Source organism: Micromonospora orduensis, from assembly GCF_006228125.1.
Taxonomy (GTDB): Bacteria; Actinomycetota; Actinomycetes; order Mycobacteriales; family Micromonosporaceae; genus Micromonospora; species Micromonospora orduensis.
Genome location: NZ_VDFY01000182.1, coordinates 1 through 44,851, shown reverse-complemented (window position 1 = coordinate 44,851; position 44,851 = coordinate 1). Strand labels below are relative to the sequence as shown.

Genomic DNA, 44,851 nt, shown 5'->3' with positions numbered 1-44,851 from the left:
GACGCTCCCCGACCCTCCGCCGCCGCCCGGCTGACGGCGCCGACCAGCGAACTCAATGCCGCGGACCAGGCACCCACCGCCACCTCTCCCCTCGCCGGGCTCGACTCGTCGCTCGCCGCCGACCTGTCGGACCGCCCGCTGGAGAGCACCACGGGCCGCACGGTTCAGCCGACCGAGGGCCTGTCGACGAGCGATGGAACGGCCGCCGGGCGGGCGGACACCGGCACGGACGCCGACGACCCGGCCACGACCGACCGGGGCACGACCAGCGCGACCCCGACGGGCGGCACGAGCAGCAACGGCGGCACGAGCGCGGCGGGCGGTGACGCCACCACGGCCCCGCCGGCACCGAAGCCGCGCCGGACCCGCAAGGCGAAGTCCACCCCCTCCGCCTCGGACCTGGACGCCGACGGCACTCCGTCGACCACCGGGGCCGCACCGACCGACCCGGCCGCCACGGCCCCCGCACCCACCGGAACCGGAGCGACCGCACCACCCGCCGCAACCGCCGCGACCACGTCGACCGCCGACGCCGCCGTCACGCCCGCCGGTGCCGCCGCCACGCCCGCCGACGCCGCCGCCACGCCCGCCGGTACCGGACGGTCCAGGAAGGCCGCCCGGTCCGGCAGCGCCACCGATGGTGGCCGTCCCGCCGGCCGCAGTGCCCGGACCGGCCCGGACGCTCCTACCGACCTGGACACCCCGGCCGCCACTCCGGAGAGCCCCGCCGCTTCCGAAACGCCGCGCGACGCGGCTGGTCAGGGAGCCACGACGGTGTCCGCGACCGCTCCGGCCGCGAACGCCACCGAGGCCACCGCCTCCGCGCCCGAACGGGAAACGGTCACCAGCCGCCGCACCGCCACCGATCGCACCGGCACGGAGGACGGCTTCGCCACGCCTCTCTTCGGCGCGGAGTCCGTCGGCGACGCGCAGCCGGACCGCTGGACGCCGACCCCGCCGGCCTGGCCGGTCACCTCGGGGCGTACGGCAGCCGCGCAGGCCGAGGACATCGCGTCGACGGTGCCGGACGCCGAGACCAGCTCGGACCCGGTCGAGTGGACGCCCCGCCCCCGCCACCGGGCATCCCTGCCGGACCTGAGCCGGTCCACCAACTGGGACGCCTTCAACACCACCCGGCGCGCTGGCCTGGCCGGCGCGCAGAACGGTCCGACGGACGCCTCCCGGAAGCCGTCGACCGACACGGCAGCGTCGACCGACACGCCGACGCCGACCGACACGGCGGAGACCGACCGGACGGCGGACGACCCGACGGCGGGTTCGACCGCGCCGGCTGAGCGCGGCGGCAGCCGCAGCGCGTTGGACCGGGCGGCTGGCCGCTGGCGCCGCGCGACCGGTACGTCGACACGCGCCAGCGGGCTGGCGACGTCCGAGCCGGCTGTGGCATCGGAGCCGATCCCGGCCTCCCCGGTGGTGCCGGGGCAGGCTGATTCCGCAGTCGACCGCCCGGCGAACGCCGACCCGGCGCCCGGGGACGAGTCGGAGCAGCCCGCTCGGCGTGGACGGCTCGGCGGACTGTTCCGCCGCAACCGGTCCCGGGCGGACGAGGAGGCCCGGCCCGTGTCGGACGCGGAGGAGCCGCTGCCGGCGCAGGACGAGGAGTTCGTCGACTGGGTCGCCGGCCTGGGCAAGCCGGTGGCCGACAACGAGCCGGATCAGGAGAACGGTCGCCGCTCGCTGCGTTCCACCGGGCGGCACCACCGCGACTGACCAGCCGTAGCAGGCCAGCACGGGTTACCCGACCAGTCGTCGAGCCGTTGCCGGCCCCGCCCGTAGGAAGGCGGGCCGGCAACGGACGGACGGACGGATCAGGCAAGCGGCAGGTACACCCGGCTCCCGCCGGACACGAACTCCTCCGACTTGTCCTTCATGCCGCGGGCCGCGTACTCCTTGAGCTCCTGGGTGATCTTCATGGAGCAGAACTTCGGGCCGCACATCGAGCAGAAGTGGGCCGTCTTCGCCGGCTCGGCGGGCAGCGTCGCGTCGTGGTACGAGCGTGCCGTCTCCGGGTCCAGTGAGAGGTTGAACTGGTCCTCCCAGCGGAACTCGAACCGCGCCTTCGACAGGGCGTCGTCCCACGCCTGCGCGCCGGGGTGACCCTTGGCCAGGTCCGCCGCGTGGGCAGCGATCTTGTACGCGATCACGCCCGCCTTCACGTCGTCGCGGTCGGGCAGGCCGAGGTGCTCCTTCGGCGTGACGTAGCAGAGCATGGCGGTGCCGAACATGCCGATCATCGCGGCGCCGATGGCCGAGGTGATGTGGTCGTACGCGGGCGCGATGTCGGTGGTCAGCGGACCGAGCGTGTAGAAGGGGGCCTCGTGGCACCACTCCTGCTGGAGGTCCACGTTCTCCTTGATCTTGTGCATGGGCACGTGGCCGGGGCCCTCGATCATCACCTGCACGTCGTGTTCCCAGGCGACAGTCGTGAGCTCACCGAGGGTACGCAGCTCGGCGAACTGCGCCTCGTCGTTGGCGTCGGCGATCGAGCCGGGCCGCAGCCCGTCGCCGAGCGAGAACGTGACGTCGTAGCGGGCGAGGATCGCGCACAGCTCCGCGAAGTTGGTGTAGAGGAAGTTCTCCTCGTGGTGCGCCAGGCACCACGCCGCCATGATCGAGCCGCCCCGGGAGACGATCCCGGTCACCCGGTCCACGGCCAGCGGCACGTACGGCAGCAGCACCCCGGCGTGCACCGTCATGTAGTCCACGCCCTGCTCGGCCTGCTCGATGACGGTCTCCCGGAACACCTCCCAGCTCAACTTCACCGGGTCGCCGCCGACCTTCTCCAGGGCCTGGTAGATCGGCACCGTCCCGATCGGCACCGGCGAGTTCCGCACGATCGCCTCCCGGGTCTCGTGGATCCGCTTGCCGGTGGACAGGTCCATCACCGTGTCCGCGCCCCAGCGGGTCGCCCAGGTCAGCTTCTCCACCTCCTCGGCGACCGACGAGGTGACCGCCGAGGTGCCGATGTTGGCGTTCACCTTGACCAGGAACGCCTTACCGATGATCGCCGGCTCGCACTCAGGGTGGTTGACGTTGAGCGGCAACACGGCCCGACCGGCGGCGATCTCCGTCCGGACCAGCTCCGGGTCGACGTTCTCCCGGATCGCCACGAACTCCATCTCCGGCGTCACCACACCGGCCCGCGCGTACGCGAGCTGCGTCGGACGACGGCCGTCCGCGCCGGCCAGCGGCGTACCCGCGCCGCGCACCGGGGCCACGTCATCCCGCTCGGCGATCCACGGACCACGCAACGCGGGCAACCCCACCGATGGGTCCGACCCGGGGCCGGACGTGTCGTAGAGCCGCACCGGCGGGTGGTCACCGGTCAACGCCACCTCCGCGAACGGCACCCGCACATCCGGCCGCGAACCCTCGACGTACACCTTGCCTCGTGCCTGCACGACAACCTCCCTGGTGATCAAGCGGACCAGCCGAAGTGGTCCAGCGGCCCACGTCCCGCGCCCAGCTCCCAGCTCCGCGCGCCGGTCAGCCCGCGAAGCACGTACTCCTTGGCGGCCCCCACGGCCGCCGGCACCGGATCGCCAAGCGCGAGCCGCACCGCGATCGCCGCCGAGAACGAACACCCGGTGCCGTGGGTGTGCCGGGTGTCCACCCGGGGGGCGCGCAGCAGGGTGGTGACACCACCGCCGCGCAGCACGTCGACCGCCTCGTCGCCGTCGACGTCACCGCCGGTGACCACGACGTACTCCGGGCCGCCGGCCGCGAGCGCCTCGGCGGCCACGACCATCGCGGCCACGTCGTCCACTTCGCGTCCGGTGAGGGCCGCGGCCTCCGCGCAGTTCGGCGTCGCCACCCTGGCGTACGGCAGCAGCCGCTCCACCGCCCCCACCACGCCGAGCCGGTGGCCGCTCGTGGCGACCAGCACCGGGTCGACGACGAGTTGCGGCAGCCGGCCGTCCCGTGCCGCCTCGGCCACCACGTCGGCGACGGCCGGCGTGCCGAGCATCCCCGTCTTGACCGCGCCGACCGTGAAGTCGCCGAGCACGCTGTCCAACTGCTCGGCGACCGTGCGCGGCGGCAACGGCAGCACGGCGTCGACACCCCTGGTGTTCTGCGCGGTGACCGCCGTGAGGACGCTCGTGCCGTACGCGCCCAACGCGGCGAAGACCTTGAGGTCGGCCTGGATGCCTGCGCCGCCGCCGGAGTCGGAACCGGCGATGGTCAGCAGTGTTCGCGGGGTCATTTTCTTTCCCTGGTTGCGGTTGGGGGCTGCGGCCGTCGTGGGGACCTGGCTGACCCCGCGCGGGCTTGGAGAAGCTCCGGGGTGACCGCCTCGGCATAGGCGCTGGTGAGGGTGGCGGCTGTCTCGGCGGGATCCGTGGCTCGCATGAGTGCGCCGAGCACGGCCACCCCTACGGCTCCCGCCTCGACGCAGGCGGTCACCTGCTCCGGTGTCTCCACTCCCCCGAGGGCCAGGACGGGCACCGGGCTGACCTCGATGAGCCGTCGCAGTCCGGCTGGGCCCAGGGGTGGGCCGTAGCCGGGTTTTGTCCTCGTTAGGTGGACGGGCGAGACGGTGGCGTAGTGCTCGGTGGTCAGTCGACGCAGCTCGGTGTGGTTGTGGCAGGAGCGGCCGACCAACCGGAGGGTCGGCGGCGGGTACGGGCCGGCGGCGGGCAGGTGGACGGCGTCGCCGCCGAGCGGGTCCGGGCCGGCCACGATGAGGGTTCCGCCGACGTCGGCGAGGATCGCGCGCAGGTCGGCGGCGAGGGCGGCACGCTCGGCGCGGGGCAGGTCCTTCTCCCGCAGCACCACCCAGCGCACTCCCCCGGCCACGGCTCCCGCCACCACCCACTCAAGCCCGCGCAGGGCGACCCGACGATCGGTCAGCACGACAACCCCCGCCGGCGGGCTCACAGGTCCGGTCTCCCCTCGTCGGGGGTGGATCCGAGGGCGTGGAAGCGGCGGGTGATCCGGCCGGCGCCGGCGGCCAGGCGGCCCGCCTCGACCGCGTACCGCATCGCGGTGGCCATCGCCACCGGGTCGGCGGCCCGGGTGACCGCGCTGGCCAGCAGCACCGCGTCGCAGCCCAGCTCCATGGCCAGGGCCGCGTCGGACGCGGTGCCGATGCCGGCGTCCAGGATCACCGGCACGTCCACGCTCTGCCGGATGAGCCGGATGTGGTGGGGGTTGCCGATACCGAGCCCCGAACCGATCGGGGAGCCGGCCGGCATCACGGCGGCGCAGCCCACATCGGCGAGCCGGCGGGCGAGCACCGGATCGTCACTTGTGTACGGCAGGACGGTGAACCCGTCGGCGACGAGCTCCTCGGCGGCACGCAGCAGTTCCACCCCGTCGGGCAGGAGCGTCCGCTCGTCGCCGATCACCTCCAGCTTGACCCAGTCGGTGTCGAACGCGTCCCGGGCCAGCCGGGCCACCTTCACCGCCTCGGTCGCGGTGTGGCAGCCGGCGGTGTTCGGCAGCAGCCGCACGCCGCAGCGGTCCAGCAGGTCCAGCAGCCCACCGCCGGTGCCGGGGGCGGTGTCCACCCGGCGCAGGGCCAGGGTGACCAGCTCGGTCCCGGAGGCGCGGATCGCCTGCTCCAGCACATGCAGGTTCGCGGCCCCGCCGGTGCCGAGGATCAGCCGCGAGCCGAACGTCTCCCCACCCAGCTCGAACGTCACGCCGCTCACCCGCCCTGCGCGGCGGTGAGCACCTCGACCCGGTCACCGTCGCGCAGCACCGTGACCGGCCAGCCGGCTCGGGGCACCACCTCGCCGTTGACCGCCACCGCCACTCCCCGGTGCTGCGGGGCGATGTCGCCGACGAGGTCGGCCACCGACGTACCACCGGCCACGCTGCGCCCGGTCCCGTTCACCGTCAACTCCATGGGTCCTCCTGGATGGTCCGTGCCGTACCGGGGAACCGGTCGGCCCGGAAGGGTGCGAGCAGCGGATCGGGTACGCCGGTGAGCACCAGGTCCGCGATCAGGTCGGCGGTGACCGGCGTGAGCACGATGCCGTGCCGGTGGTGCCCGGTCGCGGCGAGCACGTCCGGGCGGCCGGGCAGCGGTCCGAGGACTGGCGCGTTGTCCGGGGTGCCGGGGCGCAGCCCCGCGACGGCCTCGACGAGGTCGTACTCGGCCAGCTCGGGCAGCAGGTCGACGCCGGCGCGGAGCAGCCGCAGCACGGCGCCGGCGGTGACCGTGGTGTCGGTGCGTTCCTCGACTGTCGCGCCGAGCACCACCTCGCCGTCTGCGCGGGGCACCACGTACACCTGCTCGCCGTCGGCGTACCCCCGGACGACGTGCCGGAAGCACGGCGCGACGCCTCCGGGCGCGCGCAGCCGGAGGATCTGGCCCTTCACCGGCCGCACCGGCAGCCCGGTGAGCGCGGCGGCGCCGCAGCCGGCGGCGACCACGATGACCCGTGCGTCCAGGTCGGACAGTCGGCGGACCGGTCGCGGCACGAGCACCGCGCCGGCCCGCTGCGCGGCCGTGCGCAGCGCCGGCACCAGCAACCGGGGATCGACCTGGTGGTCGGTCGGCGCGAGCGCGCCGCCGCGCAGCCTCGGCGCCAGCGCCGGCTCGCGGTCGCGCAGACCGCTGGGCAGCAGCGGGGTCACCGGCAGACCCAGGCCCTGCTGGTACGCCCAGAGCCGCCGCGCCTCGGCCAGGTCGTCACCGGTCAGGCCGACCATCAGGGTGCCCTCGGTCCGGTACCCGAACTCGACGCCTGTCGCCTCGGTCAGCTCGGCGGCGAACGCCGGCCAGCGCGCGGCGGACGCCAGCAGCAGCCCGGTCAGCTGCCGCTCACCGAAGTACGCCTCGGCGACCGGGGAGAGCATGCCGGCGGCCACCGCCGAGGCCCCCGACCCGGGTGTCGGATCGTGCACCACCACCCGCAGCCCTCGGGCGGCCAACCGCCAGGCGATGGCCAGCCCGATCGGCCCGGCCCCCACCACCGCCACGTCGACGGCGGTGCCGTCGCCTGTCACGCCAGCGCCCGCAGCAGCTCGGCGGTGGCACGGGCCGGATCGGCGGCGGTGGAGATCGCACCGACCACCGCCACCCCGTACGCCCCGGCGGCGCGCAGTGCCGGCACCCGGGCGGCGGTCACCCCGCCGATGGCGATGACCGGGACGTCGACCGCGCCGGCGACCGCGCGTACCCCCTCGGGGCCGAAGGGGTCGGGCAGTCCCGGTTTGGTGCTTGTGGCGTGGCACGGCCCGACGCCCAGGTAGCTGGCCCCGCCGGTGACCGCCCCGGTCGCGGTCCCCGGTGCGCGGGCGGTGGCGCCGAGCACGGCGGTGGGGCCGAGCACCCGGCGGGCGGCGGTGACCGGCAGGTCGTCGGCGCCGACGTGCCCGCCGGCGGCACCGGCCGCGAGCGCCACGTGCAGGCGGTCGTTGACCAGGCAGGTCGCCCCGTACGGCGTGCAGAGCGCCAGCACCTCGCGGGTCAGCTCGTACGCCTCGCGGTCGGTGGCGGAGTCCTCGACGCGGACCTGCACCACCAGGTCGGCGCGGGCCGCCGTGAGGGCGGCGCGGACCATGGTGAGCGGGTCCCGACCGGGTCGGGTGTCGGTGATCAGATGCAGTCGTCCAAGGGACGGCACGGCAACGCTCCTCCCTGCGCCGGCATTACCCGGATCAGGTTCGACGGTCGGGGGCTGTCAGCCCCCCTCTCAGCCCGGTACACCGGGCTCCCGTGGGTTACTTGCGTGTCACCGTACGACAGATCCGCCGGCCTGCCAAGGGAGGGGTCGACGGGCCCGCGCGGCCAAATCGACGGGGTGCTTTCTCCCGGTCCTGTTCGGAATGTCGCCCCCCGTTGCAGAACCGTTACCCGCCGGCATCTTGCCCGACATTGAGCGAGCCGAATTAATTTGTTCAGCGATTCGACAAAATGCCGGCGTGGACGCCCTGGCACGGCATCCCCACCGGCTCCATCCGGGACGGTCTTCGGCGAGCCGGCCCCCGCGTATTCCTGTCCACTGCGACATTGGAGGCGGCGTGTCCCGTTCTCGTCGTGCCCGCGTACCCGTCACCGCGACCCTCATCTCCCTAGCCCTCGCGTCGACGACCCTGCTCGGGTCGCCGGCGCAGGCGGCTCCCGCCGCCGCCCAGATCCCCCCGCGCGACGCTCAGGCCGCGGCCCCGGTCTCCCAGGTGGTGCCGAAGGCGCCGAAGGCCGCCGCCGCCGACCCCTACTCCGTGCTGGTCTTCTCCAAGACCGCCGGCTTCCGGCACGACTCCATCCCGACCGGCATCGCCGCCATCCAACAGCTCGGCGCCGCCAACGGATTCACCGTGGACAACTCCGAGGACGGCGCGGTGTTCACCGACGCCAACCTGGCGAAGTACAAGGCGGTGATCTGGCTCTCCACCACCGGTGACGTGCTCAACGCCGACCAGCAGGCGGCGTTCGAGCGCTACGTGAAGGCCGGCGGCGGTTACGTCGGCATCCACGCCGCCTCGGACACCGAGTACAGCTGGGCCTGGTACGGCGACCTGGTCGGCGCGTACTTCGCCAACCACCCGCAGAACCAGCAGGCCACGGTCAAGGTGGAGGATCACGCCCACCCGTCCACCGCCGAGCTTCCGGACCGCTGGTCCCGCTTCGACGAGTGGTACAACTTCCAGACCAACCCCCGGCCGGACGTGCACGTGCTGGCCAGCCTGGACGAGAAGAGCTACACGCCGGGCGCGGGCGCGATGGGCGCCGACCACCCGACCGCCTGGTGTCAGGACTACGACGGTGGTCGTTCCTGGTACACCGGCGGTGGCCACACCCGGGAGTCGTACGCCGAGCCGGAGTTCCTCAAGCACCTGCTCGGTGGCATCCAGACCGCCGCCGGTGTGGTCGACGCCGACTGTGGCGCCTCGAAGACCTCCAACTTCGAGAAGATCTCCCTGGACAGCAACACCAGCAACCCGATGGAGCTGGACATCGCCCCCGACGGGCGGGTGTTCTATATCGAGCGCGACGGTCGGGTGCAGATCATCAAGCCGGACACCGGCAACACCGTCACCGCCGTCGACCTGGACGTCTTCACCGGCAACGAGGACGGGCTGATCGGCATCCGGCTCGACCCGGACTTCGCCACCAACAAGTGGGTGTACCTGTACTACGCCCCGAACGATGGCGTCACGCGCAACCTGCTGTCCCGGTTCACGGTGAACGGTGACACCATCGACCCGGCCAGCGAGAAGCAGGTGCTGCGGGTCGACACCCAGCGCAACACCTGCTGCCACGCCGGCGGCAGCATGACCTTCGACGGCGCCGGCAACCTCTACCTGGCCACCGGTGACAACACCAACCCGTTCGAGTCGAACTCGTACTCGCCGATCGACGAGCGGGCGGGCCGCCAGGACTACGACGCGCAGCGCACCTCCGCCAACACGAACGATCTGCGCGGCAAGGTGATCCGGATCCACCCGGAGGACGACGGGTCGTACACCGTTCCGGCCGGCAACCTCTTCGCGCCGGGCACCGAGAAGACCCGTCCCGAGATCTACGCGATGGGCTTCCGCAACCCGTTCCGGATCGGCACCGACCCGAAGACCAACACGCTGTACGTGGCGGACTACGGGCCGGACGCCAACGCGGACAACCCGACCCGGGGCCCCCGCGGTCTCGTCGAGTGGAACATCGTGACCCCCGGCAACTACGGCTGGCCGTACTGCACGGGCACGAACGAGGCGTACAACGACTACACGTTCCCGTCCGGCCCGAGCGGCGCGAAGTTCGACTGCGCGGCGCCGGTGAACAACTCGCCGAACAACACAGGTCTGACCAACCTCCCGCCGGTCGTCCCCGCGACCGTCGACTACGGGTACGCCGGTGACGCGCGGTACCCGGAGATCGGCGGCGGTGGCGCCCCGATGGGCGGCCCGGTCTACCGCTACGACGCCGACCTCAACTCCACCCGCAAGTGGCCGGCGTACTACGACGGCAAGGCGCTGCTCGGCGAGTGGAACCAGAACAAGATGTACACGATGCAGCTGACAGCCGACGGCAAGTCGTTGGTGGACATCAACCAGCTGCTCACCGGCATGACGATGGTCCGGCCGATGGACTTCGAGTTCGGCCCCGACGGCGCGCTGTACCTGATCGAGTGGGGCAGCGGCTTCGGCGGCAACAACGACAACTCGGGCGTCTACCGGATCGACTACACCGCCGGTGACCGCGCGCCGATCGCGGCGGCGTCCGCCACCCCGACCTCGGGTGCGGCGCCGTTGACGGTGACCTTCTCCAGCGCGGGCTCCCGGGACCCGGACGGTGGCACGCTCACCTACGCCTGGGCCTTCGGTGACGGGCAGACCTCCCTCGATGCGAACCCGACGCACACGTACGCCACGGCGGGCAACTACACCGCCCAGCTCACCGTCACCAACCCGAAGGGCCGTACGGCGGTGGCCAACGTGCCGATCACCGTGGGCAACACGTCCCCGACGGTGACAATCGAGTTCCCGCCGGACGGTGGGTTCTTCGACTGGGGTGACCAGGTCCGCTACTCGATCAAGGTGACCGACCCGGAGGACGGGGAGATCGACTGCGCCCGGGTGAACCTCCAGGTGCTGCTGGGTCACGACGAGCACGCCCACCCGCTGGAGCAGCACACCGGCTGCACCGGCACCGTCCAGACGTCGCTCGCCTCCGGGCACGGCGCCGAGGCGAACGTCTTCGCGGTCTTCGAGGCCACCTACACCGACGACGGCGGGGCCGGCGGGGCCAGCCCGCTCACCGGTCGGGTGATCGAGGTGCTGCAACCCAAGCGCAAGCAGGCCGAGTTCTTCACCGCCACCGGGCGGGCACCGGTCAGCACCGGCGGCGGAGACGCCGGCGTGCAGCGGGAGACCGGCGCCGACACCGCCGGCGGCGGTCAGAACATCGGGTTCATCGAGGACGGCGACTGGTGGTCGCTCGCCCCGGCGGACCTGACGAACATCAGCGAGATCCGATTCCGGGCCGCCTCGGCCGCCGCCGGCGGTCGCATCGAGGTCCGGGCGGGCGCGGTGGACGGACCGGTGGTCGCCACGGCCACGGTGCCGGCGACCGGCGCGTGGCAGACGTACACGGACGTGAGCGCACCGGTCACCGGCGCCGCGAGCGGCTCGCTGTACTTCGTGGCCCGCGACCCGAACGGCGGAGCGGGTTCACTGTTCAACGTCAACTGGATGGACTTCGTCGGTCGGGGCGTCACCGAGAACGCGCCGCCGGTGGTCACCGCCACCGCCACCCCGACCACCGGCACCGCGCCGGTCACCGTGGCGTTCGACGGCACGGCCACCGACGCCGAGGGCGACACCCCGCTGACGTACGCCTGGGACTTCGGTGACGGCGGGACGGCGTCCACCCTGGACGCCAGCCACACCTACACCAGCGCGGGCACCTTCACGGCCACCCTCACGGTGACCGACAGCAAGGGCGCCAGGTCGTACGCCACGGTGCCGGTGCGGGTGGACGCTCCGGACACGTCCTGCTTCGGGGCGCGTTCGGACGACTTCAACGGCACCAGCCTCGACAAGGCGCGGTGGACCACTGTGGTCCGGGAGAACCAGCTCTACTCGGTAGGTGGCGGAGCGCTGCGGCTGCCCACCGGCGTGGGTGACCTCTACGGCGCTCGCAACGACGCCACCAACCTGGTGCTCCAGCCGGCGCCGACCGGCGCGTGGCAGATGACCACCAAGGTCACCCTCCCCGTCACGGCCAACTACCAGCAGGCCGGCCTGCTGGTGTACGGCGACGACGACAACTACGCCAAGCTGGACCTGCTGTACAACGGCAGCCGGCGGGTGGAGTTCATCCGGGAGACGGCCGGCACGCCGCGCAACGAGGCTGCCGACAGTGTCGCCGCACCGGCGGGTGACACCGTGTACCTGCGGATCACCAGCGACGGGACGAACCTGACCGCGGCCGTCTCGGCCGACGGGCAGACCTTCACCCCGGCCGGCCGCTCGGCCGCGCTCGCCGGCATCACCAACCCGCGGATCGGGGTCTTCGCGCTCAACGGCGGCACCGAGGCACCGGTGGTCGACGCGGCGTTCGACTCGTTCCAGGTCACGCCGGACGCTCCGGCCGGCCCGGTCGACCCGTCGGACGAGTTCACCGGCGACACGCTGGACAAGTGCCGGTGGGACGCGATCCTGCGGGAGGACCCGACCGGTTACCGGGTCACCGGTGGCGCGTTGCGGATCGACGTGCCCAACGGTGACATCTACGGCACCGACAACACCGGGCCGAAGAACTTCATCCTCCAGACCGCGCCGTCGGGCGACTGGACCCTGGAGACGAAGGTCGACGGCAGTCTGCTGAACGAGCAGTACCAGCAGGCGGGTCTGCTCGTGCAGGCCGACGACGACAACTACCTGAAGTTCGACTTCATCGCGGACAACCAGGCCGGCCAGGCGGTGACGCGGCGGATCGAGTTCCGCAGCGAGATCGGCGGGGTGGTGCAGAACCCGCAGCCGGAGGCGACGAGCCTGACGAGTGCGGTGTGGCACCTGCGGCTGGCCCGCACCGGCGACACGTTCACCGCGTCGTACTCGGCCGACGGGACGACCTGGACGGCGTTGCAGGCGTTGACCAACAGTGCGGTGGGTGCCACCCCGAAGGTCGGGTTGTTCACCCTCGGCGCCAACCAGACCGCCTCGAAGACCGCCGCGTTCGACTACTTCCGGTTGAGCACGAAGGTCGCCGACGAGACCGCGCCGGTCACCACGGCGACGGTGTCCGGCACCCCGACCGAGGGGTGGTACACCGGGCCGGTGACGGTGACCCTCACCGCCGCCGACGAGGCCGGCGGCAGTGGGCTCGCCAGCACGGAGTACCAGCTGGACGGTGCCACCACCTGGACGGCGTACACCGCTCCGGTGGCGGTCAGCGGGGACGGCGAGCACGAACTGCGGTTCCGCTCGACCGACGAGGCGGGCAACGTGGAGTCGACGAAGACCGTCACGGTCAAGATCGACGCCACCGCGCCGGTCACCACGGCGACGTTCGCTCCGGCGAACGACGCCGGCTGGCACAACGGGACCATCCCGGTGGTGCTGGCCTCGACCGACGCCGGTTCCGGGGTCAAGTCGGTGGAGTGGTCGCTGGACGGTGGCGCGTGGACGCCGTACACGGCGCCTGTCGCGGTGACCGGTGACGGGCAGCACGAGCTGCTGTACCGGTCGACAGACAAGGCGGGCAACGTCGAGACGCTCAAGTCGGCGATCCTGAAGATCGACGGCACCAAGCCGACGCTGCTGGTGTCCGGGATCGCCGACGGCCAGCTCTACGGTGACAGCCAGGACGTCCGGGTGTCCTGGCAGGCCGTGGACCCGACCTCGGGCATCGCGTCAGTGGTCGGCCAGCTCGACGGCAAGGCGTACGCCAGCGGCACCCTGCAGGCCATGTACGAGCTGTCGCTCGGCCTGCACGAGCTGACCGTCACCGCGACCGACAAGGCCGGCAACACGACGACCTCGAACGTCCGGTTCTTCGTCACCACCTCGTTCCGGGACATGCAGTTCCTGCTGGACCGGTTCAAGGCGACGGGGCGGCTCTCGGCCAAGGCGCACAAGCAGTTGACGGCGAAGCTCGACGCGGCCCGCCAGGCCGAGGCCGCCGGCAACGACACCAAGGCGATCAAGCAGCTGACGCAGTTCCGGACGCTCGCCGCCGACGCCACCCTGGTGGCCGAGGCGGAGGTCCGGGACGTCCTGATCCGGGACGCCGACGCCATGATCGTCCGGCTGGGCGGTACGGCCAGTAAGGCCGGAGTCAAGGCGAACGACGGCGAACCGGTCAAGGGCGCCGGGCGGCTCGGTGGCGACGCCACCCGGTTGGCACCCGGTCGCCAGCTCTGATCCGACGAGGCCCCTCCCCGGCGCTGCGGCGGCGGGGAGGGGCCTCCCTCATCGGTAGTGGGGAGATGTCCGTGACGGGTATCCGCAAGTTGGTCGCCGCCGTGTTGGTGGGGCTGGCCCTGACCCTGTTCGCCGCGACCCCGGCGGCCGCTCGGGCCGACAAACTCAAACTGACAGTGGCCGGCGACGGGGCCGAGGGAGTCACCATCCAGGCCACCTACGCCGATGGCCGTCGACTCGACAGGCTGGTGCGGCTGGTCCTCACCGCCACCGGCCCGGACGGGCAGAAGGTCGGCCCGCTGCAACTGGAACCGCAGCCCGAGGGGCAGGGCTTCTACAGCAGCGGTCCGGTGCTGTCCGCCGGCGCCTGGAAGGTGACGGTGAAGGCTCCGGAGCCGTACCGGAACGAGGCCACGGCGACGGTGCGGGCCCGGGCCGCGCAGTCCCCGCCGGCGCCCGCCCCGGTCGCGGTGACCGCGCCCGCCGACGGGACGGCCGGACGCGGGGTCACTGCCGGTTGGTGGCCGTTCGCGGCGGCCGGCCTGGTGCTCGTCGCCGCGGCGATGGGGGTGGCCATGCTGTTCGGCCGCCGCCGCGGTACGTCGGACGACTGATCGACCGGTATCGGCGAGGCGGGCGAAACGCCGTACCCGATATGCCGGATGTTTTCTTCAGATCGACGGTCGGACGGGAGTGGGAGCGGCGGTGGGGGTGATGGTGGCCTTGGCGGCGTCGGAGCGCCGGTGACGCAACTCGGTCGGCAGCACCGCCAGCGCGACAAGCGCGCCGAGCAGGCCCGTCGCGGCGAAGCCCCAGGCCGGTGCGGAGGCATCGATCACCGCTCCGGCCAGGGGGGCGCCGAGCGCCACCCCACCGTCATCGCCGAGCCGTGCAGGCCCATCGCCTCGCCTCGTACGCTGGCCGGCACCAGGCGGCTCACCGCGTCGGCGGTGGCGGCTACGGTCGGCGCGGTGAGCGCCCCGGACGGCAGCAGCACCAGCGCCAGCAGCCACCACTCGCCGCTGCCCAGAGCGGCCGGAATGGTGACCAGGCCAAGCACCACAGCAAGGCCCACCGACGACACCGGGCGGGACAGCGCACCGTAGGTGAAGCCGCCGACCAACGAGTACGAGGCCCAGAGCGCCAGCACCACACCGCTCCAGTCGACCTGACGGGCGTCACGCAGCACGGCTACCACTGTCACATCGGTACCGGCGATCACCAGTGTGCCGGCCGCGCCACCGGCGAGCAGCCCGACCAGCCGTGGGGTCAGCCACCGCCGACGGGGCGGCGGCTGCTCCGTCGTCGTCTCCTCGTCCCGTGCCAGGGTCGGCGGGTTGAGCACCAGCAGAGTGAAGCCGGTCAGCACGATGCCGCCGCCGACCGCATACATGGCCAGGGTGGGCGAGACCGTGGTGGCCAGGGCCACCGCCGTCGCCGGCCCGATCATGAAGCTGAGTTCCACCGACATCGAGTCCAGCGCGTACGCCTGACGGCGTTGGGTCGGCGGGACCAGCGCGGCGATCGACTGCCGAACCACGGAGAAGACCGGGAGGGTGAGCAGCCCGCCAAACCGACCGTCAGCGCGGCCCCGACGAGCCCGGCGGCGAAGTAGCCAGGGCCAAGATCGAGTACGTGCAGCGTGATCGCCACGGCAGTGGCCGCCACCGGCACCCGGGCCAGGATCGCGACCAGCAGCAGTGGTCGCAACCCTGGCAGCGCGAGCGCGTCCCGGTAGGGCTTCAGATCCAACATGCGGCCGACCGTATTACCGCCCCGGCGGTCGGGCGAGCGGTCCATCGCACCATCAACAGTGCTCAGAGGCCGATCACGCCGAGAGGATCACCTCCCCTGGGCGACGTAGAGGGGGACGCCGTACCGCCCTCCAGAGCCGCATCAGGAACCTCGGTGACGACTTTCGGCGAAGGACGGGCGATCAGTCAGGCTCGGCTTCAGGTCCGCCCCTTGTGATGTGCACCACACCTGGTGATCGTCATCCGCAACCCCGACTTCAAGGGCTCAGAGAACGGCGTGCAGCGCGGCCAGATCCTCGTCGCTGGGCTCCCAGGTCCCGGCGGCGGCGTTGCCCCGCACCTGCTCGGGCGTGGTGGCGCCGGCGATCACCGAGGTCACCGCCGGCTGGGCGGCCAGCCCACCGATCGCCACCTGGAGCATGGTCAGCCCCCGCTCGTTCGCGTACGCCTCGATCGCCTCGATGGTGTCCCAGTCGGCGGCGGCGAGCCGCTCGGCGTACCGGCCACCGCCGGAGAGCCGGCTGCCGGCCGGCGGCTGCTCGCTGCGCTTGTACTTGCCGGTAAGCAGGCCGTTGGCGAGCGGGAAGAACGGCAGCATGCCGAGGCCGAAGCGCTCGCACGCCGGGATCACCTCGGTCTCCACCGAGCGTTCCAGCAGGCTGTAGTGGTTCTGCGCGCTGATGAAGCGGGAGCGACCGTTGGACGAGGCGACCCAGTCGGCGTCGGCGATCTGCCAGCCGGCGAAGTTGGAGTTGCCCAGGTAGCGCACCTTGCCGTCGCGGACCAGGTCGTCCAGGGCGGCGAGGGTCTCGTCGATCGGGGTGCCCGGGTCGGGCTCGTGCATCTGGTAGAGGTCGATGTGGTCCGTGCCGAGTCGGCGCAGCGACGCCTCGACCGCGCGGGCGATGTACCGGCGGGCGCCACGCGCGCCGAAGTCCGGCCCGTTCGAGCCGTTCATGTCCATGCCGAACTTGGTGGCCACCACCACGTCGTCGCGGCGACCCTTGAGGGCCTGCCCGAGCAGTTCCTCGGAGGCGCCCTGCGGTTCGCCGTAGATGTCGGCGGTGTCGAACAGGTTGATTCCGGCGTCCAGGGCGGCGTCGACCACCGCGCGGGTGCCGTCGAGGTCGAGCTTGCGGCCGAAGTTGTTGCAGCCGATGCCGACCACGGACACCACGAGCCCGGAGTCGCCCAGCCGGCGATAGGTCATCTCAGTCACGAGATCCACCCTATGCCGGCCGGACGCTCCGTCGCCGGGGACCACTCAGCCGACGTCCCAGACCGGTTCCGGGGTCTCCACCACCTCGTTGTCGCCCCGGAACAGCACGAACCGGTCGAAGGATCGGGTGAACCAACGGTCGTGGGTGACCGCGATCACCGTCCCCTCGAACGCGTTCAAGCCCGCTTCCAGGGCCTCGGCGCTGGCCAGGTCCAGGTTGTCGGTCGGCTCGTCGAGCAGCAGCAGGGTGGCGCCGGACAGCTCCAGCAGCAGCACCAGGAACCGGGCCTGCTGACCGCCGGAGAGCGTGCCGAAGCGCTGGTCGCCCTGCCCGGCCAGCTCGTAGCGGCTGAGCACCCCCATGGCCGCGTGCCGGTCCATCCCGGTGCGGTGGTCGTCACCCCGCCAGAGGATCTCCACGAGGGTCTTCGCCATCAGCTCCGGCCGGTCGTGGGTCTGCGAGAAGTGCCCGGGGCGGACCCGGGCGCCGAGCCGGGCCGTGCCGTCGTGCGCCACCGGGGCGAGCACGCCCGCCCCGTCGACCGGCCCGTTCGCCGGGTCGGGATCGGTGCCACCCCGGGCCAGCAGCCGCAGGAAGTGCGACTTGCCGGTGCCGTTGGCACCGAGCACCGCGACCCGGTCGCCGTACCAGATCTCCAGGTCGAAGGGGAAGGTCAGGCCGTCCAGCTCCAGCTGCTCGCAGACGACCGCGCGCTTGCCGGTCCGCCCGCCACTCAGCCGCATCCGGATGTCCTGGTCCTTCGGGGGTACGGGCGGCGGCCCGGCCTCCTCGAACTTGCGCAGCCGGGTCTGCGCGGCCTGGTACCGCGAGGCCAACCCGTCGTTGTACGCCGCCTTCTGCTTGTACATCAGCATCAGCTCGCGCAGCTTCTGGTGTTCCTCGTCCCAGCGTCGGCGCAGCTCGTCGAGGCGGGCGTGCCGGGCGACCCGCGCCTCGTGCCAGCTGGCGAAGCCGCCCGGGTGCACCCAGGCACTACCGCCCTCCACGGCGACCACCCGGTCGGCGGTCTGGGCCAGCAGCTCGCGGTCGTGCGAGACGTAGAGCACCGACTTGGTCGACTCGCGCAGCCGCGCCTCCAACCACCGCTTGCCGGGCACGTCGAGGAAGTTGTCCGGCTCGTCGAGCAGCAGCACCTCGTCCGGGCCGCGCAGCAGCAGCTCCAGGGCGAAGCGCTTCTGCTGGCCGCCGGAGAGCGTCCGTACCGGACGGTCCCGGGCGGCGTCCCAGGGCAGGCCGAGCACGATTGTCGAGACGGTGTCGAAGAGCACCTCGGCGTCGTACCCGCCCGCCTCGCCCCAGGCGCCCAGCGCGTCGGCGTACGCCAGCTGGGCCTTGCCGGCGGCGGTGCTGTACTTGCCGCGGACCTCGGCGGCGCGCATGACCGCCTCGGTCTCGGCGAGTCGGAGGCCGGCGTCGCGCAGCGCCGGCGGGGCCAGCGACAGCGCCAGGTCGGCGAGCGTCGACTCGTCGCCGATCATGCCGATGAACTGGCGCATCACGCCCAGGCCGCCGGCGCGCGCGACGACTCCGGTACGCACCGGCAGGTCCCCGGCGACCATCCGCAGCAGCGTCGTCTTACCCGCGCCGTTCGGCCCCACCAGGGCGACCTTGGCGCCCTCGCCGACCCGGAACGACACGTCGGCGAAGAGTTCCCGACCGTCGGGCAGGATGTGCCCGACCCCTGCCACGTCCACGTATCCCACGCCGGGATCCTGCCGCAGACGGCGGCGGGGGCATATCCATTTACCGGGTGACCCGCAGCACCCGGAAGCCCTTCTGGCTGGCATGCCGCTCGACCTGCCAGCCCTGCTCGGTGAGCCAGCGCTGTAGTGAGTCGCCGCCGAGGTGCCGGGCGACCACCAGCCAGCCCACGCCGTCCGGGGCCAGTCGGGGCAGCCAGCGCAGCAGCAGCTCGTGCAGCTCCTCCTTGCCGATCCGGATCGGCGGGTTGGACCACAGTTCGGCGAACGTCAGGTCCGCCGGTACGTCGTCCGGCGCGCTCACCCGGACCCGGTCACCGGCGCCGATCCTCGCCGCGTTGGCGGCGGTGAGGTCGCGGGCGCGGGCGTTGACGTCGACGGCCCAGACGGTGCTCGCCGGCGCCATGTCGGCCAGGACGCACGCGATGGGGCCGAACCCGCAGCCGAGGTCGAGCAGGTTGCCTGTGGTGTCGGCGTCGGGCAGCTCTGCCTTGCGCAGCAGCACGGCGGTGCCCGGGTCGAGTCGACTGGCGGAGAAGACCCCGCCGGCCGAGGCCAGCCGGTAGTCGCGGTCGGCGACGGAGAACTCGACCTCGCGTGGCGGAGCGTCGCTGGCGGGTTGAGCGGTGAAGTAGTGGTCGCCGGTCACGTAGGCAATTCTCGCACCGGTCAGGCCACGTGCCGACACGGCCCACACATACATTTCCCGTTATTACTCCCTAAAGGGACAATGCCTCTTACTCTGGGCGACATGGTGTATCGGTACGAGTCCGATCAGGACGCTTTCGAGGAGTACCCGGAGCCCGGGTCCGACGTGGCCGAGTTCGACGGCCCGCCCCCGCCGGCCGGGCCCTCTCCGTCGCGCTTCCCCGCGCCGTCGCTGCCCAGGCCGAACCAGCTCGTCCTGCCGTCGTCGCAGCCGCCGCCGACCCGTGCCGAGATTCCGCTGGCCGCACCACGCGACCAGGTCTACACCTCGGCACAGCCGATCGAACAGACCAACCGGCGCGGCGGCGGCCGACTCTGGCAGGTGGTGATCGGCGGCGCGGCCGTCCTGGTCCTGCTCGCCCTCTGCGGCCTGGGCGCCGCCGCGCTCCTGTCCGAGCGCGACAAGCAGCAGCCGGAGACCAACCCGACGTACCAGCCGAACGCCGCCGCGTCCGCGCCCGCCGAACGGCAGGACATCGACTCCCGGGACACCGACCAGGCCCCGCTCACCGCCAGGGAGGTCTTCCCCGGCAAGGAACTCAAGCTCGCCGAAGGCCAGCCGCCCTACCAGGTGCTCAAGACACAGTCCAGCGGCAGTTGCGCCGTCGCCGCCACCGGCGAGGTGGCCGACATGCTGGTCCGGCTCGGCTGCAACCAGGTCGTACGCGCCACCCTGCGGACCCCCGACGGCGACCACCTGGTCACCACCGGCCTGTTCAACCTCACCGACAAGGCCAGCGCCGAGCGCACCCGGGAGCGCATCCGACAGCTTCTCGACGAACGGCAGGGCCGCTTCCGGGGCCTCACCGCCGGCAGCGACACCGACGTGCTGGGCACCGCCCCCGCCCGGGTCGGCTGGCAGGTACGCGGCCACTACCTGGCGTACGCGCTCGTGGTCCGCGCGGACGGCGCGGCCGTCAAGGCCGGCGACCCCAGGATCCGCGAGATCCTGTTCGACGTGATCGAGCTGCATCTCAGCAGGGGCGTGCTGCAGAGGCGCGCGGACGGCGGCACGGCCGGGCAACCGACGGCGGCGCCCACGGAGAGCAGCGGCACCCAGAGCGGCGAGCCGGGCGGCGGCGAACTGCCCGGCGACTGACCGCCGCGACCGGCCCGCCTGCTGCGGTCAGCCCTCGACGGGGACCCGCAGCCGGCGGGTCAGCTCGGCGCGGCGCGCGTACTCGGCCGGGTCCTGCGGGTAGCCCACCGCGACGAGGGTCAGCCCGTGCGCCGGCGCCACCGTCACCTCGCTGGACCGCTCCCGGTGGACGAGCAGACTGCCCGGCCACTGCACCGGGCGGCGGCCGTCGCCGGCCACCAGCATGGCCCCCACCAGGCTGCGCACCATGGCCTGGCAGAACGCGTCCGCCTGAACGGAGGCGACCAGGATGCCGTCGGGGTCCCGACGCCAGTCCAGCCGCGTCACCTCGCGCAGCGTCGTCGCGTTCTCCTTGCGCCGGCAGTACGCGGCGAAGTCGTGCTCCCCGACCAGGCCGGCGGCCGCGGCGTTCAGCGCGGCCAGATCCAGCGGTCGCGGCCAGGCCAGCACCTCGTGCCGCCGCAGCGGCTCCGCGCCGAACGGCGCGTCGGTCACCCGGTACTCGTAGCGCCGGAAGGTGGCCGAGAACCGGGCGTCGAACTCGTCCGGCACCTCGGTCATCGCTCGGACCCGCACGTCGGCGGGGAGCAGACGGGCCAGCCGGCGCAGCAACCGTCCCTCGTGCTGCCGCCACACGTCGACGGGCAGATCCAGGTGGCAGACCTGACCGGTGGCGTGCACCCCCGCGTCGGTGCGGCCGGCCACGGTCAACCCGGTGGCCGTACCGGCGCCGAGGACCAGGTCCAGGGTCTCGACGAGCACCCCCGCGACGGTCCGCCGGGTCGGCTGGGGCGCCCAACCGGAGAAACCGGCGCCGTCGTACGAGACGTCCAGCCGTAGCCGGATCCGCTCGTCCACCTCGTACCTCCTGTTACGGGTCGGGCCCGACACCCCGATGGGGTGCCGGGCCCGACAATGCCCTTGATCAGGCCTTGTTCTCGGTGGCCTCGTCGCTGTCCTCGCGGGCGGCGTTGGTGTCACCGGACGCCGACACCGGCGCGTCGGAGTCCTGGTCGGCCGGAGCCGACTGCGGGGTCTCGTCAGCCGGGGCGAGGGCCTCGACCTTGTCCTGCTGCGCGGCCTTGCGGGCGGCGGTCTTCTTGTTCGCCTTCGGCTCGGCGACCTGAAGCTCCTCCACCAGCTCGATGATCGCCATCGGAGCGGCGTCACCCTTGCGCGGACCGGTCTTCACGATCCGGGTGTAACCGCCGGGGCGGTTGGCGTACCGGGGCGCGATCTGGTCGAACAGGGCGTAGACGACGTCCTTGTCCTTGACGACACCCAGCACCCGACGCCGCGACGCGAGGTCACCGCGCTTGGCCTTGGTGATGAGCTGCTCGGCCAGCGGACGCAGCCGCCGGGCCTTCGTCTCGGTGGTCTGGATCTTGCCGTGCTGGAACAGCGCAGTGGCCAGGTTGGCCAGCATCAGCCGCTCGTGCGCGGGGCTGCCGCCGAGGCGGGGGCCCTTGGTGGGCGTGGGCATTTTTGGTGCTCCTCAGTTGTGGCGGCAGCGCGGACTAGAGCTGCTCGGTCTCGCGGTAGTCGTCGGTGTCGTAGTCGGCCTCGCCGAAGGTGTCCACGACGTGCGCCGGGTCGAAGTTCGGAGCCGAGTCCTTCAGCCCGAGACCCATCCCGGCGAGCTTCATCTTGACCTCGTCGATCGACTTCTGACCGAAGTTGCGGATGTCGAGGAGGTCGGCCTCGGTACGCCCGATGAGCTCACCAACGGAGTTGATGCCCTCGCGCTTGAGGCAGTTGTAGGAGCGGACGGTGAGGTCCAGCTCCTCGATCGGCAGGGCCAGGTCCGCCGCCAGCTGGGCGTCCTGCGGGGACGGCCCGATGTCGATGCCCTCGGCGGTCTCGTCCAGCTCCCGGGCCAGACCGAACAGCTCCACCAGCGTCGAACCGGCGGAGGCCAGCGCGGTACGCGGACCCATCGACGGCTTGGTCTCGACGTCGATGATCAGCCGGTCGAAGTCGGTGCGCTGCTCGACACGGGTCGCCTCGACGCGGTAGGTCACTTTCAGCACCGGCGAGTAGATCGAGTCGACCGGGATGCGGCCGATCTCGGCGCCGGACTGCTTGTTCTGCGCGGCCGTCACGTAGCCCCGGCCCCGCTCGACGGTCAGCTCCATGTCGAGCCGGCCCTTGCCGTTGAGGGTCGCGAGCTTCAGATCCGGGTTGTGCACCGAGACGCCGGCCGGGGGCTGGATGTCGCCCGCGGTCACGTCGCCCGGGCCCTGCTTGCGCAGGTACATGCTGACCGGCTCGTCGTGCTCGGAGCTGACGCACAGCTCCTTGATGTTCATGACGAGCTCGACCACGTCCTCCTTGACACCGGGGATCGTGGTGAACTCGTGCAGCACACCGTCGATCTTGATCGAGGTGACGGCCGCGCCCGGGATCGACGACAGCAGCGTGCGCCGCAGCGAGTTGCCCAGGGTGTAGCCAAAGCCCGGCTCCAGCGGCTCGATGGCGAACCGCGACCGGGTCTCGTTGATCGACTCCTCGGAGAGGGAGGGTCGCTGGCTGATGAGCATCTTTTCTCTTCTCTTCCGGGACGCCCGCTATTTGACGTCCACGACACAAACTGTTCCGGTGGCCCGCCCCGAGGGGCGGGCCACCGAACGAGCTCGGACTACTTGGAGTAGAGCTCGACGATCAACTGCTCCTGGACCTGCGTGTCGATGACCTGCCGGGCCGGGAGGGAGTGCACGAGCACCTTCATCTGGCTCGGGATGGCCTCGAGCCACGCCGGAACCGTCTTCGAGCCGGCCTGGGCCTGCGCGACGATGAACGGGGTGAGCTCCTTGCTCTTGCCCCGAACCTCGATGATGTCGTGCTCCTTGACGCGGTACGACGGGATGTCGACCTTCTTGCCGTTCACCGTGAAGTGACCGTGCTTGACCAGCTGGCGGGCCATGTCCCGCGAGTGGGCGTAGCCGGCCCGGTAAACGACGTTGTCCAGCCGCGACTCGAGGATCTGCAGGAGGACCTCACCGGTCTTGGCCTGCTTGCCGACGGCTTCCTCGTAGTAACCGCGGAACTGCTTCTCCAGCACGCCGTAGACACGGCGGGCCTTCTGCTTCTCACGGAGCTGGAGCAGGTACTCCGTCTCCTTGGTGCGGCCGCGGCCGTGCTGCCCGGGCGGGAACGGCCGGGACTCGAACGGGCACTTCGGTCCATCGCACTTGCTGCCCTTGAGGAACAGCTTCATCTTCTCCCGCCGGCAACGGCGGCAGTCAGCACCGGTGTAACGAGCCATCTCTCTCTACCTCTCAGACCCGACGACGCTTAGGCGGACGGCATCCGTTGTGCGGCTGCGGGGTGACGTCGGCGATCTGGCCGACCTCCAGCCCGACGGCCTGCAGCGAACGGATCGCGGTCTCCCGGCCGGAGCCGGGGCCCTTGACGAACACGTCGACCTTGCGCATGCCGTGCTCCATGGCCCGACGCGCGGCGGCCTCGGCGGCCAGCTGAGCGGCGAACGGAGTCGACTTGCGGGAGCCCTTGAAGCCCACCTGGCCAGCGGAGGCCCAGGAGATGACCGCACCGGTCGGGTCCGTGATGGACACGATGGTGTTGTTGAAGGTGCTCTTGATGTGCGCCTGCCCGTGGGCGACGTTCTTGCGTTCCTTGCGCCGGACCTTCTTGACAGCGGCTCCGGCACGAGCCTTCGGTGGCATAAGTCTGTGCGCTCCTAGTTACTTCTTGCCGGGCTTCTTCTTGCCGGCGACGGTCCGCTTCGGGCCCTTGCGGGTCCGCGCGTTGGTCTTGGTCCGCTGGCCACGCACGGGCAGACCCCGGCGGTGCCGGATGCCGGCGTAGCAGCCGATCTCAACCTTGCGGCGGATGTCAGCGGCGACCTCGCGGCGCAGGTCGCCTTCAACCTTGTAGTTGCCCTCGATGTGGTCGCGGAGCTGCACGAGCTCCTCGTCCGTGAGGTCCCGAGCGCGCTTGTCCGGCGAGATGCCGGTGGCGGCGAGTGTCTCCAGGGCGCGGGTGCGACCGACCCCGAAGATGTAGGTGAGCGCGATCTCCATCCGCTTCTCGCGGGGGAGGTCCACGCCGACTAGACGTGCCATGTGCGGGCGTACTCCTCGTGATGTGTGGCGGAGGTGTGGACCCGTCCCATCCCGCTACCGGCCGTCCCGTCTTTCCGACGCGGTGAGCGCCGGCGACCGGGATCGGTCGCTGCCCGAGCGGGCCCCGGCCTCCGACCGGGGGTCAGCCACGAAAGGAGTACGTCTTCACGTACCGCTCGTGGCTGGGACGAGCATGTGTGATGTGTGTCGCTGGGGATCTGCCCGGACCAACGCCACCCGGCCGGTCACGGCCGGACGGGCTGACTCAGCCCTGGCGCTGCTTGTGGCGCGGGTCGCTGCAGATGACCATGACCCGGCCGTGCCGGCGGATAACCCGGCACTTGTTGCAGATCCTCTTGACGCTCGGCTTGACCTTCACGGTTGCCTTACTTCCCATCTGGCCCGGCGACGCGGGGTACGCGAGACCGGACGTCGAAGACGGACACGGGACTTCCCGGCCGTCGTCAGGACTACTTGTAGCGGTAGACGATGCGCCCGCGGGTCAGGTCGTACGGCGAGAGTTCGACGACGACCCGGTCCTCCGGAAGGATGCGGATGTAGTGCTGCCGCATCTTGCCGCTGATGTGAGCCAGCACCTTGTGGCCGTTCGCGAGCTCCACCCGGAACATAGCGTTCGGCAGGGGCTCGATGACCCGACCCTCGATCTCAATGGCTCCGTCTTTTTTCGGCATGTCCTCCGCTGTCCTGACGTCGATTGCTCCGGGCGGCCCACAACGTCTTACACGGGAAACTGACCTTGATCAGAAGCCCGCGCCAGCCGCGGCTCCAGGACCCACCGAAGCGCAGGGTGGGCATGCCGGAGTGGACGCTGTGCGCCGATCAGAAAGTGTACGCCCGCCTGCGGGCCGTCGCCAAACCGGCCACCCACCGCGTCGCCGTGGCCGCCGGCTGTCCCCCGCCCGGGCGCCGGATGACCTTGTCGTAGTGACAGGCGGCGGGCGGTCAGCCGGCCGGCTCGTCCCGTTCATCCGGTTCGGCGGACCCCAGCTCACTTCGGCGCTCCCGCTTCGCCCGCCTGCGCTGCCGCTGGCGTTCCCGCTCGGCTGCTCGCCGCCGAGGCTCTCCCCCGGTCAGCCCGGTCACCGTCCGGACCACAAGCACCGCGCCCCACGGCCCGGCCACCCAGACCGGCCAGAAGTAGAGCAGGTCCCCACTGAGCAGCGAGGTCACCGCCCAGATGGTCACCACGACGGCGATCACCTGCAGGTACGGCAGCCACACCTCGGCCAACCAGCGGGCCGTGACGCCACGGCCCGCAGGGGCGGGCTGGCCGTCGCTCACCGGCGCGGCCGGGTCGACCGGCGCCACCGCCGAGCGCTCGGCGGGCGTCACCGGCGGCAGGTCGGTCAGCAGGGCGTTCAACTCGGCGTACGTCCGCGCCGCGTACGCCCGCTGCAAGCGCTCGTCGTACTCGTGCAGGTCGAGTCGACCCTCGCTGAGGGCGACCCGCAGGCGGTCGGCCACCGCCTCCCGGTCCGCGTCCGCGGCCCGCATCCCGTCGCGCCCGTCCATGCCGGCAAGCATGCCACCGACACGCCAGCCGCGTCCCACCCCGGACGGCCCGTCGGGGCGTCAGGACGCGGCCGAGACCGCTGGTTGGCGGGCGGTCACCAGGTCGCCCAGGCGGGCGCGGCCTCCGTCGAAGGCGGTGAGCACCCAGACGCCGTCGGGCAGCAGGGCCATCGAGTGCTCGACGTGTGCCGCAACCGAACCGTCCCGGGTGACGACCGTCCAGCCGTCGGCCAGTTCGACCGTCCGCGGCGACGCCATGGTGATCATCGGCTCGATGGCCAGCGCCATGCCGGGGACCAGCCGCAGCCCCTTACCCGGACGGCCGTGGTTGAGCACGTGCGGGTCCTGGTGCATCTCGGTGCCGATGCCGTGCCCGCCGTAGCCGTCGACGATGCCGTACCGGCCGCCCTTACGGACGGCGGTCTCCACGGCGTGGGAGATGTCGGTGAGCCGCCCCTTGCCGCTGGCGGCGCCCCGCGCGGCAGCCGCGATACCGGCCCACATCGCGTCCTCGGCCACCTCGGCCATCTTGAGCAGCGCCGGGTCGACCTCGCCGACGCCCACGGTGATCGCCGAGTCGCCGTGCCAGCCGTTCAGCACCGCGCCGCAGTCGATCGAGATGAGATCGCCCTCGGCGAGCACCTGCTTGGCCGAGGGGATGGCGTGCACGATCTGCTCGTTCACCGAGGAGCAGATCGACGCCGGAAAGCCGTGGTAGCCCTTGAACGACGGAACGGCACCCGCCTCGCGGATGGTCGACTCGGCGATGGCGTCCAGATCGGCGGTGCTCACACCGGGGGCGACGGCCTCGCGCATCCGGCGCAGCGCCTCGGCGACCACCAGCCCGGCGGCCCGCATCTTCTCGATCTGGTCAGGGGTCTTCAGCTGGATGTCCAGCTGGGGACGACGCATGGAGCGATTACCTTTCGTTGCCGAACAGCGGGGCACGTCTCGCGTACCCCGCTGTTCGCACTCTATCCGCCGTGGCCCGGCCGGACCTCAGCCGCCGTACGACCGCAGCGCGTCGATGGCCCGGGTGGTGACGTCCTCCACCGGGCCGGTGGCGTCGATCCCGACCAGCTTGCCCTGGGCGCCGTAGTAGTCGACCAGGGGCGCGGTCTTCTCGCTGTACTCGCGGAGCCGCGTGGCGATCGTCTCCGGCTTGTCGTCGTCGCGCTGGAACAGCTCGGCGCCGCACCGGTCACAGATCCCCGGACGCGTGGTGGCGTCGAACTCGACGTGCCAGATCTTGCCGCAGCCCCGGCAGGTACGCCGGCCGGAGAGCCGCCGGATCACCTCGTCGTCGTCGACGACCAGCTCCAGGACCAAGTCGAGGGCCGTGCCCAGGTCGGCGAGGAGCTTGTCCAGAGCGGCGGCCTGCGGAGTGGTCCGCGGGAAGCCGTCCAGCAGGAAGCCCTCGCTGGCGTCGGGCTCGGCCAGCCGGTCCCGGACCATGTTGATGGTGACCTCGTCCGGAACCAGCTCGCCCGCGTCCATGTACCGCTTCGCCTCGACACCGAGGGGCGTGCCCTGGGTGACGTTCGACCGGAAGATGTCCCCGGTCGAGATCTTCGGCACCGAGAGGTGTGCGGCGATGAACTCGGCCTGAGTGCCCTTGCCCGCGCCCGGCGGGCCAACCAGAACGAGTCTCATCTACCGCAGGAACCCTTCGTAGTTCCGCTGCATGAGTTGGCTCTCGATCTGCTTCACGGTCTCCAGACCGACGCCGACCATGATGAGCACAGCGGTGCCGCCGAACGGGAAGTTCTGGTACTGCTGGTTGTCCAGCCAGATGAAGAAGAAGTTCGGCAGGATCGAGATGACGCCCAGGTAGAGCGCGCCCGGCAGGGTGATCCGGCTGAGGATGAAGTCCAGGTAGTCGGCGGTCGGCTTGCCCGGGCGGATGCCCGGCACGAACCCGCCGTACTTCTTCATGTTGTCCGCGACCTCGGTCGGGTTGAACGTGATCGAGACGTAGAAGTACGTGAAGAAGATGATCATCAGGAAGTAGACCGTGATGTAGATCGGGCTACTCGGATTGACCAGGTTGTTCTCGATCCAGATCTGCGTCTTGCCCTTGTCGTTCTGGTCGAAGAACTGCAGGGCCAGCTGCGGCAGGTAGAGCAGCGACGAGCCGAAGATGACCGGGATGACACCGGCCTGGTTGACCTTCAACGGGATGTAGGTCGAGGTGCCGCCGTACATCCGCCGGCCGATCATCCGCTTGGCGTACTGCACCGGGATCCGGCGCTGCGCCTGCTCGATGAACGTGACCGCGGTGATGACCACCAGAACCAGCGCGATGACCAGGGCGAACATGTCCCAGCCCTTGCTGGTCTTGATCTGCCAACCCTCGCTGGGCAGCCGCGCCGCGATCGAGGTGAAGATCAGGACGGACATGCCGTTGCCGACGCCCCGATCGGTGATCAGCTCACCGAGCCACATGACCATGCCGGTGCCGGCGGTCATCGTCATCACCAGGATGGTCAGGGTCAGCCAGTCCGGGATGCCGGTGCCGGTCGGGATGATCGGGAACTGGTCGCACTTGTTCTGGAAGAGCTGCCCCGAACGGGCCAGGGCGACGAACGCCGAGGCCTGCAGCACACCGAGACCGAGGGTCAGGTACCGCGTGTACTGGGTGATCTTCGCCTGGCCGGCCTGGCCCTCCTTGCGGAGCTGCTCCAAGCGCGGGATCACGACGGTCAGCAGCTGCAGGATGATCGACGCCGTGATGTAGGGCATGATGCCCAGCGCGAAGACCGAGAGCTGTAGCAGCGCCCCGCCGGAGAAGAGGTTGAGCAGGTTCACCACCCCGGTGGTGTCACCCTGGATGGAGTCGAGGCACTTCTGCACGTTGCCGTACGAGACGCCTGGGCTGGGGAGCGTGGCACCCAGCCGGTAGACCGCGATGATGCCTACTGTGAACAGCAGCTTCTTGCGCAGGTCAGGCGTACGGAACGCACTGAGAAAGGCGGACAGCAACTTCTTCCTCCTGCGCGAGGCGGGCCGCCGGTGATCCCTGGCGGGTCGGGGTGGATCACGGGCGAGCGCCCGCAATCCATGGCTGGGATGGGACTCTAACAGCCCTGTCCCGCTCCGGGCAGGTGCGCCCGGCTACATAAACCGATTCCGATATTACCGGGCGCACATGGCCCAGGAAGACCATGGCGTCCGTCCAGTTACTCACAACTGGGACGGACGCCATGGTCGTACGCCTTACAGCTCGGTGACGGAGCCACCGGCGGCAGCGATCTTCTCCTTGGCCGACGCGCTGAACGCGTGCGCCGACACCTGGAGCGCCACCCCGCCGAGGTCCCCGGTGCCGAGGACCTTGACCGGGTGGCCCTTGCGGACCGCACCGGCCTCGACCAGCTCCAGCGGACCAACCTGGCCGCCGTTCGGGAACAGCTCGGCGAGCCGGTCCAGGTTGACCACCTGGAAGACCACCTTGAACTTGTTCTTGAAGCCCTTCATCTTCGGCAGGCGCATGTGAATGGGCATCTGCCCACCCTCGAACGCCGCGGAGATGTTCTTGCGGGCCTTGGAACCCTTGGTACCGCGACCAGCGGTCTTGCCCTTGGAACCCTCACCGCGACCCACACGGGTCTTCGCGGTCTTGGAACCGGGCGCCGGGCGCAGGTGATGCACCTTGATCGTCATTACTCGACCTCCTCGACCTTCACGAGGTGGTTCACAGTGAAGATCATGCCGCGGATCTCGGGCCGGTCCTCCTTGACCACCACGTCGTTGATCCGCTTGAGACCGAGCGAACGCAGCGAGTCACGCTGGTTCTGCTTGGTCCCGATACCGGACCGGACCTGGGTGACCTTCAGACGTGCCATCAGTGCGCCACCCCCGCACGCGACGCCAGCATGGCGGCCGGCGCGACGTCCTCCACCGGCAGGCCACGACGCGCCGCGACCTGCTCGGGGGACTCGAGCCCCTTCAGGGCCGCCACGGTGGCGTGCACGATGTTGATCGGGTTCGACGAACCGAGGCTCTTGGAGAGCACGTCGTGGATCCCGGCGCACTCCAGCACGGCACGCACCGGACCACCGGCGATGACACCCGTACCGGCCGAGGCCGGCTTGAGCAGCACCACGCCAGCGGCGTCCTCACCCGTCACCGGGTGCGGGATCGACTGGCCGATACGCGGAACCTTGAAGAAGTGCTTCTTGGCCTCCTCGACACCCTTGGCGATGGCCGCGGGCACCTCCTTGGCCTTTCCGTAGCCCACGCCGACCGTGCCGTCGCCGTCGCCCACGATCACCAGGGCGGTGAAGCTGAAGCGACGACCACCCTTCACGACCTTGGCGACGCGGTTGATCGCGACGACCCGCTCAAGGTGCGGGGTCTTCTCGACGGGCGCGTTTCCGCGGCCGCCCTCACGGCGGTTGTCGCGGCGACCACCCTCGTTGCCACCGGACCCGCCGCCACGGCGCTGTTGACCTGGCATCAGCAGCCTTCCTTATCTCTCGTGACGGGGTTGTTTAGAACTCGAGCCCGGCTTCGCGGGCGGCGTCGGCAAGCGCGGCGACACGCCCCGCGTACCGGTTGCCACCGCGGTCGAAGACGACCTTGGAGACGCCGGCGGCCTTGGCCCGCTCGGCGAGCAGGGCGCCCACCTTGCCGGCGAGGGCGCTCTTGTCGCCCTCCGTACCGCGCAGCGAGGCGTCCAGGGTCGACGCCGACGCCAGGGTGTGACCCTTGGAGTCGTCGACGATCTGGGCGACCATGTGCCGCAGCGAACGGGTGACGACCAGGCGCGGACGCTCGGCCGTACCGGTGACGTTCTTGCGGACGCGGAAGTGCCGACGCGCACGCCCAACGGCGCGCTTGGCGGCGACGCCGCGGCGGCGCTTGAGCAGCGTGGCGCTCACTTCTTACCTGCCTTTCCGGCCTTGCGGCGGATGACCTCGCCCTGGTACTTCACGCCCTTGCCCTTGTAGGGCTCCGGCGGGCGGATCTTCCGGATGTTGGCGGCGACCTCACCGACCTGCTGCTTGTCGATGCCGGCCACATGGAACAGGGTCGGCCGCTCCACCGTGAAGGTGATGCCCGCCGGGGCGGCGACGACCACCGGGTGCGAGAACCCGAGCGCGAACTCGAGGTCCGAACCCTTGGCGGTGACCCGGTAACCGGTGCCGGCGATCTCCAGGCTCTTGCGGTAGCCCTCGGTGACCCCGACGATCATGTTGGCGATCAGCGTGCGGCTCAGGCCGTGGAGCTCCTTGGCCTTGCGCTCGTCGTTCGGCCGGTTGACGCTCAGCTGCCCATCCTCGGCCCGCTCGATCGTGATCGGCTCGGCGAGGGTGTGCTGGAGCTGGCCCTTGGGGCCCTTGACCTTGACGGTCTGCCCGTCGATCGTGATGTCGACGCCGGCTGGTACCGGGATCGACTTACGTCCAATTCGCGACATTTCTACCTGTCTCCCGTTACCAGACGAAGGCGAGGACTTCCCCGCCAACACTCCGCTTGCGGGCCTGCCGGTCGGTCAGCAGCCCCTGGGACGTCGAAATGATCGCCACGCCCAGCCCACCGAGCACCCGCGGGAGCCCGTCCGACTTGGCGTACACCCGGAGACCGGGCTTGGACACGCGCTTGATGCCGGCCAGGCTCCGCTCCCGGTTCTGGCCGTACTTCAGCTCGACGACCAGTCGCTTGCCGACGGCGCCCTCCTCGGGCTCCTCGACCGACCAGGTGGCGATGTAACCCTCGGCCTTCAGGACCTCGGCGATGTTCGCCTTGATCTTGGAGTAGGGCATCTTCACCTGATCGTGGTACGCCTGGTTGGCGTTACGCAGACGCGTGAGCATGTCTGCGATCGGGTCGGTCATCGTCATGGATTTCGTCAGCCTTTCTCGCCGGGGTTCCCGGGGCATCAGCCCCGGGCCTACGGCGAAGAGCAATACCTAATCGGTGCAGGAGTTCCCGGCTGACAGCCGGGACGCGGTCGCCCTTACCAGGAAGCCTTGGACACGCCCGGCAGCTCACCGCGGTGGGCCATCTCCCGGATGCAGACCCGGCAGAGACCGAACTTGCGGTAGACCGCCTTCGGACGCCCGCACCGCTGGCAGCGGGTGTACGCGCGAACCGAGAACTTCGGCTTCGCGGCCGCCTTGATGATCAGCGCCTTCTTGGCCATCTCAGTTCTCCTTGAACGGGAAGCCCAGGAGCTTGAGCAGCGCCCGGCCCTCGTCGTCGGTCGTGGCGGTCGTGACCACCGTGATGTCCATGCCCCGCTGGCGATCGATCCTGTCCTGGTCGATCTCGTGGAACACCGACTGCTCGGTCAGACCGAACGTGTAGTTGCCGTGCCCGTCCAGCTTGCGCCCGTCGAGACCGCGGAAGTCGCGGATACGCGGCAGGGAGATGGACAGCAGCCGGTCCAGGAACTCCCACATCCGGTCACCGCGAAGGGTGACCTTCGCGCCGATCGGCATGCCCTCGCGGAGCTTGAACTGCGCGATGGACTTGGTCGCCCGCCGCACCTGCGGCTTCTGGCCGGTGATCGTGGCGAGGTCGCGGACCGCGCCGTCGATCAGCTTGGCGTCGCGAGCAGCCTCGCCGACACCCATGTTGACGACGATCTTGACCAGCCGCGGCACCTGCATGGGGTTGCCGTAGCTGTGCTGCTCACGCAGCTGGGCCACGATCTCGTTGCGGTACCGCTCCTTGAGGCGCGGCATGGTCTTTTCGGTAGCCGTGGTCATCACAGGTCCTTACCGGTGCTACGCGCGATGCGGACCTTCTGGCCGTTGTCGTCGATCCGGTAACCGACGCGGGTCGGCTTGCCGTCGGAGTCCAGGACCTGCACGTTCGAGACGTGGATCGGGGCCTCCTGGGTGACGATGCCGCCGGTCTTGGCGCCACGCTGGGTGGTGCTGATGCGGGTGTGCTTCTTGACCCGGTTCACGCCCTCGACGAGGACCTTGTCCTGCCGCGGGTAGGCCGCGATGACCTTGCCCTTGGCACCCTTGTCCTTGCCGGCGATGACGACGACCGTGTCGCCCTTCTTGACCTTCACGGTCACAACACCTCCGGCGCGAGGGAAATAATCTTCATGAACCGCTTGTCCCGCAGCTCCCGGCCCACCGGGCCGAAGATGCGGGTACCGCGCGGGTCCCCACCGTCCTTGATGATGACGGCGGCGTTCTCGTCGAAGCGGATGTACGAGCCGTCCGGCCGACGCTTCTCCTTGGCGGTGCGAACGACGACGGCCTTGACGACGTCGCCCTTCTTGACACCGGCACCCGGGATCGCGTCCTTGACGGTGGCCACGATGACGTCGCCGATACTCGCGTAGCGCCGACCGGAGCCACCGAGAACCCGGATGCACAGGATCTCCCGAGCACCCGTGTTGTCGGCGACGCGCAGTCGCGACTCCTGCTGAATCACGTCTATCTCCTATGTCTGCCGGTTCTCCGGCCGCCGTGGCGGCCGGAGCCTGGCGGAACCAACGCCCGACGCAACGCCGGGCGAGCTCGAGCCTTCGCTACTTGGCCTTTTCCAGGATCTCCACGATCCGCCAACGCTTGGTGGCGCTCAGCGGCCGGGTCTCCATGATCAGGACCCGGTCGCCGGTGCCGGCGGCGTTCTGCTCGTCGTGCACCTTCAGCTTGCTCGTACGGCGCATGATCTTGCCGTAGAGAGCGTGCCGAACCCGGTCCTCGACCTCGACCACGACGGTCTTGTCCATCTTGTCGCTGACCACCAGGCCCTCACGGACCTTGCGGCGGGACCGCGCGGCGGCGGTGGCGGTGTCTTCGGTCATGATGCAGTCACCTCAGTCGGCGCGGCCGAGAGCCCCAGCTCGCGCTCGCGCATGATCGTGTAGATCCGGGCGATCTCCCGACGGATGACCTGCAGCCGCCGGTTGTTGTCCAGCTGCCCGGTTGCGGCCTGCACGCGGAGGTTGAACAGCTCCGCCTTGGCCTCCCGCAGCTTCGTGACCAGCTCCTCCTCGGAGAGCTCACGCAGCTCGGTCGCCTTAACGCCCGCTGCCATCAGGATTCACCCACTTCGCGCGTAACAATGCGGCACTTCATCGGGAGCTTGTGGATCGCGCGACGCATGGCCTCTCGCGCGATCTGCTCGTTGGGGAAGGACATCTCGAAGAGAATCCGACCCGGCTTGACGTTGGAGACCCACCACTCCGGCGAACCCTTACCGGAACCCATCCGGGTCTCGGCAGGCTTCTTGGTGAGGGCCTGGTCCGGGAAGATCGTGATCCAGACCTTGCCGCCACGCTTGATGTGACGGGTCATCGCGATACGCGCCGACTCGATCTGGCGGTTGGTCACGTACGCCGGCTCGAGAGCCTGGATCCCGAACTCGCCGAACACCACCCGGTTACCACCCTTGGACGCGCCACTGCGGTCCGGGTGGTGCGGCTTGCGGAAGCCCTTCGGGGGCTTGCGCGGCATCAGCATCTGTCAGCCCTCCTGCTGCGTTTCTGCCGGAGCAGCCGCGGCGGCGACAGCAGCGCTGTCCACCGGCTCGCCGCTCGGCGTCTCGGCCTGCTGCGCGATGGTGGTCGCAGCAGCCCGGCCGGCCTCGGTGCCGCCAGCCGTCGTGCCGGACGAACCCGACCGGCCACGGCGCGGACGCTCGGGACGGTCGCCACGCTCACCACGACGCGGGCGGGACGGACCGGCCTCGGCCGGAGCCTCCCGGCCCGGGACGGCGTCGCCCTTGTAGATCCAGACCTTCACACCGATCCGGCCGAACGTGGTACGAGCCTCGAAGAAGCCGTACTCGATGTTGGCCCGCAGCGTGTGCAGCGGAACCCGGCCCTCGCGGTAGAACTCGGTCCGGCTCATCTCGGCGCCGCCGAGGCGACCCGAGACCTGAACCCGGATGCCCTTGCAGACCGGGTTCTTCATCGCCGACTGCATGGCCTTGCGCATCGCCCGACGGAAGCTGACCCGGCTGGACAGCTGCTCGGCCACGCCCTGCGCGACGAGCTGGGCGTCCGACTCGGGGTTCTTCACCTCGATGATGTTCAGCTGGACCTGCTTGCCGGTGAGCTTCTCCAGCTCGCCGCGGATCCGGTCGGCCTCCGCACCCTTACGGCCGATGACGATGCCCGGCCGGGCGGTGTGGATGTCGACCCGGACCCGGTCGCGGGTGCGCTCGATGTCGACCTTGGAAATCCCGGCGCGCTCCAGGCCCTTGGACATCATGCGGCGGATCTTGACATCCTCGCCGATGTAGTCCTTGTAGAGCTTGTCCGCGAACCAGCGGGACTTCCAGTCGGTCGAGATGCCGAGCCGGAACCCAGTGGGGTGAACCTTCTGACCCATTACTCGGCGCCCTCCGTCTTGCTCTGCGCTTCGGCCGGTGCGGCCTCCGTGGCCGGGGCGGCCTTCTTCGCCGCGGCCTTCCTCGGCGCTGCCGGCGCGACCGCCTCGACCGCCACGGTGATGTGACAGGTCCGCTTGCGGATCCGGTACGCCCGACCCTGCGCCCGAGGCTGGAACCGCTTCATCGTCGGGCCCTCGTCCACGAACGCCTCGCTGACGAGCAGCGCGTCGGGGTCCAGCCGCTCGTTGTTCTCCGCGTTGGCGATCGCGCTAGCGAGCACCTTGTACACCTGCTCGCTCGCAGCCTGCGGCGCGAACTGCAGCACCGTGAGCGCCTCCTTCGCGGGCAGGCCGCGGACGAGGTTGACCACCCGGCGCGCCTTCATCGGCGAGATGCGCACGTGCCGCGCAACCGCCCGCGCGCCCGGAAGCACCGGAGCGTCGCCCTTTCCTGGCATCGCTGTAACCCCTTGTTCCCTCTATCCGTATGCCCGCGGCGTCAGCGCCGACGGCTCTTCCGGTCGTCCTTCTCGTGACCCTTGAACGTGCGGGTCAGCGCGAACTCGCCGAGCTTGTGCCCGACCATCGCCTCGGTCACGAACACCGGGACGTGCTTGCGTCCGTCGTGCACCGCGATCGTGTGCCCGAGCATCTCCGGGATGATCGTCGAGCGCCGCGACCAGGTCTTGATCACGTTCTTCGAGCCCTTGTCGTTCTGCACTTCCACCTTCTTGAGCAGGTGGTCGTCTACGAACGGGCCCTTCTTCAGGCTGCGAGGCATGTCTTAACTCCCTCAGCCGCGCTTACGCGTGGCGTAGCGACGGCGGACGATCAGCTTGTCACTCGGCTGGCCCTTACGGCGGGTGCGGCCCTCGGGCTTACCCTGCGGGTTGACCGGGTGGCGACCACCGGAGGTCTTACCCTCACCACCACCGTGCGGGTGGTCGACCGGGTTCATGGCGACACCACGGACGGTCGGGCGCTTGCCCTTCCACCGCATACGGCCGGCCTTACCCCAGTTGATGTTCGACTGGTCGGCGTTGCCGATCTCGCCGACGCTCGCGCGGCAGCGCACGTCCACACGCCGGATCTCGCCGGACGGCATACGCAGGGTCGCGTACGCGCCCTCGCGGCCGAGCAGCTGGATGCCGACACCGGCGGAACGGGCCAGCTTGGCCCCGCCACCCGGACGCAGCTCCACGTTGTGGATCGTGGTACCGACCGGGATGTTGCGCAGCGGCAGGTTGTTGCCGGGCTTGATGTCGGCGCCCGGACCGGACTCGACGCGGTCGCCCTGCTTCATGTCCTTCGGCGCGATGATGTACCGCTTCTCGCCGTCGGCGTAGTGCAGCAGCGCGATGCGCGCCGTGCGGTTGGGGTCGTACTCGATGTGAGCGACCTTCGCCGGCACGCCGTCCTTGTCGACCCGCTTGAAGTCGATCAGACGGTACTGGCGCTTGTGACCTCCACCGTGGTGCCGCGTGGTGATCCGGCCGTGGGCGTTACGCCCGCCCTTCTTCGGCAGCGGAGCCAGCAGCGACTTCTCCGGCGTGGACCGGGTGATCTCGGCGAAGTCGGCGACACTGGAGCCACGTCGGCCCGGCGTCGTCGGCTTGTACTTACGGATAGCCATTGTCTACACCCCTCAGCTGACCGGGCCGCCGAAGGCCTCGATACGGTCACCGTCAGCCAGCTTCACGATCGCCCGCTTGGTCGCCTTGCGCTGACCGAAGCCGGTCTTGGTGCGCTTGCGCTTTCCCTGGCGGTTGAGCGTGTTGACCGTCAGGACGCGGACGTTGAAGATCTGCTGGATAGCGATCTTGATCTCGGTCTTGTTCGCGTCCGGGTGCACCAGGAAGGTGTACCAGTTCCGGTTCAGCTCGCTGTAGCTCTTCTCCGAGACGACCGGCGCCACGATGATGTCGCGCGGGTCGGCGATCGTGCTCACTTGCCACCCTCCTCGGTGGTCTCGGCGGGCACGCCCAGGAACTCGTCCAGGGCGTCCTTGGTGAAGACCACGTCGTCGGCCACCAGCACGTCGTACGTGTTCAGCTGGCCGGACTCGATCAGGTGCACCCGCGGCTCGTTGCGCAGCGACACCCAGTTCAGCTCGTCGGTGCTGCTCAGCACGACGAGAACCCGACGGGCCTCGGTGAGCTTGGTCAGCGTGGCCAGGGCCGCCTTGGTCGACGGCTTCTCGCCCGAGACGAACGCCTCGACAACGTGCACCTGCCCGGCGCGGGCCCGGTCGGAGAGGGCACCCCGCAGCGCGGCGGCCTTCATCTTCTTCGGGGTCCGCTGGCTGTAGTCACGCGGCACGGGACCGTGCACCACGCCACCGCCGGCGAACTGCGGCGCGCGGATCGAGCCCTGCCGGGCGCGACCGGTGCCCTTCTGCTTGTACGGCTTCTTGCCGCCGCCGGAAACCTCGGCGCGGGTCTTGGCCTTGTGCGTGCCCTGTCGGGCCGCCGCGAGCTGGGCCACCACGACCTGGTGCATCAGCGCGACGTTGGCCTGCACGTCGAAGATGTCCGCCGGCAGCTCGACCGAGCCGCTGGTGGTGCCTTCGACGGTGCGCACGTCAACGGTGGTCACTTCGCCGCACCGCCCTTCTTCACCTTGCTCTTGGCCGCGGTACGGACCAGAACCAGCGCGCCCTTGGGGCCGGGAATGGCACCACGGACGAGCAGGAGGTTGTTCTCGGTGTCGACCGCCTGGACGGTGAGGTTCTGCACGGTGTAGCGCACGCCACCCATGCGGCCGGCCATCCGGGTGCCCTTGAAGACACGACCCGGGGTGGCGCAGGCGCCGATGGAACCGGGCGAACGGTGCTTGCGCTCGACGCCGTGACCGGCGCCCAGACCGTGGAAGCCGTGCCGCTTCATCGGGCCGGCGTAGCCCTTGCCCTTGGTCTTTCCGGTGACGTCGATGGTGACGCCGGCCGGGAACTCCTCGACCGTGACCTCCTGGCCGAGCGAGTACTCACCGGCGTCCGTGGTGCGCAGCTCGACGATGTGCCGGCGCGGCGCCACGTCCGCCTTCGCGTAGTGCCCGCTGATCGGCTTCTTGACCTTGCGCGGGTCGATGTTGCCGTAGGCCAGCTGGACCGCGGAGTAACCGTCCTTCTCGGCGCTACGAACCTGGCTGATGACGCACGGGCCGGCCTCGACCACGGTCACGGGAACAACCTTGTTGTTGTCCCAGACCTGGGTCATGCCGAGCTTGGCGCCCAGGATCCCCTTGACTTGCCTGTCCATTTGTCCGGTCCCTACAGCTTGATCTCGATGTCGACGCCAGCCGGCAGGTCGAGGCGCATGAGCGAGTCGACCGTCTTCGGGGTCGGGTCGATGATGTCGATCAGCCGCTTGTGCGTGCGCATCTCGAAGTGCTCGCGCGAGTCCTTGTACTTGTGCGGCGAGCGGATAACGCAGAAACGGTTGATCTCCGTGGGCAGCGGCACCGGGCCCGCGACCTGCGCCCCGGTACGCGTCACCGTCTCGACGATCTTCCGAGCCGAGGAGTCGACGACCTCGTGGTCATAGGCCTTGAGCCGGATGCGGATCTTCTGTCCCGCCATGGTGGCTTCTGTTCCTTCTCTCGATGCCGCTGTGTTGCGGGCGCCTGTACCGGCTGGCACAGGCCCACTTCGCCGACCCCCGCGGTCGGGCGTGTCGCGCCCTCGGGCCGGGCTCCGCCCCGGGACTCCGGAGCGGTCCTGACCGCGCGGTGGGTCAAGGCGCCGATCGCATTACCGCGACCTGAACGCCGTGCGAGGGTGGTTGGCGACTGGGCCGCCAACCACCCTACGCTCGACTGTGCCGCCACCCGGAGGTTCAGCGAAAGCCGAACACAGGCGACGAACTGTCGTTACGCAACCTGACTAGTATGCCGCACGACCGGCGGCGGGTCTAATCGGGGTTACCTAGCTCACTTGACGATCTTGGTGACGAACCCGGCGCCGACGGTGCGGCCACCCTCGCGGATCGCGAACTTGAGGTTCTCCTCCATGGCGATGGGCTGGATCAGCTTCACCGACATGGTGGTGTTGTCGCCCGGCATGACCATCTCGGTGCCCTCGGGGAGGGTGACGACACCGGTGACGTCCGTGGTCCGGAAGTAGAACTGCGGACGGTAGTTCTGGAAGAACGGGGTGTGCCGGCCGCCCTCCTCCTTGGAGAGGATGTAGACCGTCGCCTCGAACTCCGTGTGCGGGGTCGTGGTGCCCGGCTTGACGACCACCATGCCGCGCTCGACGTCCTCGCGCTTGATGCCACGCAGCAGCAGACCGACGTTCTCGCCCGCGCGGGCCTCGTCGAGCAGCTTGCGGAACATCTCGATACCGGTGCAGACCGTCTTCTGCGACTTCTCGCGGATACCGACGATCTCCACCTCCTCGTTCGGCTTGAGGATGCCGCGCTCGGCGCGACCGGTGACGACGGTGCCACGACCGGTGATCGTGAAGACGTCCTCGATCGGCATGAGGAACGGCTTCTCGGTCTCGCGCTCCGGCTGCGGGATCGCGGTGTCGACAGCGGTCATCAGGTCCAGCAGCTTGCCGGTCCACTCGGGGTCACCCTCGAGGGCCTTCAGCGCCGAAACCCGAACGACCGGCAGGTCGTCACCCGGGTACTCCTGCGAGGAGAGCAGCTCGCGCACCTCGAGCTCGACGAGCTCCAGGAGCTCCTCGTCGTCGACCATGTCGCTCTTGTTGAGCGCCACGACGATGTACGGCACGCCAACCTGGCGGGCCAGCAGCACGTGCTCGCGGGTCTGCGGCATCGGACCGTCGGTCGCCGCGACCACCAGGATCGCGCCGTCCATCTGCGCGGCACCGGTGATCATGTTCTTGATGTAGTCCGCGTGGCCGGGGCAGTCGACGTGCGCGTAGTGCCGCGCCTCGGTCTGGTACTCGACGTGCGCGATCGAGATCGTGATGCCGCGGGCCTTCTCCTCCGGCGCCTTGTCGATCTCGTCGAACGGCGTGTACGGGTTCAGGTCCGGGTACTGGTCGTGCAGGACCTTGGTGATGGCCGCCGTCAGCGTCGTCTTACCGTGGTCGATGTGACCAATGGTGCCGATGTTGACGTGCGGCTTAGTCCGCTCGAACTTAGCCTTCGCCACTGGTGTCCTCCTGTGGACTTCTTGGTTCGTACGCCCGGCGCGCCGGTCGGCGCTTAGGACTCTGTCGACAGCCTTTCCGGCCTGAACGGCCGGAGAGCTTTTGTGGGTTCTGCGGCGATGAAGCCTACAGGCCCGGTCTCACGCGATCCGATCGCGGTGGCCGCGGGCGGGAAAACCCTCCCGCGACCAACCACGAATCACCTGCTCAGCGACGTTACTCGCCCGTCGCCTTGGCGATGATCTCCTTCGCCACGCTCTGCGGAACCTCGGCGTAGGAGTCGAACTGCATGCTGTAGCTAGCCCGGCCCTGGGTCTTCGACCGCAGGTCGCCGACGTAGCCGAACATCTCCGACAACGGCACCAGAGCCCTGACGATGCGGGCGCCGCTGCGCTCCTCCATCGCCTGGATGATGCCGCGGCGGGAGTTGAGGTCGCCGATGACGTCACCCATGTTCTCCTCAGGAGTGGTGACTTCAACGGCCATCATCGGCTCGAGCAGTGCGGGGTCGGCCTTGCGGGCCGCCTCCTTCATCACCATCGAGCCGGCGATCTTGAATGCCATTTCCGAGGAGTCGACCTCGTGGTACTGGCCGTCCAGCAGCGTCAGCTTCACACCGACGAGCGGGAAGCCCGCCAGGATGCCGTACTGCATGGCGTCCTGGGCACCGGCGTCGACCGACGGGATGAACTCCCGCGGGATGCGGCCACCGGTGACGGCGTTGGCGAACTCGTAGGTCGGCGAGTCGTTGTCCAGCGGAAGCGGCTCGACGCTCACGATGACGCGGGCGTACTGACCCGAACCACCGGTCTGCTTCTTGTGGGTGTACTCGATCTTCTCCACCTTGCGGCGGATCGTCTCGCGGTACGCCACCTGCGGCTTACCGATGTTCGCCTCGACGTTGAACTCGCGGCGCATCCGGTCGACCAGGATGTCCAGGTGCAGCTCGCCCATGCCAGCGATGACCGTCTGACCGGTCTCCTCGTCCAGCTTGACGCGGAAGGTCGGGTCCTCCTCGGCCAGCCGCTGGATGGCGGTGCTGAGCTTCTCCTGGTCGGCCTTGGTCTTCGGCTCGATGGCGACCTCGATGACCGGCTCCGGGAAGGTCATCGACTCCAGGATCACCGGGTTCGCCGGGTCGCACAGCGTGTCACCGGTGGTGGTCTGCTTGAGACCCTGCACCGCGATGATGTCGCCAGCCTGGGCCGAGCTGCGCTCTTCCCGCTTGTTGGCGTGCATCTGGTAGATCTTGCCGATCCGCTCCTTGCGGTCCTTGGTGGAGTTGACCACCTGGTTGCCGGTCTCGACCGTGCCCGAGTAGACCCGGACGTAGGTGAGCTTGCCAAGGTGCTTGTCGGTCTGGATCTTGAACGCCAGGCCGGAGAAGGGCTCGGCCTTGGACGGCTTCCGCAGCAGCGGGGTCTCGCCGTCGGTGGCCGTACCCTCGATCGCCGGAACGTCCAGCGGCGACGGCAGGAAGTCGACCACGGCGTCGAGCATGGGCTGGACGCCCTTGTTCTTGAACGCCGAGCCGCACAGCACCGGGTTGGCCTTGCCGGCGATGGTGGCACGCCGGATGGCGGCCTTGATCTCCTCGACGGAGACCTCCTCGCCTTCCAGGTACTTCTCCATCACCGAGTCGTCGACGTCGGCCAGGGTCTCCATCAGCTTCTCGCGCCACTCGGCCGCGGAGTCGGCCAGCTCGGCCGGGATCTCCTCGATCGCGTAGTCCTCACCCTTCTGGGTCTCCCCGCGCCAGGTGAGGGCGCGCATGCCGATCAGGTCCACGACGCCGATGTGGTCGCCCTCGAGCCCGATCGGGATCTGGAGCACCAGCGGGGTGGCGTTCAGCCGGTCGATCATCATCTGCACGCAGCGGAAGAAGTCGGCGCCGGTCCGGTCGAGCTTGTTGACGAAGCACATCCGCGGGACGTTGTACTTGTCGGCCTGCCGCCAGACGTTCTCCGTCTGCGGCTCCACGCCGGCGACACCGTCGTAGACCGCGACCGCACCATCCAGCACGCGCAGCGACCGCTCGACCTCGACCGTGAAGTCGACGTGACCGGGCGTGTCGATGATCTGGATCGTGTGGCCCTTCCACTCACACTTGGTAGCAGCGGAGGTGATGGTGATACCACGCTCCTGCTCCTGCTCCATCCAGTCCATGACGGCAGCGCCCTCGTGGACCTCACCGATCTTGTACGTGATGCCGGTGTAGAACAGGATCCGCTCGGTGGTCGTGGTCTTACCGGCATCGATGTGCGCCATGATGCCGATGTTGCGTACGTTGGCGAGCGCGTCTGCGGCGGCCACTTCAATCCCTACTTATCGTCGTCTCGACTCAACTGGTGGCGGTTCCGGCGCCCGAGAGCGCCGGAACCAGGGTGTTACCAGCGGTAGTGCGCGAAGGCCTTGTTGGACTCGGCCATCTTGTGCGTGTCCTCGCGCCGCTTGACGGCGGCACCAAGGCCGTTGCTCGCGTCCAGCAGCTCGTTCATGAGCCGCTCGACCATGGTCTTCTCGCGGCGGGCGCGGGAGTAGGTGACCAGCCAGCGCAGGCCCAGCGTGGTCGCCCGGGCGGGGCGCACCTCAACCGGAACCTGGTAGGTGGCGCCACCGACACGACGGCTGCGCACCTCGAGGGTCGGCTTGACGTTGTCCATCGCCCGCTTGAGGGTGACGACCGGGTCGGTGCCGGACTTCTCGCGGCAGCCCTCGAGGGCCGCGTACACGATGGACTCGGCGAGCTGACGCTTGCCGCGGAGCAGGATCTTGTTCACCAACTGGGTGACCAGCGGCGAGTTGTACACCGGGTCAGCGACCAGCGGCCGCCGCGGAGCGGGTCCCTTACGCGGCATGTCAGCTCTTCTCCTTCTTCGCGCCGTAACGGCTGCGCGCCTGCTTGCGGTTGCGGACACCCTGGGTGTCCAGCGAGCCGCGGACGATCTTGTAACGCACGCCGGGGAGGTCCTTCACACGGCCGCCACGCACGAGCACGATCGAGTGCTCCTGGAGGTTGTGGCCGACGCCCGGGATGTAGGCGGTCACCTCGATCTGGCTGCTGAGCTTGACACGAGCGACCTTGCGCAGCGCCGAGTTCGGCTTCTTCGGGGTCGTGGTGTACACGCGGGTGCACACGCCGCGCCGCTGGGGAGACCCCTTCAGCGCAGGAGTCTTGGTCTTGGTCGTCTTGGCCTGACGGCCCTTTCGGACCAACTGCTGAATGGTGGGCACCGGGTTTCTCCGCTCCCTTCGGCCGCACAGTCGCGGCCGCGCCGTCTGCTCGTTAGCCGGCCTGATGACCGGCTCTCCTACATTCCGGCCAGGGCCACCTCGCGGAGGTCCCGGCACCCGCGGTCGGGCGTGTCGCCCAACTCACGGTCCCGGTGCGGACGCTTTCGCGGACCTACCGGGTTCTGTCACCGGCACGCGGGTCGCCCCGCACCGGGTCTTTGGCTTGTCGTGCCCGCTGCCCGGCTCACCGGAACCAGCGCACGCACGAGTTGCCCGGGCAGGCCCGGGCACAAGAGGAAAGAGTACCTACCACAGCCGGCCAGGTCAAAACGGATTGGCCCGGCGGCCGTCTCACGCCCGCCAGTCGGATCTCGCTCTGCCCCGTCGCCCGCGATGGGCACCTACGGATACAAGTGTACCGGCTTCCCCACCGGACCACCCGTCGCCCCCGCAGCGGGCACCGCCGATCCGACCGGGCACCCGCGGCGACCACGCCACCCGGCCACCCGGCGGGTGACCGGCCTCACGTCAGGGAGATCAGCAGGGACAGGCCGAGCGCCAACAGGCTCAGCAACGCTCCCGCACCCCCGCAGCTGATGCCTGCCACCGCCAGCCCTCCGCCGGTGAACCGGACCGCGGACGGACCCGTCGGCCGGCGGATCTGCCGCCGACCGAGCAGGCCGGCCACGATCGCGGCCACCCCGGTCAGCACACCCAGCACCGCGAAGGCCCCGGACGCCCAGACCCCACCCTCGTTCGCGAAGGCCACCCCGAAGCAGATCACCAGCAACGAGACCAGGACCGACGCGATCCCGGCCACCAGCGCGCCGACGGCCAGACCCGAGGTGACCGGGGCCACGTCCAGGTACACGACGCCGTACGGCGTGCCGGGCACCGCCTCGACCCGCTTCGGTGGGCGACGCTGCTCGTCGGTCGGAGGCGGCACCGGAGTGCTCCAGCCGGGGGCCTGCCCCGGCTGGACCCACCCCGGCGGGGGCCCGTACCCGGACGGCGGCTGCCCCCAGCCGGGTGGCGGGGACGGCGCACCGGACACCGCGTACGGCTGGCCCGAGCCGGGCGCGGCGGCCACGCCCCATCCGGTCGGTGTCGCGCCCGCACCGGGCGGTGTCGCGCCGCCGCCGGGCGCCGGACCCCAGCCGGGCTGCGGCGTGCCCCAGCCCGGCTGGGGTCCGGCGCTGTCTCCTATACACATCTCCGAGCCCACGAGACCGGAGCC

At 70.2% G+C, this 44,851-nt stretch carries 51 protein-coding genes, 2 pseudogenes and 1 riboswitch; of the genes and pseudogenes, 4 read left to right on the top strand and 49 right to left on the bottom strand.

Translation table 11 applies throughout. From position 1 onward, the window contains the following. A pseudogene (locus tag FHG89_RS33050) lies at window positions 1–1,728 on the top strand (hypothetical protein); the annotation flags it as partial. 98 nt (window positions 1,729–1,826) lie between these two features. On the opposite strand, the gene thiC reads toward FHG89_RS33050, so the two are convergent. From thiC to thiE, 7 genes are all read right to left on the bottom strand, one after another. Next, complete coding sequence (gene thiC / locus FHG89_RS20375; RefSeq protein ID WP_139586001.1) at window positions 1,827–3,419, bottom strand: phosphomethylpyrimidine synthase ThiC; 1,593 nt, start codon at window positions 3,417–3,419, stop codon at window positions 1,827–1,829. 17 nt (window positions 3,420–3,436) lie between these two features. Then, window positions 3,437–4,222 carry a bifunctional hydroxymethylpyrimidine kinase/phosphomethylpyrimidine kinase gene (gene thiD / locus FHG89_RS20370; protein ID WP_139585999.1) on the bottom strand — a complete coding sequence of 262 codons (786 nt, stop codon included), beginning with the start codon at window positions 4,220–4,222 and terminating at the stop codon, window positions 3,437–3,439. Next, a complete protein-coding gene (locus tag FHG89_RS20365; protein ID WP_139585998.1) occupies window positions 4,219–4,896 on the bottom strand; it encodes a thiamine phosphate synthase in 678 nt (225 codons plus the stop codon). The genes thiD and FHG89_RS20365 overlap by 4 nt, the downstream gene beginning before the upstream one ends. Then, a complete protein-coding gene (locus tag FHG89_RS20360) occupies window positions 4,893–5,672 on the bottom strand; it encodes a thiazole synthase (RefSeq protein ID WP_139585996.1) in 780 nt (259 codons plus the stop codon). Before FHG89_RS20360 ends, FHG89_RS20365 begins: the two co-directional genes overlap by 4 nt. After that, window positions 5,669–5,869 carry a sulfur carrier protein ThiS gene (thiS, locus tag FHG89_RS20355; RefSeq protein WP_139585994.1) on the bottom strand — a complete coding sequence of 67 codons (201 nt, stop codon included), beginning with the start codon at window positions 5,867–5,869 and terminating at the stop codon, window positions 5,669–5,671. The genes FHG89_RS20360 and thiS overlap by 4 nt, the downstream gene beginning before the upstream one ends. Continuing rightward, on the bottom strand, window positions 5,860–6,975 hold the full coding sequence (gene thiO / locus FHG89_RS20350; protein ID WP_139585992.1) for a glycine oxidase ThiO: 1,116 nt from the start codon (window positions 6,973–6,975) through the stop codon (window positions 5,860–5,862). Before thiO ends, thiS begins: the two co-directional genes overlap by 10 nt. Further along, the gene (thiE, locus tag FHG89_RS20345) at window positions 6,972–7,595 is read right to left on the bottom strand and encodes a thiamine phosphate synthase (protein ID WP_139585991.1); all 624 of its coding nucleotides are present in this window, start codon (window positions 7,593–7,595) and stop codon (window positions 6,972–6,974) included. Before thiE ends, thiO begins: the two co-directional genes overlap by 4 nt. Then, a riboswitch (TPP riboswitch) is annotated at window positions 7,590–7,699 on the bottom strand. Its footprint overlaps the gene before it by 6 nt. A gap of 293 nt (window positions 7,700–7,992) precedes the next feature. Between thiE and FHG89_RS20340 the strand changes: the two genes are divergently transcribed. Then, window positions 7,993–13,836: a ThuA domain-containing protein gene (locus FHG89_RS20340; RefSeq protein ID WP_139585989.1), complete on the top strand. Its 5,844-nt coding sequence runs from the start codon at window positions 7,993–7,995 to the stop codon at window positions 13,834–13,836. Window positions 13,837–13,907: 71 nt separating this feature from the next. Next, a complete protein-coding gene (locus tag FHG89_RS20335; protein ID WP_139585987.1) occupies window positions 13,908–14,450 on the top strand; it encodes a hypothetical protein in 543 nt (180 codons plus the stop codon). A gap of 57 nt (window positions 14,451–14,507) precedes the next feature. On the opposite strand, the pseudogene FHG89_RS20330 reads toward FHG89_RS20335, so the two are convergent. The 4 genes and pseudogenes from FHG89_RS20330 to FHG89_RS20315 all read right to left on the bottom strand — a co-directional run bounded on the left by FHG89_RS20330 (window position 14,508) and on the right by FHG89_RS20315 (window position 19,180). Beyond that, window positions 14,508–15,591: pseudogene (locus FHG89_RS20330) on the bottom strand (MFS transporter). Between the two features lie 264 nt (window positions 15,592–15,855). Next, window positions 15,856–16,818, bottom strand: coding sequence for an aldo/keto reductase (locus FHG89_RS20325; protein ID WP_208761031.1), 963 nt, complete (start codon window positions 16,816–16,818; stop codon window positions 15,856–15,858). 36 nt (window positions 16,819–16,854) lie between these two features. Further along, on the bottom strand, window positions 16,855–18,534 hold the full coding sequence (locus FHG89_RS20320) for an ABC-F family ATP-binding cassette domain-containing protein (RefSeq protein WP_139585985.1): 1,680 nt from the start codon (window positions 18,532–18,534) through the stop codon (window positions 16,855–16,857). Window positions 18,535–18,574: 40 nt separating this feature from the next. After that, window positions 18,575–19,180 (bottom strand): class I SAM-dependent methyltransferase, encoded by a 606-nt coding sequence (locus FHG89_RS20315; RefSeq protein ID WP_139585983.1) that lies wholly within the window; start codon window positions 19,178–19,180, stop codon window positions 18,575–18,577. 102 nt (window positions 19,181–19,282) lie between these two features. On the opposite strand from FHG89_RS20315, the gene FHG89_RS20310 reads away from it, so the two are divergent. Further along, the gene (locus tag FHG89_RS20310) at window positions 19,283–20,338 is read left to right on the top strand and encodes a hypothetical protein (RefSeq protein WP_244295653.1); all 1,056 of its coding nucleotides are present in this window, start codon (window positions 19,283–19,285) and stop codon (window positions 20,336–20,338) included. Between the two features lie 27 nt (window positions 20,339–20,365). Here FHG89_RS20310 and truA read toward each other — a convergent pair whose 3' ends face one another. The 38 genes from truA to FHG89_RS20120 all read right to left on the bottom strand — a co-directional run bounded on the left by truA (window position 20,366) and on the right by FHG89_RS20120 (window position 44,560). Next, a complete protein-coding gene (gene truA / locus FHG89_RS20305; RefSeq protein WP_139585979.1) occupies window positions 20,366–21,196 on the bottom strand; it encodes a tRNA pseudouridine(38-40) synthase TruA in 831 nt (276 codons plus the stop codon). 67 nt (window positions 21,197–21,263) lie between these two features. After that, on the bottom strand, window positions 21,264–21,821 hold the full coding sequence (rplQ, locus tag FHG89_RS20300; RefSeq protein WP_139585976.1) for a 50S ribosomal protein L17: 558 nt from the start codon (window positions 21,819–21,821) through the stop codon (window positions 21,264–21,266). Window positions 21,822–21,855: 34 nt separating this feature from the next. Then, a complete protein-coding gene (locus FHG89_RS20295; protein WP_007465227.1) occupies window positions 21,856–22,878 on the bottom strand; it encodes a DNA-directed RNA polymerase subunit alpha in 1,023 nt (340 codons plus the stop codon). 98 nt (window positions 22,879–22,976) lie between these two features. Next, window positions 22,977–23,603: a 30S ribosomal protein S4 gene (rpsD, locus tag FHG89_RS20290; RefSeq protein WP_030489600.1), complete on the bottom strand. Its 627-nt coding sequence runs from the start codon at window positions 23,601–23,603 to the stop codon at window positions 22,977–22,979. 13 nt (window positions 23,604–23,616) lie between these two features. Continuing rightward, window positions 23,617–24,024, bottom strand: a complete 408-nt coding sequence (gene rpsK / locus FHG89_RS20285) for a 30S ribosomal protein S11 (RefSeq protein WP_030329919.1) — start codon at window positions 24,022–24,024, stop codon at window positions 23,617–23,619. Window positions 24,025–24,042: 18 nt separating this feature from the next. Then, window positions 24,043–24,423 carry a 30S ribosomal protein S13 gene (gene rpsM / locus FHG89_RS20280; protein ID WP_007465236.1) on the bottom strand — a complete coding sequence of 127 codons (381 nt, stop codon included), beginning with the start codon at window positions 24,421–24,423 and terminating at the stop codon, window positions 24,043–24,045. Window positions 24,424–24,688: 265 nt separating this feature from the next. Next, window positions 24,689–24,802 (bottom strand): 50S ribosomal protein L36, encoded by a 114-nt coding sequence (gene rpmJ, locus FHG89_RS20275; protein ID WP_043965539.1) that lies wholly within the window; start codon window positions 24,800–24,802, stop codon window positions 24,689–24,691. Window positions 24,803–24,893: 91 nt separating this feature from the next. Continuing rightward, window positions 24,894–25,115 (bottom strand): translation initiation factor IF-1, encoded by a 222-nt coding sequence (gene infA / locus FHG89_RS20270; protein ID WP_007073013.1) that lies wholly within the window; start codon window positions 25,113–25,115, stop codon window positions 24,894–24,896. A gap of 271 nt (window positions 25,116–25,386) precedes the next feature. Beyond that, window positions 25,387–25,956 (bottom strand): DUF1707 SHOCT-like domain-containing protein, encoded by a 570-nt coding sequence (locus FHG89_RS20265; protein ID WP_244295651.1) that lies wholly within the window; start codon window positions 25,954–25,956, stop codon window positions 25,387–25,389. 60 nt (window positions 25,957–26,016) lie between these two features. Beyond that, window positions 26,017–26,868: a type I methionyl aminopeptidase gene (map, locus tag FHG89_RS20260; RefSeq protein ID WP_139585975.1), complete on the bottom strand. Its 852-nt coding sequence runs from the start codon at window positions 26,866–26,868 to the stop codon at window positions 26,017–26,019. Between the two features lie 87 nt (window positions 26,869–26,955). Further along, on the bottom strand, window positions 26,956–27,609 hold the full coding sequence (locus tag FHG89_RS20255; RefSeq protein ID WP_088950228.1) for an adenylate kinase: 654 nt from the start codon (window positions 27,607–27,609) through the stop codon (window positions 26,956–26,958). Beyond that, window positions 27,610–28,938, bottom strand: coding sequence for a preprotein translocase subunit SecY (gene secY, locus FHG89_RS20250; protein ID WP_139585973.1), 1,329 nt, complete (start codon window positions 28,936–28,938; stop codon window positions 27,610–27,612). It abuts the gene before it with no gap. 234 nt (window positions 28,939–29,172) lie between these two features. Next, window positions 29,173–29,616, bottom strand: coding sequence for a 50S ribosomal protein L15 (gene rplO, locus FHG89_RS20245; protein WP_088987584.1), 444 nt, complete (start codon window positions 29,614–29,616; stop codon window positions 29,173–29,175). Further along, window positions 29,616–29,798: a 50S ribosomal protein L30 gene (gene rpmD / locus FHG89_RS20240; protein WP_074314584.1), complete on the bottom strand. Its 183-nt coding sequence runs from the start codon at window positions 29,796–29,798 to the stop codon at window positions 29,616–29,618. Before rpmD ends, rplO begins: the two co-directional genes overlap by 1 nt. Next, complete coding sequence (rpsE, locus tag FHG89_RS20235; protein WP_074314587.1) at window positions 29,798–30,412, bottom strand: 30S ribosomal protein S5; 615 nt, start codon at window positions 30,410–30,412, stop codon at window positions 29,798–29,800. Before rpsE ends, rpmD begins: the two co-directional genes overlap by 1 nt. Before the next feature lie 34 nt (window positions 30,413–30,446). Beyond that, the gene (gene rplR / locus FHG89_RS20230; protein WP_139585972.1) at window positions 30,447–30,836 is read right to left on the bottom strand and encodes a 50S ribosomal protein L18; all 390 of its coding nucleotides are present in this window, start codon (window positions 30,834–30,836) and stop codon (window positions 30,447–30,449) included. Continuing rightward, complete coding sequence (gene rplF / locus FHG89_RS20225) at window positions 30,833–31,375, bottom strand: 50S ribosomal protein L6 (protein WP_139585970.1); 543 nt, start codon at window positions 31,373–31,375, stop codon at window positions 30,833–30,835. Before rplF ends, rplR begins: the two co-directional genes overlap by 4 nt. A gap of 16 nt (window positions 31,376–31,391) precedes the next feature. Continuing rightward, the gene (gene rpsH / locus FHG89_RS20220) at window positions 31,392–31,799 is read right to left on the bottom strand and encodes a 30S ribosomal protein S8 (RefSeq protein WP_007465270.1); all 408 of its coding nucleotides are present in this window, start codon (window positions 31,797–31,799) and stop codon (window positions 31,392–31,394) included. Between the two features lie 116 nt (window positions 31,800–31,915). Continuing rightward, a complete protein-coding gene (locus tag FHG89_RS20215; RefSeq protein ID WP_007465272.1) occupies window positions 31,916–32,101 on the bottom strand; it encodes a type Z 30S ribosomal protein S14 in 186 nt (61 codons plus the stop codon). A gap of 1 nt (window position 32,102) precedes the next feature. Further along, a complete protein-coding gene (gene rplE, locus FHG89_RS20210) occupies window positions 32,103–32,669 on the bottom strand; it encodes a 50S ribosomal protein L5 (RefSeq protein WP_139585969.1) in 567 nt (188 codons plus the stop codon). Beyond that, window positions 32,669–32,989 carry a 50S ribosomal protein L24 gene (gene rplX / locus FHG89_RS20205; RefSeq protein WP_007465276.1) on the bottom strand — a complete coding sequence of 107 codons (321 nt, stop codon included), beginning with the start codon at window positions 32,987–32,989 and terminating at the stop codon, window positions 32,669–32,671. The genes rplE and rplX overlap by 1 nt, the downstream gene beginning before the upstream one ends. Continuing rightward, a complete protein-coding gene (gene rplN, locus FHG89_RS20200) occupies window positions 32,986–33,354 on the bottom strand; it encodes a 50S ribosomal protein L14 (RefSeq protein WP_007073026.1) in 369 nt (122 codons plus the stop codon). The genes rplX and rplN overlap by 4 nt, the downstream gene beginning before the upstream one ends. A gap of 97 nt (window positions 33,355–33,451) precedes the next feature. Continuing rightward, the gene (rpsQ, locus tag FHG89_RS20195; protein WP_109817183.1) at window positions 33,452–33,730 is read right to left on the bottom strand and encodes a 30S ribosomal protein S17; all 279 of its coding nucleotides are present in this window, start codon (window positions 33,728–33,730) and stop codon (window positions 33,452–33,454) included. Next, complete coding sequence (gene rpmC, locus FHG89_RS20190; protein WP_007465283.1) at window positions 33,727–33,963, bottom strand: 50S ribosomal protein L29; 237 nt, start codon at window positions 33,961–33,963, stop codon at window positions 33,727–33,729. The genes rpsQ and rpmC overlap by 4 nt, the downstream gene beginning before the upstream one ends. Beyond that, window positions 33,963–34,388 (bottom strand): 50S ribosomal protein L16, encoded by a 426-nt coding sequence (gene rplP, locus FHG89_RS20185; protein ID WP_121653126.1) that lies wholly within the window; start codon window positions 34,386–34,388, stop codon window positions 33,963–33,965. The genes rpmC and rplP overlap by 1 nt, the downstream gene beginning before the upstream one ends. A 3-nt stretch (window positions 34,389–34,391) precedes the next feature. Continuing rightward, window positions 34,392–35,261, bottom strand: coding sequence for a 30S ribosomal protein S3 (rpsC, locus tag FHG89_RS20180; protein ID WP_007465294.1), 870 nt, complete (start codon window positions 35,259–35,261; stop codon window positions 34,392–34,394). Beyond that, window positions 35,261–35,719, bottom strand: coding sequence for a 50S ribosomal protein L22 (gene rplV, locus FHG89_RS20175; protein WP_139585967.1), 459 nt, complete (start codon window positions 35,717–35,719; stop codon window positions 35,261–35,263). Before rplV ends, rpsC begins: the two co-directional genes overlap by 1 nt. Window positions 35,720–35,760: 41 nt before the next feature. Then, window positions 35,761–36,042 (bottom strand): 30S ribosomal protein S19, encoded by a 282-nt coding sequence (gene rpsS / locus FHG89_RS20170; protein ID WP_007465299.1) that lies wholly within the window; start codon window positions 36,040–36,042, stop codon window positions 35,761–35,763. Between the two features lie 12 nt (window positions 36,043–36,054). Beyond that, a complete protein-coding gene (gene rplB, locus FHG89_RS20165) occupies window positions 36,055–36,894 on the bottom strand; it encodes a 50S ribosomal protein L2 (RefSeq protein ID WP_007465301.1) in 840 nt (279 codons plus the stop codon). A gap of 12 nt (window positions 36,895–36,906) precedes the next feature. Beyond that, window positions 36,907–37,209: a 50S ribosomal protein L23 gene (gene rplW / locus FHG89_RS20160; protein ID WP_007465304.1), complete on the bottom strand. Its 303-nt coding sequence runs from the start codon at window positions 37,207–37,209 to the stop codon at window positions 36,907–36,909. Beyond that, window positions 37,206–37,856, bottom strand: coding sequence for a 50S ribosomal protein L4 (gene rplD, locus FHG89_RS20155; protein ID WP_139585965.1), 651 nt, complete (start codon window positions 37,854–37,856; stop codon window positions 37,206–37,208). Before rplD ends, rplW begins: the two co-directional genes overlap by 4 nt. After that, window positions 37,853–38,518 (bottom strand): 50S ribosomal protein L3, encoded by a 666-nt coding sequence (gene rplC, locus FHG89_RS20150; RefSeq protein WP_139585963.1) that lies wholly within the window; start codon window positions 38,516–38,518, stop codon window positions 37,853–37,855. The genes rplD and rplC overlap by 4 nt, the downstream gene beginning before the upstream one ends. A gap of 11 nt (window positions 38,519–38,529) precedes the next feature. Further along, the gene (rpsJ, locus tag FHG89_RS20145; RefSeq protein WP_007073037.1) at window positions 38,530–38,838 is read right to left on the bottom strand and encodes a 30S ribosomal protein S10; all 309 of its coding nucleotides are present in this window, start codon (window positions 38,836–38,838) and stop codon (window positions 38,530–38,532) included. Window positions 38,839–39,188: 350 nt separating this feature from the next. Next, the gene (tuf, locus tag FHG89_RS20140; RefSeq protein ID WP_139585961.1) at window positions 39,189–40,382 is read right to left on the bottom strand and encodes an elongation factor Tu; all 1,194 of its coding nucleotides are present in this window, start codon (window positions 40,380–40,382) and stop codon (window positions 39,189–39,191) included. 214 nt (window positions 40,383–40,596) lie between these two features. Next, window positions 40,597–42,693, bottom strand: a complete 2,097-nt coding sequence (gene fusA, locus FHG89_RS20135) for an elongation factor G (protein WP_139585960.1) — start codon at window positions 42,691–42,693, stop codon at window positions 40,597–40,599. Between the two features lie 74 nt (window positions 42,694–42,767). Continuing rightward, window positions 42,768–43,238, bottom strand: coding sequence for a 30S ribosomal protein S7 (gene rpsG, locus FHG89_RS20130; RefSeq protein ID WP_076466673.1), 471 nt, complete (start codon window positions 43,236–43,238; stop codon window positions 42,768–42,770). Window position 43,239: 1 nt separating this feature from the next. After that, complete coding sequence (rpsL, locus tag FHG89_RS20125; protein ID WP_007465318.1) at window positions 43,240–43,614, bottom strand: 30S ribosomal protein S12; 375 nt, start codon at window positions 43,612–43,614, stop codon at window positions 43,240–43,242. Window positions 43,615–44,137: 523 nt separating this feature from the next. After that, window positions 44,138–44,560: a phage holin family protein gene (locus FHG89_RS20120; protein WP_139586002.1), complete on the bottom strand. Its 423-nt coding sequence runs from the start codon at window positions 44,558–44,560 to the stop codon at window positions 44,138–44,140. Window positions 44,561–44,851 lie beyond the last annotated feature (291 nt).

Excerpts from the sequence above, each read along its gene's own strand:
- rpmC (WP_007465283.1), bottom strand. The coding sequence starts at position 33,963 with ATGGCAGCGGGCGTTAAGGCGACCGAGCTGCGTGAGCTCTCCGAGGAG.
- rpsH (WP_007465270.1), bottom strand. The coding sequence starts at position 31,799 with ATGACGATGACCGACCCGATCGCAGACATGCTCACGCGTCTGCGTAAC.
- FHG89_RS20310 (WP_244295653.1), top strand. The coding sequence starts at position 19,283 with ATGGTGTATCGGTACGAGTCCGATCAGGACGCTTTCGAGGAGTACCCG.
- rpsD (WP_030489600.1), bottom strand. The coding sequence starts at position 23,603 with ATGGCTCGTTACACCGGTGCTGACTGCCGCCGTTGCCGGCGGGAGAAG.
- FHG89_RS20255 (WP_088950228.1), bottom strand. The coding sequence starts at position 27,609 with ATGAGACTCGTTCTGGTTGGCCCGCCGGGCGCGGGCAAGGGCACTCAG.
- rpsC (WP_007465294.1), bottom strand. The coding sequence starts at position 35,261 with ATGGGTCAGAAGGTTCACCCCACTGGGTTCCGGCTCGGCATCTCGACC.
- thiS (WP_139585994.1), bottom strand. The coding sequence starts at position 5,869 with ATGGAGTTGACGGTGAACGGGACCGGGCGCAGCGTGGCCGGTGGTACG.
- rplB (WP_007465301.1), bottom strand. The coding sequence starts at position 36,894 with ATGGCTATCCGTAAGTACAAGCCGACGACGCCGGGCCGACGTGGCTCC.
- rplP (WP_121653126.1), bottom strand. The coding sequence starts at position 34,388 with ATGCTGATGCCGCGCAAGCCCCCGAAGGGCTTCCGCAAGCCGCACCAC.
- infA (WP_007073013.1), bottom strand. The coding sequence starts at position 25,115 with ATGCCGAAAAAAGACGGAGCCATTGAGATCGAGGGTCGGGTCATCGAG.
- rplF (WP_139585970.1), bottom strand. The coding sequence starts at position 31,375 with ATGTCGCGAATTGGACGTAAGTCGATCCCGGTACCAGCCGGCGTCGAC.
- rpmD (WP_074314584.1), bottom strand. The coding sequence starts at position 29,798 with ATGGCACGTCTGAAGGTCACCCAGGTCCGGTCCGGTATCGGGACCAAG.
- rpsM (WP_007465236.1), bottom strand. The coding sequence starts at position 24,423 with ATGGCACGTCTAGTCGGCGTGGACCTCCCCCGCGAGAAGCGGATGGAG.
- rpsJ (WP_007073037.1), bottom strand. The coding sequence starts at position 38,838 with ATGGCGGGACAGAAGATCCGCATCCGGCTCAAGGCCTATGACCACGAG.
- rplE (WP_139585969.1), bottom strand. The coding sequence starts at position 32,669 with ATGACCACGGCTACCGAAAAGACCATGCCGCGCCTCAAGGAGCGGTAC.
- map (WP_139585975.1), bottom strand. The coding sequence starts at position 26,868 with ATGCGTCGTCCCCAGCTGGACATCCAGCTGAAGACCCCTGACCAGATC.
- rplC (WP_139585963.1), bottom strand. The coding sequence starts at position 38,518 with ATGGACAGGCAAGTCAAGGGGATCCTGGGCGCCAAGCTCGGCATGACC.
- rpsS (WP_007465299.1), bottom strand. The coding sequence starts at position 36,042 with ATGCCTCGCAGCCTGAAGAAGGGCCCGTTCGTAGACGACCACCTGCTC.
- rpsK (WP_030329919.1), bottom strand. The coding sequence starts at position 24,024 with ATGCCACCGAAGGCTCGTGCCGGAGCCGCTGTCAAGAAGGTCCGGCGC.
- FHG89_RS20215 (WP_007465272.1), bottom strand. The coding sequence starts at position 32,101 with ATGGCCAAGAAGGCGCTGATCATCAAGGCGGCCGCGAAGCCGAAGTTC.
- FHG89_RS20295 (WP_007465227.1), bottom strand. The coding sequence starts at position 22,878 with ATGCTCATCAGCCAGCGACCCTCCCTCTCCGAGGAGTCGATCAACGAG.
- rpsE (WP_074314587.1), bottom strand. The coding sequence starts at position 30,412 with ATGCCAGGTCAACAGCGCCGTGGCGGCGGGTCCGGTGGCAACGAGGGT.
- rpsQ (WP_109817183.1), bottom strand. The coding sequence starts at position 33,730 with ATGACCGAAGACACCGCCACCGCCGCCGCGCGGTCCCGCCGCAAGGTC.
- rpsG (WP_076466673.1), bottom strand. The coding sequence starts at position 43,238 with ATGCCGCGTAAGGGACCCGCTCCGCGGCGGCCGCTGGTCGCTGACCCG.
- FHG89_RS20265 (WP_244295651.1), bottom strand. The coding sequence starts at position 25,956 with ATGGACGGGCGCGACGGGATGCGGGCCGCGGACGCGGACCGGGAGGCG.
- thiD (WP_139585999.1), bottom strand. The coding sequence starts at position 4,222 with ATGACCCCGCGAACACTGCTGACCATCGCCGGTTCCGACTCCGGCGGC.
- rplQ (WP_139585976.1), bottom strand. The coding sequence starts at position 21,821 with ATGCCCACGCCCACCAAGGGCCCCCGCCTCGGCGGCAGCCCCGCGCAC.
- rplO (WP_088987584.1), bottom strand. The coding sequence starts at position 29,616 with ATGACGATCAAGGTGCATCACCTGCGCCCGGCGCCCGGTTCCAAGACC.
- rplV (WP_139585967.1), bottom strand. The coding sequence starts at position 35,719 with ATGCCAGGAAAGGGCGACGCTCCGGTGCTTCCGGGCGCGCGGGCGGTT.